This is a genomic window from Kitasatospora sp. NPDC053308 (assembly GCF_055585785.1).
Window position 1 is genome coordinate 57,672 of sequence record NZ_JBVJJY010000021.1, and the last position, 57,671, is coordinate 115,342.

Annotated in this window: 49 protein-coding genes and 1 tRNA gene (2 of these 50 cut by a window edge); 20 read left to right on the forward strand and 30 right to left on the reverse strand. The window is 74.3% G+C overall.

Annotation, left to right across the window (positions count from 1 at the left end):
• The 11 genes from ACZ6Y7_RS32160 to ACZ6Y7_RS32210 form a co-directional block, all read left to right on the forward strand.
• Positions 1-71 carry the 3' portion of a hypothetical protein gene (locus ACZ6Y7_RS32160; RefSeq protein ID WP_465761457.1) on the forward strand. It extends 64 nt beyond the left edge of the window, so 71 of the gene's 135 nt are visible here — the last part of the coding sequence; its start codon lies off the left edge, out of view; it ends in the stop codon at positions 69-71.
• 877 nt (positions 72-948) lie between these two features.
• The gene (locus ACZ6Y7_RS32165; protein ID WP_465761458.1) at positions 949-1,905 is read left to right on the forward strand and encodes a hypothetical protein; all 957 of its coding nucleotides are present in this window, start codon (positions 949-951) and stop codon (positions 1,903-1,905) included.
• A 111-nt stretch (positions 1,906-2,016) separates the two neighbouring features.
• Entirely contained in the window at positions 2,017-4,233 is a 2,217-nt protein-coding gene (locus ACZ6Y7_RS32170; protein WP_465761459.1) for a hypothetical protein, read from the forward strand.
• Between the two features lie 247 nt (positions 4,234-4,480).
• The gene (locus tag ACZ6Y7_RS32175) at positions 4,481-4,666 is read left to right on the forward strand and encodes a hypothetical protein (protein ID WP_465761460.1); all 186 of its coding nucleotides are present in this window, start codon (positions 4,481-4,483) and stop codon (positions 4,664-4,666) included.
• A gap of 13 nt (positions 4,667-4,679) precedes the next feature.
• Complete coding sequence (locus ACZ6Y7_RS32180; protein ID WP_465761461.1) at positions 4,680-4,889, forward strand: hypothetical protein; 210 nt, start codon at positions 4,680-4,682, stop codon at positions 4,887-4,889.
• Positions 4,886-5,161 carry a hypothetical protein gene (locus tag ACZ6Y7_RS32185; RefSeq protein ID WP_465761462.1) on the forward strand — a complete coding sequence of 92 codons (276 nt, stop codon included), beginning with the start codon at positions 4,886-4,888 and terminating at the stop codon, positions 5,159-5,161. The genes ACZ6Y7_RS32180 and ACZ6Y7_RS32185 overlap by 4 nt, the downstream gene beginning before the upstream one ends.
• Positions 5,162-5,271: 110 nt before the next feature.
• Positions 5,272-5,880 carry an SAM-dependent methyltransferase gene (locus tag ACZ6Y7_RS32190; protein WP_465761502.1) on the forward strand — a complete coding sequence of 203 codons (609 nt, stop codon included), beginning with the start codon at positions 5,272-5,274 and terminating at the stop codon, positions 5,878-5,880.
• 85 nt (positions 5,881-5,965) lie between these two features.
• The gene (locus ACZ6Y7_RS32195) at positions 5,966-6,820 is read left to right on the forward strand and encodes a bifunctional DNA primase/polymerase (protein ID WP_465761463.1); all 855 of its coding nucleotides are present in this window, start codon (positions 5,966-5,968) and stop codon (positions 6,818-6,820) included.
• A 2-nt stretch (positions 6,821-6,822) separates the two neighbouring features.
• Positions 6,823-8,298: an ATP-binding protein gene (locus ACZ6Y7_RS32200; protein ID WP_465761464.1), complete on the forward strand. Its 1,476-nt coding sequence runs from the start codon at positions 6,823-6,825 to the stop codon at positions 8,296-8,298.
• 540 nt (positions 8,299-8,838) lie between these two features.
• The gene (locus ACZ6Y7_RS32205) at positions 8,839-9,102 is read left to right on the forward strand and encodes a helix-turn-helix transcriptional regulator (protein ID WP_465761465.1); all 264 of its coding nucleotides are present in this window, start codon (positions 8,839-8,841) and stop codon (positions 9,100-9,102) included.
• On the forward strand, positions 9,102-10,340 hold the full coding sequence (locus ACZ6Y7_RS32210) for a tyrosine-type recombinase/integrase (RefSeq protein WP_465761466.1): 1,239 nt from the start codon (positions 9,102-9,104) through the stop codon (positions 10,338-10,340). The genes ACZ6Y7_RS32205 and ACZ6Y7_RS32210 overlap by 1 nt, the downstream gene beginning before the upstream one ends.
• Before the next feature lie 72 nt (positions 10,341-10,412).
• On the opposite strand, the gene ACZ6Y7_RS32215 is transcribed toward ACZ6Y7_RS32210, so the two are convergent.
• The 7 genes from ACZ6Y7_RS32215 to ACZ6Y7_RS32245 all read right to left on the reverse strand — a co-directional run bounded on the left by ACZ6Y7_RS32215 (position 10,413) and on the right by ACZ6Y7_RS32245 (position 16,590).
• Positions 10,413-10,486 (reverse strand) — tRNA-Pro (locus ACZ6Y7_RS32215).
• 139 nt (positions 10,487-10,625) lie between these two features.
• Positions 10,626-12,047, reverse strand: a complete 1,422-nt coding sequence (locus ACZ6Y7_RS32220) for an MFS transporter (RefSeq protein ID WP_465761467.1) — start codon at positions 12,045-12,047, stop codon at positions 10,626-10,628.
• A gap of 109 nt (positions 12,048-12,156) precedes the next feature.
• Entirely contained in the window at positions 12,157-12,945 is a 789-nt protein-coding gene (locus ACZ6Y7_RS32225) for a DUF1684 domain-containing protein (RefSeq protein ID WP_465761468.1), read from the reverse strand.
• A 296-nt stretch (positions 12,946-13,241) separates the two neighbouring features.
• Positions 13,242-14,111 (reverse strand): acyl-CoA thioesterase, encoded by an 870-nt coding sequence (locus ACZ6Y7_RS32230; protein WP_465761469.1) that lies wholly within the window; start codon positions 14,109-14,111, stop codon positions 13,242-13,244.
• Between the two features lie 255 nt (positions 14,112-14,366).
• Positions 14,367-15,056, reverse strand: coding sequence for an alpha-ketoglutarate-dependent dioxygenase AlkB (locus ACZ6Y7_RS32235; protein WP_465761470.1), 690 nt, complete (start codon positions 15,054-15,056; stop codon positions 14,367-14,369).
• A 146-nt stretch (positions 15,057-15,202) separates the two neighbouring features.
• Complete coding sequence (locus tag ACZ6Y7_RS32240; RefSeq protein WP_465761471.1) at positions 15,203-15,601, reverse strand: transglycosylase family protein; 399 nt, start codon at positions 15,599-15,601, stop codon at positions 15,203-15,205.
• A 239-nt stretch (positions 15,602-15,840) separates the two neighbouring features.
• Positions 15,841-16,590 (reverse strand): transglycosylase family protein, encoded by a 750-nt coding sequence (locus ACZ6Y7_RS32245; protein ID WP_465761472.1) that lies wholly within the window; start codon positions 16,588-16,590, stop codon positions 15,841-15,843.
• Between the two features lie 590 nt (positions 16,591-17,180).
• Here ACZ6Y7_RS32245 and ACZ6Y7_RS32250 point away from each other — a divergent pair.
• A complete protein-coding gene (locus ACZ6Y7_RS32250; RefSeq protein ID WP_465761473.1) occupies positions 17,181-18,011 on the forward strand; it encodes a hypothetical protein in 831 nt (276 codons plus the stop codon).
• Between the two features lie 334 nt (positions 18,012-18,345).
• Positions 18,346-19,248, forward strand: coding sequence for a hypothetical protein (locus tag ACZ6Y7_RS32255; protein ID WP_465761474.1), 903 nt, complete (start codon positions 18,346-18,348; stop codon positions 19,246-19,248).
• 154 nt (positions 19,249-19,402) lie between these two features.
• Here ACZ6Y7_RS32255 and der read toward each other — a convergent pair whose 3' ends face one another.
• From der to ACZ6Y7_RS32270, 3 genes are all read right to left on the reverse strand, one after another.
• Positions 19,403-20,857 (reverse strand): ribosome biogenesis GTPase Der, encoded by a 1,455-nt coding sequence (der, locus tag ACZ6Y7_RS32260; RefSeq protein WP_465761475.1) that lies wholly within the window; start codon positions 20,855-20,857, stop codon positions 19,403-19,405.
• Between the two features lie 273 nt (positions 20,858-21,130).
• Entirely contained in the window at positions 21,131-21,844 is a 714-nt protein-coding gene (gene cmk / locus ACZ6Y7_RS32265) for a (d)CMP kinase (protein ID WP_465761476.1), read from the reverse strand.
• A gap of 290 nt (positions 21,845-22,134) precedes the next feature.
• Positions 22,135-23,220, reverse strand: coding sequence for a prephenate dehydrogenase (locus ACZ6Y7_RS32270; RefSeq protein ID WP_465761477.1), 1,086 nt, complete (start codon positions 23,218-23,220; stop codon positions 22,135-22,137).
• Between the two features lie 566 nt (positions 23,221-23,786).
• Here ACZ6Y7_RS32270 and ACZ6Y7_RS32275 point away from each other — a divergent pair.
• The 3 genes from ACZ6Y7_RS32275 (at position 23,787) to ACZ6Y7_RS32285 (ending at position 28,310) form a co-directional block, all read left to right on the forward strand.
• A complete protein-coding gene (locus ACZ6Y7_RS32275) occupies positions 23,787-26,174 on the forward strand; it encodes a DUF4139 domain-containing protein (protein ID WP_465761478.1) in 2,388 nt (795 codons plus the stop codon).
• A 2-nt stretch (positions 26,175-26,176) separates the two neighbouring features.
• Positions 26,177-27,793, forward strand: a complete 1,617-nt coding sequence (locus ACZ6Y7_RS32280) for a mucoidy inhibitor MuiA family protein (protein ID WP_465761479.1) — start codon at positions 26,177-26,179, stop codon at positions 27,791-27,793.
• A 154-nt stretch (positions 27,794-27,947) separates the two neighbouring features.
• On the forward strand, positions 27,948-28,310 hold the full coding sequence (locus ACZ6Y7_RS32285; protein ID WP_465761480.1) for a DUF952 domain-containing protein: 363 nt from the start codon (positions 27,948-27,950) through the stop codon (positions 28,308-28,310).
• Positions 28,311-28,438: 128 nt separating this feature from the next.
• Here ACZ6Y7_RS32285 and ACZ6Y7_RS32290 read toward each other — a convergent pair whose 3' ends face one another.
• The 10 genes from ACZ6Y7_RS32290 to ACZ6Y7_RS32335 all read right to left on the reverse strand — a co-directional run bounded on the left by ACZ6Y7_RS32290 (position 28,439) and on the right by ACZ6Y7_RS32335 (position 41,922).
• Positions 28,439-29,446: a helix-turn-helix domain-containing protein gene (locus tag ACZ6Y7_RS32290; protein ID WP_465761481.1), complete on the reverse strand. Its 1,008-nt coding sequence runs from the start codon at positions 29,444-29,446 to the stop codon at positions 28,439-28,441.
• A 333-nt stretch (positions 29,447-29,779) separates the two neighbouring features.
• Positions 29,780-31,033, reverse strand: a complete 1,254-nt coding sequence (locus tag ACZ6Y7_RS32295; RefSeq protein WP_465761482.1) for a pseudouridine synthase — start codon at positions 31,031-31,033, stop codon at positions 29,780-29,782.
• A 63-nt stretch (positions 31,034-31,096) separates the two neighbouring features.
• Positions 31,097-31,690, reverse strand: coding sequence for an SMC-Scp complex subunit ScpB (gene scpB, locus ACZ6Y7_RS32300; RefSeq protein ID WP_465761503.1), 594 nt, complete (start codon positions 31,688-31,690; stop codon positions 31,097-31,099).
• Between the two features lie 305 nt (positions 31,691-31,995).
• Positions 31,996-32,859 (reverse strand): segregation and condensation protein A, encoded by an 864-nt coding sequence (locus ACZ6Y7_RS32305; protein ID WP_465761483.1) that lies wholly within the window; start codon positions 32,857-32,859, stop codon positions 31,996-31,998.
• Between the two features lie 656 nt (positions 32,860-33,515).
• Entirely contained in the window at positions 33,516-34,163 is a 648-nt protein-coding gene (locus tag ACZ6Y7_RS32310) for a hypothetical protein (protein WP_465761484.1), read from the reverse strand.
• Positions 34,160-35,227 (reverse strand): ParA family protein, encoded by a 1,068-nt coding sequence (locus ACZ6Y7_RS32315; RefSeq protein ID WP_402828721.1) that lies wholly within the window; start codon positions 35,225-35,227, stop codon positions 34,160-34,162. Before ACZ6Y7_RS32315 ends, ACZ6Y7_RS32310 begins: the two co-directional genes overlap by 4 nt.
• A gap of 446 nt (positions 35,228-35,673) precedes the next feature.
• A complete protein-coding gene (gene ald / locus ACZ6Y7_RS32320) occupies positions 35,674-36,789 on the reverse strand; it encodes an alanine dehydrogenase (protein WP_465761485.1) in 1,116 nt (371 codons plus the stop codon).
• A gap of 260 nt (positions 36,790-37,049) precedes the next feature.
• Positions 37,050-39,203: a tetratricopeptide repeat protein gene (locus ACZ6Y7_RS32325; RefSeq protein WP_465761486.1), complete on the reverse strand. Its 2,154-nt coding sequence runs from the start codon at positions 39,201-39,203 to the stop codon at positions 37,050-37,052.
• Between the two features lie 285 nt (positions 39,204-39,488).
• Positions 39,489-40,136 carry an NUDIX domain-containing protein gene (locus ACZ6Y7_RS32330; protein ID WP_465761487.1) on the reverse strand — a complete coding sequence of 216 codons (648 nt, stop codon included), beginning with the start codon at positions 40,134-40,136 and terminating at the stop codon, positions 39,489-39,491.
• A gap of 106 nt (positions 40,137-40,242) precedes the next feature.
• Positions 40,243-41,922 (reverse strand): CTP synthase, encoded by a 1,680-nt coding sequence (locus ACZ6Y7_RS32335; protein WP_402209203.1) that lies wholly within the window; start codon positions 41,920-41,922, stop codon positions 40,243-40,245.
• Positions 41,923-42,642: 720 nt separating this feature from the next.
• On the opposite strand from ACZ6Y7_RS32335, the gene ACZ6Y7_RS32340 reads away from it, so the two are divergent.
• The gene (locus tag ACZ6Y7_RS32340; protein WP_465761488.1) at positions 42,643-44,661 is read left to right on the forward strand and encodes a glycoside hydrolase family 15 protein; all 2,019 of its coding nucleotides are present in this window, start codon (positions 42,643-42,645) and stop codon (positions 44,659-44,661) included.
• Positions 44,662-44,680: 19 nt separating this feature from the next.
• Here ACZ6Y7_RS32340 and ACZ6Y7_RS32345 read toward each other — a convergent pair whose 3' ends face one another.
• The 3 genes from ACZ6Y7_RS32345 to yczE all read right to left on the reverse strand — a co-directional run bounded on the left by ACZ6Y7_RS32345 (position 44,681) and on the right by yczE (position 48,500).
• Positions 44,681-45,847 (reverse strand): glycosyltransferase family 4 protein, encoded by a 1,167-nt coding sequence (locus tag ACZ6Y7_RS32345; protein WP_465761489.1) that lies wholly within the window; start codon positions 45,845-45,847, stop codon positions 44,681-44,683.
• A 180-nt stretch (positions 45,848-46,027) separates the two neighbouring features.
• Positions 46,028-47,785: a DNA repair protein RecN gene (gene recN / locus ACZ6Y7_RS32350; protein WP_465761490.1), complete on the reverse strand. Its 1,758-nt coding sequence runs from the start codon at positions 47,783-47,785 to the stop codon at positions 46,028-46,030.
• 64 nt (positions 47,786-47,849) lie between these two features.
• On the reverse strand, positions 47,850-48,500 hold the full coding sequence (gene yczE / locus ACZ6Y7_RS32355; protein WP_465761491.1) for a membrane protein YczE: 651 nt from the start codon (positions 48,498-48,500) through the stop codon (positions 47,850-47,852).
• Positions 48,501-48,630: 130 nt separating this feature from the next.
• On the opposite strand from yczE, the gene yczR reads away from it, so the two are divergent.
• Positions 48,631-50,130, forward strand: coding sequence for a MocR-like transcription factor YczR (yczR, locus tag ACZ6Y7_RS32360; RefSeq protein ID WP_465761492.1), 1,500 nt, complete (start codon positions 48,631-48,633; stop codon positions 50,128-50,130).
• A 58-nt stretch (positions 50,131-50,188) separates the two neighbouring features.
• On the opposite strand, the gene ACZ6Y7_RS32365 is transcribed toward yczR, so the two are convergent.
• From ACZ6Y7_RS32365 to ACZ6Y7_RS32380, 4 genes are all read right to left on the reverse strand, one after another.
• Positions 50,189-51,094, reverse strand: coding sequence for an NAD kinase (locus tag ACZ6Y7_RS32365; RefSeq protein ID WP_402209193.1), 906 nt, complete (start codon positions 51,092-51,094; stop codon positions 50,189-50,191).
• Positions 51,095-51,184: 90 nt separating this feature from the next.
• A complete protein-coding gene (locus ACZ6Y7_RS32370; RefSeq protein ID WP_465761504.1) occupies positions 51,185-51,991 on the reverse strand; it encodes a TlyA family RNA methyltransferase in 807 nt (268 codons plus the stop codon).
• 36 nt (positions 51,992-52,027) lie between these two features.
• Positions 52,028-52,264 (reverse strand): hypothetical protein, encoded by a 237-nt coding sequence (locus ACZ6Y7_RS32375; RefSeq protein ID WP_465761493.1) that lies wholly within the window; start codon positions 52,262-52,264, stop codon positions 52,028-52,030.
• Positions 52,248-53,126, reverse strand: coding sequence for a hypothetical protein (locus tag ACZ6Y7_RS32380; RefSeq protein ID WP_465761494.1), 879 nt, complete (start codon positions 53,124-53,126; stop codon positions 52,248-52,250). Before ACZ6Y7_RS32380 ends, ACZ6Y7_RS32375 begins: the two co-directional genes overlap by 17 nt.
• Positions 53,127-53,306: 180 nt before the next feature.
• On the opposite strand from ACZ6Y7_RS32380, the gene ACZ6Y7_RS32385 reads away from it, so the two are divergent.
• Positions 53,307-53,654 (forward strand): SCP2 sterol-binding domain-containing protein, encoded by a 348-nt coding sequence (locus ACZ6Y7_RS32385; protein WP_465761495.1) that lies wholly within the window; start codon positions 53,307-53,309, stop codon positions 53,652-53,654.
• A gap of 84 nt (positions 53,655-53,738) precedes the next feature.
• On the opposite strand, the gene ACZ6Y7_RS32390 is transcribed toward ACZ6Y7_RS32385, so the two are convergent.
• Positions 53,739-54,779 carry an HAD-IIA family hydrolase gene (locus ACZ6Y7_RS32390; protein ID WP_465761496.1) on the reverse strand — a complete coding sequence of 347 codons (1,041 nt, stop codon included), beginning with the start codon at positions 54,777-54,779 and terminating at the stop codon, positions 53,739-53,741.
• A 203-nt stretch (positions 54,780-54,982) separates the two neighbouring features.
• Positions 54,983-55,600, reverse strand: coding sequence for a tetratricopeptide repeat protein (locus ACZ6Y7_RS32395; RefSeq protein WP_465761497.1), 618 nt, complete (start codon positions 55,598-55,600; stop codon positions 54,983-54,985).
• Between the two features lie 92 nt (positions 55,601-55,692).
• Between ACZ6Y7_RS32395 and ACZ6Y7_RS32400 the strand changes: the two genes are divergently transcribed.
• Positions 55,693-57,063, forward strand: coding sequence for a DUF1015 family protein (locus ACZ6Y7_RS32400; RefSeq protein WP_465761498.1), 1,371 nt, complete (start codon positions 55,693-55,695; stop codon positions 57,061-57,063).
• 106 nt (positions 57,064-57,169) lie between these two features.
• Here the strand turns inward: ACZ6Y7_RS32400 and ACZ6Y7_RS32405 are convergent, their stop codons facing one another.
• Positions 57,170-57,671, reverse strand: the 3' portion of a protein-coding gene (locus ACZ6Y7_RS32405) for a tetratricopeptide repeat protein (protein WP_465761505.1). 464 nt of this gene lie beyond the right edge of the window; only the last 502 of its 966 coding nucleotides appear in the window; its start codon lies beyond the right edge, outside the window; its stop codon occupies positions 57,170-57,172.

The window sequence follows — 57,671 nt, forward strand, 5'->3', positions numbered from 1 at the left end:
TAGTGCAGTCAACTGACCAGGCGTGGCACCACGCCTTCGAGACCGCCGCCGCCCTCATCGCCTCCGCCTGACACGCGGCCTGAACCGGATCGGAGAACGATGGTGAACACCAACCCCTCCCCGTCCCCCAGTGCCCCGCCCCTCACCCCGCCCCCCACCGGCCCGGCCCCAGTGCCCGCCGCGCCGACTGGCGCCCGCGCCGGTGGGGCTTCTCCGCTTCCGCACACGCGGGGCGGTCTGCCGGCCGTGCCGCTCGCGGTGACCACGCTGAACGGTGTGGTCGGGGTGGCGTCGGCGGCGGTGCTGACGTCCGGCCCGCTGGCCGCGCTCGCCGCGACCGCCGGGACGGTCGCCACCAGCGCGATCGCCGGACGCGCGGCCCGGCGCGGCGCCGCGAAGGCCGCCCAGCGCGCCGCCGCCGCTGCCCAGCGTTCCGGCGGGCCGGCGCCCCAGGGAGCCGGAGGTCAGCACGCCCCGCACCTGTCGCTCGTCAAGTCGCCCGCCGGGCCACGCCGTTCGGGCGGTGGGCCGGGACGCCCCGGCGCCACGGCCGCCTCCGGGCAGGGCCGTGGGGGCGGCGGAGCGGCCGGGGTGCCGCGTCAGTCCCGCACCGCCCCAGGCGCTTCCGCTTCGCCCACGGGTCCCGGTCCGGTGCGGACGCCGGGCGGTACCCGTACCGCCACCGCCAGCACCGGCCGTGGCGCGGCCGGTCGGCCGGGCCCGATCCGGAATCCCGACCAGCCCCGACAGTCCGGCGCGGGCGAGCGTCAGGGTTCGGCCCGGCGCTCCGTTCTGGCGGGGGCTGGATCCCGCGGTTCCGCTGAGCGCGGCCCGGCCGCTGGTGGGGTGCTGCGGTCGTCGCCGTCGGGAAAGGTGGCGGGCCGTGCGGGGCGTCTGGGTGGCCGGGTCGGTGAGGTGCGGGCGATCCGGGCGGCGGACCGGGCGGCGATGCCGTCCCGTGCCGAGCGACGCACCGGGCAGACCGAGGCCCGCCGGTCGGTCGCGGACGCCCGCCGCGACGCCAAGGCCGCCGCCCGGGAGCGCCGGGACGTCGAGCGGGGGCCGGTCGCCCGGATGCTGGCCAAGCCCGCCGCGCTGGTGCGCCGGGGCCTGGACAAAGCCCGAGGCAAGGCCCGCGCCGCCGTCGACGAGACGGCCGACCGCAAGGTCGCCGAGGCCCGCCGGGAGGTCTGCCGCAAGGCGCTTCGCCGTGACGCCCGCAAGCAGCTGGTGCGCTCGGCCGCCCGGTTCCACGGCCGCCGACTGTGGGCCGCGGCGCTGGCCGGGACGGTCGGGCTGGTCGGGATGGTGACCACCCCGCTCGGCCGCAAGCTCGGCGTGCCGTGGCTGATGCACCCCGGCCGGCGCGTCTACCGGCACCTGGTCGCCCAGGCCGCCGAGCAGCGCTCCGGGCGGGACGACGCGATCCGCGCGGCCCTGGCCGAGGCCGAGCTGATCGTGGACCGCGCGATCGACAAGAGCGTGTCCGGCAAGGTGCCGCGCGCTCCGAAGAACACGCACCGAAACGCCCAGGGAGGCGCCATGTCCGACACCCCCGAGTCCGGTTTCAGCTTCGCCGAGGTCGCCTCCGAGATGTACACGGCGGCGCTGGACTACAACCCCGACGGGATGATGCAGGTGCTGGCGGCGATCGAGTCCATGCCGCAGGGCCTGGAGTCCGTCGCCAACACCTTCCGCGTCCTGTCGGAGCGCTCCGACGAGGAGTTCCCGCTCGACAAGTCCGTCGGCGAGGGCCTGAACGAGGTCTACACGCTGCTCATGCAGGCCGTCAGCGCGGCCGAGGAGGTCGGCAAGGCCTTCCGCACCGCCCACGAGTACGACATCGCCCGCAACGAGGACCCCCGCACCGGCGAGCAGATGTGGGACGTCGGCGCCAACCAGTAGCCCCCGCAGCCGCACAAGCAGCACCACCGGGCCGCCCCGCCACCTCGCGCCGGGGCGGCCCGCCCCATCCCCGCACCAACCCCACGTGTCGTCCTGCTGCCTGGAGCCACCGTGAACCAGTCCGACCCCATCACCCCGGCCGCCGCCCCCAAACCCAAGCCCCGCAAGACACCCGACCCGACGACCACGTGGGTGCCGCCGCTGGACTGGGCCGCCACCCACGGCCCCGTCTCCGGCGCGATCTCCGCCGCCACCGGCGCCGGGGCACTCGCCCTCCTCGGCGCCGCCACCCACATGCCGCCCGGCATCCCGCTGGCCGTCGGCGCCGCCGGTGCGCTCGGCCACGGCATCGGCGCGAGCGTCCGGCGCCGCCTGACCGGCCGCACCATGGCCACCCGCTCCGCCTCGTGGCTGCTCGCCGGAGGCTGGACCACCTGGGCCATCACCACCGGCCCCCTGTCCTGGGCGGCCGCGGGCACCCTGGCCGCGCTCGGCGTGGGCATCGGCGCGATGGCCGCGGACTGCGCGATCCGCGAGGAAGCGGTGGAGCTGGAGCGGCTGAGCGACGAGGCCCGCGCCGCCGCCCAGAAGCTCAACGGCGAGCGGGAGGCCGTCGCCGCCGAGTGGGCCGACCGGATCCAGCGCGTCACCGGGATCCAGGTCACGGTGTTCGCGGTCGAGTTCTGGAAGACCGGCGCCGGGTTCTCCCTCGCCGCCGAACTGCCCGGCGGCTCCGCCACCTGGGACCGCATCGCCGGCCACGCCCGCGCCCTGGCCCAGGACGCCCGCCTGCCGCTCGGCTGCACCGTGTGGGTGGAGGAAGGCGACCGGCAGGGCCGCGTCGTCCTCGACATCGCCAGCGTCAACGTCATGGCCCAGGACTACCCCTACCCCGACGACTACTCGGCCCTGTCCATCCTCACCGGCATCCCCTGGGGCCTGCTGCCCAACTCCGACACCGCCGAGGTCCTGCTGCGAGAGGCGTGCGCGCTGATCCTCGGCCCGCCCGGCTCCGGCAAGTCCACGTTCATCGACGCCGTCCTCGCCGGGTTCGCCCGCTGCGTCGACGTCCTCACCTGGGTGATCGACCTCAAGGCCGGCGCCGTCGGCATCCCGTGGGTCCGGCCGTGGCTGGAAGCCCAGGGTCTGCGGGCGCCGAAGGCCGGCACCGAACGGCCCCCGGCGGACACCCGCCCGGGCGTCGACTGGCTCGCCTCCACCCCCGAGGAGGCACTGCTGATGATCCAGGCCGTGCTGCGGATCAACGCCGCCCGCCAGCAGGGCTACCAGGACCTGATGGACACCGAGGACACCACGCTTCTGCCCATCTCCGCGAACCTGCCGCAGATCATGGTCGTGGTCGACGAGGGCGCCGAGCTGCTGTCCGCCGCGTCGTTCACCGACCGCACGATGAAGGCGCTTCAGGAGGGCGTGAAGAAGGCGATGCGGACCACCCGCGCCATGGGCCTGCGGTTCGTCCTGACCGCCGTGGACGGCAACGTGTCCGCGATCGGCGACACCGCGATCCGCAAGTTCTCCCCGGTCGGCGTCGCCCTGACCTCCGGGGAGTCCGCCGGGAACAACGTCCAGAAGCTCTGGCCCGGCGCCAAGGTCGACACCCGCCAGCTCCGCGCCAAGGGCTGCGGTGTGATCGGCGACGCCGGCGCCGACGGCTTCGCCCCCACCGGCTTCAAGGGCTGGAAGACGTCCCCGAGCATGGTCCGCGACGTCGTACTCGCCACCAACGCCCGCCGCCCCCGCCTCGACCCGGTCTCCGCCCGGGCCGCCGGCGACGACTACACCCGCCGCTGGAGCCCCGAACGCGCCGGATGGCTCTGGGAAAACGCCACCGGCACCACCCCGACCATCCCCACCCCCGCCCCGGCCGCCGAAAGCCCGGCGGCGGGCGCGCCCGCACCGGTCGGCGGCGGGCTGAACCTCTCCGCCCTCCGCGACCAACCCAGGACCAGCCCCGGCGGCGAGCCGACCGAGGAACTGGCGGACGTCATCGCCTTCCCGGGTGCCAAGCCGCAGGGCCTGAACCTCGGCTCACCGCGCAAGGACACCCCGGCCGCCGACCCCGCGCCGCGGCTGCTCGTACGCGCCCACGCGGCCATCACCACCGACGGCTCGGACCGCATGTTCATCGCCGACCTCGCCACCGCGCTGGACGCCGACGCCCAGACCCTCGGCGCCGAACTCAACGCCCTCCTGCGCGCGGTGGGCGTCGAGCGGCCCGGCGCCGGCACCGTCCGCATCGACGGCGCCAGCAAGGCCGGCTTCTACGCCCACACCCTCGACGAGGCCATCAAGCGCTACCGCCAGTAGCCGCCAAAGGTCACACAGGGCCACACAGCGAGGGCCACACAGGCCCACACACGGCCGTGTGCCCCACACAGACGCGTGTGGCCCTCTGACCTGCCCGTGTGGCCCGTGTGGGGCACACAGCACGCCCCACACGAACCCCGGGTCCGGCCCCCGGACCCACCCCCAGCCCCACACGCCCGACACGGCGTGTGCCCCACACAATCCCATGACTGCCCGTCACCACGACGCACCGGAAGGACCGCCCACCATGGCCGTCACGATCAGCGTCACCATCCTGCTCGCCATCATCGCCATCGTCCTCGTCCGCGCCCGCCGCACCACCCTCGGCACCGCCGCCATCATCTGGCTGTCCGGCTTCACCACCGCCGGCACCGGTCTCGCCGACCCGGTCAACACCTTCATCGCCGCCGTCGCCCACCTCGTCCACACCTGAACCGGCGCCCGCGATGAACACCCCCGCCGCGATCCGCCCGCTCGCCGCCGTCCACCTGCGCGAAGCCCTCCAGGCCACCGCCGACCACCAGCCCGCCGCCGCCCTCGCCGCCCTCATGCACATCGACCCCGAATCCTGGACCGCCATCGAACAGCGTCTCGCCGTCCTCGGCACCGACCTGCTCGACGTCCTCGCCCACGCCACCACGGGAGGCACCCAGTGAGCACCACGAGCGACCTGATCGCCACCGCCGTCCTCATCGCACCCGGCACCATCCTCAGCATCCCCGTCGTCCTCTCCCAGCGCGGCTCCCGCGCCGACAGCGCCACCGTGCGGCAGGCGCTCGCCGCCTCCGCCGCCGAACGCGCCGCCACCACCGAGACCGCACCGCCCGACGGCGGCGAGGGCGCCCCCGCCCCGGCCGTCACCGCCCCGGCGGCCCGGCTCGCCACCGTCCTGCCGTTCACCGGCGCCGGTGCGCGCCGGGCCGCCTGAGAGGGCCGCCTGTGGACACTCCGATCCGTCCGGCCGCCGACTGGCTGCCCGCCCGGCCCTGGAACGGCCTCACCCTCCTGGACACGTACTGCTGCCAGGGCGGCGCCGGCATGGGCTACTACCTCGCCGGATTCGACGTCCTCGGCATCGACAAGGACCCGCAGCCCCGCTACCCCTTCCGCTTCGTGCAGGCCGACGCGGTCGACTTCACCGCCCGCTACGGGCACCGCTTCGACTTCCTGCACGCCTCCCCGCCGTGCCAGCACGACAGCGAGACACAGCGTATCCAGCGCAACCAGCACCCCGACCTGATCGGCCCCACCCGCGAAGCCCTCGCCAGGACCGGTCGGCCGTGGGTGATCGAGAACGTCGGCGGCGCCCTGCCCAAACTCCACGACCCGGTGATGCTGTGCGGCGCCATGTTCGCCCTGCCGACCTACCGCCACCGGTGGTTCGAGCCCGGCGGAGGCCTCACCCTCACCGCCCCCGACGACCCCGAGCACACCGCCCCGCAGGCCAAGATGGGCCGCCCCATCCCGCCCGGGCACTTCGGCCACTTCGTCGGCAACTTCTCCGGCGTCCCCCACGCCCGCAGCGCCCTCACCGTCCCGTGGATGAACCGCGACGGCATCCGCGAGTGCATCCCCCCGGCCTACAGCCGCTTCATCGGCCAGCAGGCCGCCCGGCAGCTCAACGCCATCGCCGCGCAAGCCGCCTGAAGCGAACGGCAGCGGCGGCCCCCTCCCGCCAAGAACGGGGCCGCCGCCAATCCAGCACCGTCTTAGAGAACTGGAGACCTCCAGCATGACCCAACCCACCCGCATCCGGGGAGAGCACCTGCCCGTCGCGCTCTCCCTGGCCGCCGACGGCGTGCCCGTGCTGCCGTTGCGAGCCGGGAAGGTGCCGTTCGGCAACTGCCCGGCCTGCGTCGGCAACGCGTGCGGCGGCCGGCCGAACATGAAGACGCCGGGCCCATGCGAGTGCCCGGCGCCGTGCCACGGCTGGGCCGCCGCCACGACCGACCCCGACGTCATCAACTCCCCCGCGTGGACGCGGGCGTGGGGCCAGGCGGAGGCGGTGGCCTACCACCCCGGCGGCGCCGGGTGGACCGTCGTCGACCTCGACAACAGGGACGCCATCGCATGGGCGCGGGAGGCTCTGCCCGCGACCCGGACCGTCGCCACCACCCGGGGCGAGCACTGGCTCTACCGGGGCGCCATGTCCTCCGCCAACGCCGTGCGGTCCGGCGTGGACATCAAGTCGTCCATGGCCTACGCCCGGTGGCTCGGCCCCGGCACCGGCCCGCTGACCGCGCTGCCGGACGTCGTCCGCGCCCTGGTCGTGAAGGCGCCCGCGGCTGCCCGGCCGGCCGTCGTCGCGGTGCCGGCCCCGGCCCGGGGCGGGCTGTGCCCCCACCGCAGGCCGGCCTTCCTGGAGCGCGGCATCGCCATGGCCGAGCAGCGCATCACCGAAGCCGCGGCCGCCGTGCACAGCACGGTGTTCGCGACGTTCCTCGCCGTGCTGTCCACGCACGGCCGGTGCGGCTGCCTGACCGAGGCGCACACCGCCCGGTTGTTCGCCGCCGCGCAGGCCCGAGGCGAGTCCCCGCGGCACTGTGCCGACGCGTGGGCCAACGCCGTCCACAGGCTGGGGATGTAGCCGTGGCCGAGGACGAGAAGACCCCGGCCCGCGAGATCATCGCCGACTACGCCCAGCGGCACTTCCGGTACTTCCGCACCGCCGATGGCACCGTCTACGCCCAGAAGGTGGGCCACCCGGTGGCCCGGCCGATCCGCTCCCAGGGCACCACCGGCAGCCACCGCCAGGAACTCATGGTCGGCCTCTACCGGGACGGGGTCGGCGTGTTCAACGGAACCGCACTCAAGGAGGCTCTGGACTTGATCGAGGCACTCGCGCTGTCCGAGGACGTGCAGCCCGTCCACATCCGCGTCGCCCCCGGATTCGACGGGGCCACCTGGCTCGACCTCGGGCGCGCAGACGGCCTGTCCGTCCGCATCCACCCCACCGGCTGGAACATCACCACCCCGGACCCGCGAGAGGTCTGCTGGAAGCGCACCCAGCTCACCGGCGAACTCCCGCTGCCGGCCAAGGACACCGACGGCAAGGGCATCGACCTCATGCTTAGGCTCACGAACTTCGCCAACGCCCAGACCGAATGCCTGGCCCTCGCCTGGCTCATCGGCTGCCTCTCGCCGGGCGTGCCCGTCCCCGCACCGTTCCTCACCGGCCCCCAGGGCGCGGGCAAGTCCACCGGCGGTCGGATGCTCGTGCGGATCATCGAAGGCATGAGCGGTGACCTGCGCCGGGCCCCGAAAGACGAAGAGAATCTGATCGCCGCCGTCGCCGCCGGATGGGTCACCGCCCTGGACAACCTCTCCCACATGGGCCCCGACCTGTCCGACGCCATGTGCTGCATCGTGACCGGCGCCGAGAGCGTCAAGAGGGCGCTGTTCACGGACGGGGACGTCCACCGCTCCGCCTATCGCCGGCCGCTGCTGCTGACCGGCATCGACGTCGGCGTCATCCGCCCCGACCTCGCCGAACGCCTCCTGCCGCTGCGGCTGGAGCGGCCCCGCGTCCGGCGCACCGAGGCGGAGCTGTGGGCCGAGTACGCGGAGGTGCTGCCCGTCGTGCTCGGGTCGCTGCTCGACCTCACGGTCAAGGTCCGCGCGGCCGAAGCGGAGACGCCCACCGACCTGCGCATGGCGGACTTCGCCCACCTGTGTGCGCAGCTCGACGCCGCGACCGGGTTCGGGGCGCTGGCCGCCTACCGGGCCAGCCTGGACGACCTGAACGACGACGTGATCGAGGGCGACCTCCTCGCGCAGACCGTCCTCAAGCACGCCGAGACCATCGAGATGGGCACCGCGCAGCGCATGACGTCCACGGAGTGGCTGCAGGTGCTCGGCCGCGTCTACAGCGGCGACGACCTCCGCCCGTTGCCCAAAGGCTGGCCGACGACCGGGAAGGTGCTCTCCGACCGGCTCAAGCGCCTCCAGCCGACGCTCGCGGCCCGGGGTGTCCTGATCGACACGGGCCGCGCCCATGAGGGCCGCTACCTCGAAATGGCCCACCCGGCCGTCCCGCCCCCGCACGAACAGCCCCGGCTGGTCTGACCCGCGCCTCACCGACCGGACAAGCAAGAAGAGCACCGGCGCCGGGTGCTCTTCTTGCTGTTCGGCGAAGCCGCTCAAAGGACGCGCCGCGAAGCGGCTCCTTCTTTCGCTCTGAGGCGCACCCGACTACAAGCAAACAGCTCCTCCTTTTTTTCCTAAGTAGGAAGACGCTGCGTCACCTGCGTCACGCGAGCCGAAAAACGGCCCCTGACCAGCGACTACGGGCGTGACGCAGACGACGGCCGCTGCGTCACCGCTGCGTCACCGCGTCACGGGCTGCGTCATGCGGTGACGCAGCCCGTGACGCACGCCAGACCGCTGCGTCACGCAAAACACCAGGTCAGAGGCCCGGGTGACGCACATGACGCAGTGACGCAGAAATCCCCACCTAGGACAATCGCGGACTGCGAGAAGCCCCGGCTCGCTCGAACCACCGCCCTGCGTGCTGATCACAGGAGGGCTCGTCATTGTCCGCAACCAGCGTCCGCACTCGTCATTCGGAAGGCAGTCATGCCCGAACCCATGCTTACTCTCGCGCAGGTGGCCGAGCTGCTGGGCTCCCTCAACCGGCCCGACCCCTCGTCCGCCGGGCCCAGTGGCCTTCTCGGTGCCGGGTGGTACTCGACCGAGGAGGTTGCCGCGCTCATCGGAGTCGACGACTCGACGCTCCGCCGCTGGCGCACCTCGAAGCCCATGCAGGGTCCGCCGTTCGTCCGCTTGAGCTCCCGCATCACCGTCTACAGCGTTCCCGACGTCGAGGCCTGGCTGAAGTCCCGCCGCATCGTCCCCGGAGAGGCGGCCTGATGCCCCAGCAGAACCCGCCGATCGGCGTGAAGTTGTCGACCGACATCGAGCACCGCCCCGAGTACCCGAAGCCCTACCGGGGCCGGGTCCGGTGGTTCGACCCCGTGTCGGGCGACCGGCGGTCGCGCTCGGAAATGTCCGAGACGATCGAGGAGGCCGAGGCCTGGATCGCCGGGATGGAGCGGCTGGCCAGCCGCGGCGTGACCCCGGCGACCGCGACCATGCCGCTCGCCGAGTACGGCGAGTCGGTGATGGAACTGGCGCTGCGCGGGCTGGAGTCCAAGACCCTCGACCCGTATCGCGCCGGCTGGCGGCTGCGGATCGTCCCGACGATCGGCCACCTGCCTCTGCGCACCGTCACGAACGGCGTGATCGACCGCGCCGTGTACGGCTGGATCGCCGACGAGGCCGGCCGCTCCACCGTGAAGAACACCCTCGCCGTGCTGGTGCGCGTGATGGAGCAGGCCGTCCGGGACGGTGTCATCGACGCCAACCCGGCCAAGGTGAGCGGCTGGCAGCGGGAGTACCAGCGCGCCGAGGACGAACTCGACGACCCCCGCGCCCTCGCGCTGCCGGACTGGGAGACCCTCGACAAGCTCGCGACCGCCCTGGTCCTGCGCTCGCACGGGGAGTTCCGCGGCTGGGGCGACGTGGTGCGCTTCGCGGCGTGCACGGCGGCCCGGATCGGCGAGGTCTCCGGCGTGCGCCGCAAGGACATCGACCGCAAGCGGTGGACGTGGGACCTGTGCCGGCAGACCACGACCGCCCCCGGCGGCCTGACGGACAAGGGGACCAAGGGCAAGCGGCGCCGGACGGTGCCGCTGATCCCGGAGATCCGCGAGCTGGTTGCCTGGCGCCTGGACGTGATCGACCAGGACCCGATGGCGCGGCTGTTCACCGGGCCGCGGGGCGGGCGGATCACCACCGCCGTCCTGCGGGACGCGACGCACTGGGACGAGGTGGTGGTCGCGCTCGGATTCGAGCACCTGCGGCGCCACGACCTCCGGCACACCGGGCTGACGTGGATGGCCGACGCCGGGGTGCCGCTGCACGTCCTGCGGAAGATCGCCGGACACGGGTCGCTCACGACCACGCAGCGGTACCTGCACCCGGACCGGCGCTCGATCGAGCTGGCCGGCGACGCGCTGAGCGCGCACCTGAGCGGGCCCCGCGAGGCCCCTGGTCCCGAAGTGGTCCCGCCGGAGTCCCCCGGCCGCCACCTGCGGCTCGTCCGCTGACCCAGCCTCGGAAACGGCAAAAGCCCCGCTGGCCTGGACCTTCGTCCAGTCAGCGGGGCTCCGACATCACTGTCGGGACGACAGGATTTGAACCTGCGACCCCTTGACCCCCAGTCAAGTGCGCTACCAAGCTGCGCCACGTCCCGTGGTCTCGGCGCCCGCAGCCAGGGCCTGGGGGGCTCTGCTGTGGGCTTCTCGACCTTGTCCCCGGTTGTCCCGGCGACGTGGAAAACAATACAGCACGTCGGGGGGTGCTCGCTGCCAGGTTTCGGGGGAGCGCGCGAGTCAGGGGGTCGGGTGGCGGGCGTCGTAGGTGAGGAAGGCGGGGCGGCGGGCGGCGAGGAGGAGGACGGCGGCGACGCAGGCGAGGCCGCCGCTGATCACGGAGGTGGCGGGGTTGGTGAGGGCGGCGACGGTGCCGGACTCGAAGTCGCCGAGGCGGGGGCCGCCGGCCACGACGACGATGAAGATCCCTTGGAGTCGGCCGCGCATCTCGTCGGGGGCGGCGACCTGCATCATCGTGTTGCGGAAGATCATGCTGACGGTGTCGGCGCAGCCCGCGACGGCGAGGAACAGGAGTCCGAGCCAGAGGTTGTGAAGAGTGCCGAAGGCGGCGATGGCCAGGCCCCAGGCGGCGACGGCGGCGAGGACGGCGATGCCCTGGCGCTGCACGCGGCCGACCCAGCCGGAGAAGAGTGCGCCGATCAGGGCGCCCACGGCGGGAGCGGAGACCAGCAGGCCGACGGTGCCGGCGTCGCCGCCGTAGAAGGTGACGGCGATGGCGGGGAAGAGGGCGCGCGGCATGCCGAAGACCATCGCGGCCAGGTCGGCGAGGAAGCTGGTGCGCAGGTTGGGCTGCTCCCGCAGGAAGCGGAGGCCGTCGAGGACGGAGGCACGGCCCTTGCGTTCGCCGAGCGGGCGCATGGCGGGCAGGCGCCACATCGCGTAGAGGGTGCCGGTGAAGGCGAAGGTGTCCAGCAGGTAGGCGGCCTGGGCACCGTAGGCGCCGATGAGGACCCCGCCGAGCATGGGGCCGACGGTCAGGCCGAGGTTCATGCTGACGGTGCTCAGGGCGTTCGCGGCCGGGAGCTGGTGGGAGGGCACCAGTCGAGGGATCATCGCGGAGCGGGCGGGCGAGCTGAGGGCGAAGAACCCGGCTTGGGCGGCGACGGCGGCGTACAGGACGGCGACCAGGCCGAGTCCGGCGAAGGCCTGTGCGGCCAGGACGGCGGAGACGGCCGCCAGGCCGCCCGAGCCGATGAGGCCCAGGCGGCGCCGGTCGACGGTGTCGGCGATCGCTCCGCCGTAGAGGCCGAGGACGACCAGCGGGACGAGCGAGAAGATGCCGACCAAGCCGGTCGCGAAGGCGGACCCGGTCAGGTCGTAGACCTGGACGGAGACGGCGACGGCCGTCATCTGCTGGCCTATCGAGTAGACGGCCTGGCCGAGCCACACCCGCCGGTAGTCGGCGTGGTCGCGCAGCGGGCTGAGGTCGGCGAAGGCCCGGCGGTACCAGGGCGCGGCGGAGGTGGCCACCGGATCGTCCGGCAGGGCTCCGGCGGTGGGCGGGACGGCCTCGGTCAGCGCGGTGTCGGCGGTCACGGGCCCGACCGCCGGATCGAGCCCGTCCACCGGATCCGGCCAGGCCGGGGCGCCGGGAGCCGTGTCCGCCGACGCGGCGGAGCCGGAATGTTGATCGTTCGACATGGTTCCCCATGCTCCGCCCCGCCCCCGGCCGCTCCGGCACCGGGGCCCCCTCGGCCCGCCACCGCCGCCTGGCGGGCCACCGGCCAGCCGACCCGGCCGAGCAGCCGTCCTACCGCGTCAGCACCTGCTTCTCCCCCGCCTCCACCGCGAAGTCCAGCCGGTTGCCCGGCGGCGGGAAGGGGCAGATGAAGTGGTCCGAGAAGGCGCACGGCGGCAGGTAGGCCCGGTTGAAGTCGAGGACGGTACGGCCGTCGGCGTCCGGCGCCGGCAGGGTGATGAAGCGGAAGCGGTAGGTGTCGATGCCGCTGCCCGCGTCCGCGATCACGCCGCTGAGGCGGTTGCCCGACCGGCTGACGGTCAGCGTGCGGTGCTCACCGGCCACGGTGAAGGCGATCTGCCCGGTGACGGCGAGCGGTCGCTCCTTGCCGTCGGCGTTCGGGACCACGACCGACCGGGCTTCGTCCTCGAACGGCGTGAAGACGGCGGGTACGGCCCACTCGGGCGCGTAGGGGTAGGCGGAGATGCCCGCGAAGGCGGTGCGGCGGGGCGAGGCCGGGTCGAAGACCCGCAGGGCCAGTTCACCCTCGCGTTCGATCGGGACGAGCAGCAGGTCGCCCAGGGTGGCGGTGTCGGCGGCCGGGTCGCTGTCGGGGCGCAGCAGCACCTCGCCGTCCACCGGCCCGTCCGCGCCGGCCACGGTGATGCCGTCAGCCGCCGACGCCAGGAGCCGGACTCCCTCGCCGTCGGCCCACCAGCGCCCGGGGAGGCCGGGGATCTCGGCGGGCTCGGACTCCAGCCAGTGCGTGCCGGTGAGTGCGGCCTGGCCGTGCGGCGCGCTCACGGACGCCGCCCGGCTGTCGCTCCAGTGCTTCCAGTCCTCCGCGGCCGTCGCCGTCATCGGTCCACCCTCCCGGTCGGTCCGCGGACGGCCCGCCGTTCGGGCCGCCCGTCTCGGTCATCCACAACGCCGCCCGGTCGGGCGGATCATTCCCGCCGGTCCGGAGCCGTCCGAACCGCAATCGGGCGGCAACGCACCGACACACCGCTCGACGCGCCGCACACACGCCGCATACACATGGCGGCCGACACCCGCGGCCGGCACCCGCGGCCGGCACCTGCGGCCGACACCCGCGGTCCGACCGGTGACCCGCCCGGTGGCCGAGCCCGTCGTCGGCGCCGCGGCTCACCCGCCGCCTACCCTTCCCGGCTCTTCAGCGGCCGGAACAGACCCTCCTGCACCACGGACACCACGAGCTGCCCGGTACGGTCGAAGATCTGCCCGCGGGCCAGGCCGCGCGCTCCGTGCGCGATCGGGGACTCCTGCTGGTACAGCAGCCAGTCGTCGGTGCGGAACGGCCGGTGGAACCACATCGCGTGGTCCAGCGAGGCCATGTCGAAGTGCCGTTCGCCCCACAGCGGCTCGACCGGGGCCCGGACGGCATCCAGCAGCGTCATGTCGCTGGCGTAGGTGAGGGCGCAGACGTGGATCAGCGGGTCGTCCGGCAGCGGGCCGTTGGTGCGCAGCCAGACGCCGCTGCGCGCCTCGACGCCGGCCAGCTCCTCCTTCGTCCAGCGCAGCCGGTCGACGTACCGGACGTCGAAGGGCTGGCGGCGGCTGATGAACGGGGGCAGTTCGCCCAGCCGGGAGCCGACCTCCTCCAGCGCGCTGGGCAACTTCTCCGGGGCGGCGACCTCCGGCATCGGGTACTGGTGCTCGATGCCGCCCTCCTCGGGTCTGTGGAAGTCGGCGGTGAGCGCGAAGATCGACCGGCCGCCCTGGATGGCGAGCACCCGGCGGGTGGTGAAGGAGCGGCCGTCCCGGATCCGGTCGACCTGGTAGACGATCGGCACGCCGGGCACACCGGGACGCAGGAAGTAGGCGTGCAGCGAGTGCACGGGGCGCTGGTCCTCCACGGTGCGGCCCGCCGCGACCAGCGCCTGCCCGGCGACCTGTCCGCCGAACGTCCGCTGCAGCGCCTCCTCGGGGCTGCGCCCGCGGAAGATGTTCAGTTCGATCTGCTCCAGGTCGAGCAGATCCACCAGGTCGTCGACGGGGGTTCCCATGAGCACACGCTCCCTCTCCGAGCTTCGAGCTCCGATCCCTCCGGATGCGGACTCTCGATCGAATTCTCCAGCTCACTCGAATTCTCCGACGACCCGGGTCATTCCCGCTCTGCGCGCCCGAGCCCCCGGTTCACTCGAACGAGTAAACGAGTGAACGAACAGTCGACGGAAGACGGCGGGCGCCAGACGGCAGGCGGCAGGCGGCCGACGACGTAAGAGGCGCGAAGAGGCCGAGGAGCGACCCGGCCGGACGCCCTACGCCCCCAGCCCCGACTCCCGCACCGTGATGTTCAGCCGCCCCACCAGCCCCAGCTCCGGCTCCGCCGTCCCCGGCAGGGTGCGCACCACCCCGTGGTACGCGAACCGGGCCGGGCCGCCGAAGACCAGCAGGTCCCCGCTGCGCAGTTCCAGGTCCGTCCACGGCCGGGTCCTGGTCTCGGTGTTTCCGAGCCGGAAGACGCAGCGGTCGCCGAGCGAGAGCGAGACCACGGGCGCGTCCGTCCGCTCGTCGCGGTCCTGGTGGAGGCCCATCTTGGCGCCGTACGCGTAGTGGTTGACGATCGCGGTGTCCGGCGCGTACGACGCGGCACCCGCGATCTCCGGCAGATCCTCCCCGTAGGCGTCCGCGACGGCCCGGCGGGCGAGGAGGCCCAGCTCGGGCGGGAACGGCTTGACGGGCGCGCCGTCCTCGGCGACCCGCCGGTACCCGTACGGGTACCAGTGCCATCCGAGGCTCACCATCCGGACGGACATCATTCCGCCGGTGGGCATCCGCACCTCGTGCAGGCCGGCCGGCGGGCGGGCCCACTCCCGGCAGGCCGCGATCAGGCGCAGCTGCGCGTCGAGGTCCAGCCAACCGGGGAGCACGACGGCGCCGGGGGCGGGCTCGTACCGCCCACCCGCCCGCTCCCCGGAAGCACCGGAGACTCCGGACACGCCGGACATGCCGGAGGCTCCGGAGGACCTTTCCGCTCCGGAAGGCCCGGAGGCCCCGGGCAGATCGCCGAACAACTCGCCCTGGATCACCCCACCATCCTCCCGCAGCACCCCCTCCCGGGGCCCGCCCGAGAGCACCCGGACTCAGCCCTCCGCTACTCCCGCGCAGCCTCGCCCCCGCCTCCGCCCCCGCTCAGCCCCAACTCCCGTGCGCAGGAAGGCCATGCCTGCCACCCCTGCCGCCGCACGATCACCTCGCCGACGGTCGTCTGCTCCCGTCGGCTGGCCCGGTCGGGCCGGTCGGCGAAGCGCAGGCCGTCGGACTCCTCCCAGGTGGACGGCCGAATCTGCAGCCCGCCGTAGTAGCCGTTCCCGGTGTCGGCCCGCCAGTCGCCACCGCTTTCGCAGTCGGCGAGTTCGTCCCACACCAGGTCCGCGACCCGAACGGCCGCGCCGGCCCGCACGCCGCCCGCGGCGACGGCCAGCACCAGAACCACGACGAGGCCGGACCGCACCACGGCCCGGCCGCTGCCTTCCTCACGCGCATGCGGCACGGCAGCCGACCCTAGGCACGAAGCGCGCCGCCCGCCACGGAACGCCGACGGCCGCTCCTCCACTCGGCGGAGTACCCGCGTGAGGGAGGAGCGGCCGTGGGAGCTGCCGCCGTGGGCAGCACGAGCAGCCCGTGTCAGTCGCCCAGGAAGCCCGGCAGGTCAGACGCCCGGACGCCCGGACGCCAGATGAACCAGATGCCCGGCTGCTCAGATGCCCGACTGGTCAGGTGCCCGGGGGCTCAGATGCTGAGGGTCTGGCCCGGGAAGATCAGGTCGGGGTTACCACCGATGACCTTGGCGTTGTTCTTGTACACGTCGTGCCAGTCCAGGCCCTGCGCGGCCGCGATGGAGCTCAGGGTGTCACCGGACTTGACGGTGTAGTTGCCCTTGGCCGGCTTGGCGTCGTTCGAGCCGGTCCAGGCCTTGGCACCGTTGTCGGCCTTCGGAGCGGCAGCCTTCGGGGCAGCGGCCTTCGGGGCGACGTCAGCCTTGGGAGCCGCGGCGGCCTTCGGGGCCTGCGCCGGCTTCGCGGCCGGGGCGGCCGGCTTGGCGGCGGTCGAACCGGCCGAGGTGTCGACGGCGGCCGGGGCGCCGCCCTTGGTCAGGCCGGCCTTGACGGAGCAGACGGGCCAGGCGCCCGGGCCCTGCGAGGCGAGGACCTTCTCGGCGACGGCGATCTGCTGCGCCTTGGTGGCCAGGTTGGCCTGCGAGGCGTAGGCGGTGCCACCGAAGGCGGCCCAGGTGCTGGAGGTGAACTGCAGACCGCCGTAGAAACCGTTGCCGGTGTTGATGGCCCAGTTGCCACCGCTCTCGCACTGGGCGACGGCGTCCCAGGTGGAGACGGAGGCGGCGGAGGCCGAGGTGGCCGTGACGAGGCCGGCCACCGGCAGGGCCGCGACAGCGGCGCCCGCCACGACAGCCATCCGGACGCGGTTGCGCTTGGTGGCGGTGGAGGTGGTGGCAGCGGCGGTCTCGTTACGGAAAGTCATGAGGTTCCTCTCGACAGCCCCGGGCGGGCATGCGGAACCAGACCCCGTGAAGGGTCGCGTTCGCTTGCCGCGTCCGTCGGACGGCCGTGCACGTGTCGGACGTGCCGCTGCCGCCCCGGCCACCAACCGCTCGCCGACGCCCTGTTCGAGCGATCGCGTCGGCGGGCACCTGCCGCGTCCGGCGGACCGGGGGGCGGTGCGTCGGGGGTGAACCCGGGTGGCGCTCGTTGCGCCGACCAAGAAGCTACGAGCCGGTCGGCAAGGAATTCAAAACTTGAACGGTCTGCCCAGCTCAGCGAAGGGTTACCGGCGGTAAGGGCCGCACAATCCTGTCCGAAATGTCGGATTTAACCGTTGATTCCTAGATCAAACATCGGTGCAGCGTGACCCACCTCACCGCCCTACTTCGGCAGTCCCGTCACCGACATCGACAGATTGCGACCACGAGAACACGCGCTGCGGTCGGATCCGGAGCAATTCCCGTCAGCCTCGGCGGGCACCCGTGACGCCTGACACAAGGGCCCGTTGGGCATGTCGCCCTCTCCGTGTCCGCCCGAAGACCCAACCGCACACCCATCCGAGGAGACCCTGTGCCGCGCATGCTCGACGTCAGCGACGAGGTCCGGTCCGAGATCGGCGACGACGAGGCCGACCGCCTACTCGGCGGCGACCGCGCCCCCGACAGCTACGAGTGCACCTCCTGCCGCACCCCCGGCGACACCCACGTGGAGCCCACCAGCACCGTGCTGTTCGTCGGCAACGAGACCGCCGTGCTCGCCTTCGCCCACGCCCGCTGCATTCCGTCCCAGGTCGTCCCGGTCTCCGAGGAGCAACTGGCCGGCGCCGTCCGCAGCATCAGCCAGGCCCAGACCAGCACCCCGGACCTCACCGGCGCCGCTCCCTCCGCGACCGCCCCCGCGGGCTCCGCTCCCCAGCCGACCGCCCCCGGGCAGGCCGCCATCCTCGGCATCACCTGCGGGCTGGTCCTGCACGGCAAGGTCGGCCACGCCTCGCTGGTCGTCGAGCCCACCGGGCCGGTCGGCCGCCCGGGCAGCACGTCGGGCGAGGACGAGTTCCTCGACCTCCTCCAGGACGCCGGTTTCCAGCCCGTCACCGACCTGGACGAGACGCCGGAACAGCTGCCCGGCTGGTCGGTCCTGGTGGCGATGGGCAAGCTGCACGCGATCCTGCAGCCCGCCGCGGCCGGCGGCAGCACGGGGTGGTGGCAGGCGCACCAGCCGCTCCAGGTCACCGAGGCCTGGCGGATGGCGGCGAGCCAGCTCTCCGAGGTGACCATGTACGCCGTCCCGGCCGGGATGGTCGGTCGCCAGCCCCGCGAGGACCTGCTGCGCCAGGCTCTCGAACGGGCGGTGGCGCTCGGCCAGGTCGTCGCCGCCTCGCTCCCGCTCGCCGGCACCTGATCCGCCCCCTCCCGCACCCCGACGCGTCGGACGGCGGCCACCCCTCCCCCTCGGGCCGCCTCCGGCGCGGGCTCGCACCCCGCCGGCCGTGCGGGTGCCGCCAACCCCACGCGCATGAGCTTCGCTCATGACCACCGCCATGAACTCCTCTCATACCCGCAGCCATGAGCTCCTCTCATGAGCACCGCTCGTGAGCGAAGCTCATGAACACCACCTCTCATGAGCTCTGCTCATGAGCAGCACCATGAGCTTCTCTCATGACCCCGCCCGTACCCCTCTCCGGGCTCCGCCGGGAAGCACCACTCATGAGCGTCACTCATGAGCGCGCGCCCGCATGAGCGCCCCGCATCCCCCGCCCCTCTCGCTCGTTGGCCCCTACGTGTACAGCTACGACGTCTCCGCGTCCCCCGGCCGCTCCACCACCGCTCCCCGCTCGATCCCGGGCATGCGCCCGTCGTACGACGCCGAGCACCCGCACTCCACCACGCCGATCTATGACGAGCTGTACTCCGAGTACCGGCGCCTGTTCCGTGCCCTGCCCGGCGACCGCTCGGGCGAGGAGGACCTGGCGTTCACCGGCTTCGCGGTCCGCGACAACTACCCGCTGCTCGGTGAGCAGCGCCCGTACCCGCCCCAGCACCAGGCCTTCCACACCCTCGCGGGCCAGACGCCCGGCCTCCCCCAGTTCATGGCGTCCCAGCCGCACGGCACCGGCCCCGCCTCCGGCCACCACCCCGGCCACTCCGGCCATGCCAGTCACGCCGGTCACACCGGCCATACCGGTCACATCGGCCACCAACCCGGCGTCCACAGCCACACCGGCAGCCACCACCACCCCATGAACCACTCGCCCCATACGACCCAGCCGACCCACGCGAGCCACTCGCCGCAGGCATCCCCTCCGGCCCACACCGCGCACACGGGCCACCGCCCCGAGGCCACCGCCCCCACCAGCGACGGCCTCGGTCACGCCGCCCCGGCCCCCGCCGCGATCCCGTCCCCGGCGCAGCCCGCCGGCGTCGGAGCCCAGTTCGCGAACGGCCAGGGCTGGGTCGCCGCGGGCTATCTCGGCGCGGTCCCGCACACGATGTCCGTCCCGGCGCCCCAGCCACCGGCGCCGCCCGCCCCGTCCCCGGTGATGGGTACGGCCACGGGGCTCGCCTCCGCCCCGCCCGCCGGCGGCCGCCACCGTCAGATGCTCTCCCTCCCCCCGGGGCGCAACGGCGACCACCACTGACGACCGCACGACCGCACCGCACGGAACGGCCGAGGAAACGCCGAAGGGCCCCGCCACACGACGTGACGAGACCCTCCGGTCGTGAGCCGGTCGGCCGGCCCGGTTCCGCCGGCCGCCTACCCGCTCCGCCCATCCACCTGCCTACCGACGATTACTACTTCTTCTTGCGCTTCTCCCGGACACGCACCGAGATCGAGATCGGCGTCCCCACGAAGCCGAACTCCTCACGCAGCCGGCGCTCGATGAATCGCCGGTAGCCGGCCTCCAGGAAGCCCGAGGCGAACAGCACGAACCGCGGCGGACGGATGCCCGCCTGGGTGCCGAACAGGATGCGCGGCTGCTTGCCACCACGGATCGGGTGCGGGTGCGCGGCCACCAGCTCGCCGAGGAAGGCGTTCAGGCGCGCGGTGGGGATGCGGGTCTCCCAGCCCTCCAGCGCGGTCTCGATCGCCGGGACGAGCTTCTCCATGTGCCGCCCGGTCTTGGCCGAGACGTTGACGCGCGGGGCCCACTGCACCTGGACGAGGTCGCGCTCGATCTCGCGCTCCAGGTAGTAGCGGCGCTCCTCGTCCAGCTGGTCCCACTTGTTGTAGGCGACGACCACGGCGCGGCCGGCCTCGACGGCCATCGAGATGATCCGGGTGTCCTGCTCGGCGAGGGTCTCGCTGGCGTCGATCAGGACGACCGCGACCTCGGCCTTCTCCAGCGCGGAGGCGGTGCGCAGCGAGGCGTAGAAGTCGGCGCCGGCGGTCAGGTGGACGCGGCGGCGGATACCGGCGGTGTCCACGAACTTCCAGGTCTTGCCACCGAGTTCGATCATCTCGTCGACCGGGTCACGGGTGGTGCCGGCCAGCTCGTTGACGACCACCCGCTCCTCGCCCGCGACCTTGTTCAGCAGGCTGGACTTGCCGACGTTGGGCCGGCCGATCAGCGCGACGCGGCGCGGGCCGCCGGGGGCGGCGTCGCCGAAGGTCTGCGGCGGGGCCTCGGGCAGCGCGGCCATGACGGCGTCCAGCAGGTCACCGGAGCCGCGGCCGTGCAGGGCGGAGACCGGGTACGGCTCGCCCAGGCCCAGCGACCACAGGTAGGCGGCCTCGGCCTCGGTGGAGGGGCCGTCGACCTTGTTGGCGCACAGGACGGTCGGCTTGCCCGCCCGGCGGATGATCTTGATCAGGGCCTCGTCGGTGTCGGTGGCGCCGACCGTGGCGTCCACGACGAACAGCACCGCGTCGGCCTGCTCGATGCCCAGCTCGGCCTGAGCGGCCACCATGGCGTCGATGCCGAGGACGTCGATCTCCCAGCCGCCGGTGTCGACGACCTTGAAGCGCCGGCCGTTCCAGCTGGCCTCGTAGGTGACCCGGTCACGGGTGACGCCCGGCTTGTCCTCGACGACGGCCTCGCGGCGGCCGATGATGCGGTTCACCAGGGTCGACTTGCCGACGTTCGGGCGGCCGACCACGGCCAGGACCGGCAGGCGGACGTGCTCGGCACCGTCGACGGCGTCGAAGCCGTCGAGGTCGAAGCCCTCCTCTGCGGCGAAGGCCATGAACTCTGCGTAGTCGGCGGCGTCCAGCCCGCCGTGATCGGCGGCGGAGTGCTCTGCGGTCATGTTCGTCTGTTCCGTTTCCCGGCCCGGCCCTTCCCAGGGGCGTGCCGTGCGTACCTGCCCCGCTCGGGGCAGCGCGATGGTTGTCTCCGTGGCGCCGCGACGGCCCACGGTTCACTCAGTGGTGGTCGTTCCCGACCACACGGGTCAGCCTCACCTGCCGGTCCGGCCGAACCAGAACAGGTCCGACCGAACCGAACCCGTCCGGCCAAACCGAGCGGGTCCGACCGAACCAAGCCGGTCGGCCAGGCCGAGCCGGGCCGGACCAGGCCCCGGTCAGACCGACGACAGCCCGGCCCGCTCCTCCACCAGCGCGGCGATCCGGTCGATCACCTGCTCCAGCGTGAGGTCGCTGGTGTCCACCAGGACCGCGTCCGCGGCCTGGGTCAGCGGGGCCGTCTCCCGGGAGGAGTCGGCGGCGTCCCGGCGGGCGAGGTCGGCGGCCATCGCGGAGATGGTCGCCTCGTCCACGCCCTTGGCGCGCAGCTCGGCGGCCCGGCGCGCGGCCCTGGCCCCCTCGGAGGCGGTCAGGAAGACCTTGACGGTGGCCTTCGGGAACACCACGGTCCCCATGTCCCGGCCCTCGGCGACGATGCCGCGCTCGGCGACCTCGGCGCAGCCGCGCTGCAGCTCCACCAGTCGGGCCCGCACGGCCGGCACCGCGGCCACGGCGCTGACCTGCGCCGTCACCTCGGGGCCGCGGATCGGACCGGAGACGTCCCGGCCGTCCACCGTGATGGTGGGGCCGTCGGCGTCCGTACCCGACACGATCACCGGCTTGCCGCACGCGACGGCGACCGCCTCCGGGTCGTCGACATCGACCTCGTTGGCCAGCATCCACCAGGTCATCGCCCGGTACATGGCGCCGGTGTCCAGGAAGCTCAGGCCCAGCCGGGCCGCGACCGCCCGCGAGACGGTCGACTTCCCGGAGCCGGAGGGTCCGTCGATGGCGACGACGACCGGGGCGTGCGCTCGGTCGGCAGTGTCCACGGGGCGAACCTCTCTCTGAGCATGGGAGCCGAAGCCTGCGCAGGCGGACGGCCGGGGATTGTCTCCCTCAAGGTTAATGGACCGCCGCGGTCACGGACTCCGCCGCCCAGCGGGGCCCACCCCCACCCCTCCGGGCCCCGCACCCCGCCTGCGAGCCGGCAGGCCCGCGCCGGCCCCGATCCCGCAGCCCCGATCGCAGTCCCGAACGCTCAGTCCCGATCCCGCAGTCCCTACCGTAGCCATGGCCGAGGCCGGGCGCCCCTCAGTCCCGGCCCCTCAGTCCCGGCCCCTCAGTCCCGAACGCTCCACCCGCTCGCCCGCAACGCCTTCACCAGCCGCTTCACCGCCGTCGGTGCCACCGACAGCTGGACGAAACCGACCTGCTGCCCGGTCGAGTGCTCGATGGCGACGTCCTCGATGTTGACCCCGGCGTCGCCGACCTCGCCGAAGAGGCGGCCCAGCTCGCCGGGCTGATCGCCGAGGACGACCGACACCGTCTCGTACCGGGTGGGCGGCGCCCCGTGCTTGCCGGGGATCCGGGCCTGGCCGGTGTTGCCGCGGCGCATGACCTCCTCGATCCCGATCGCGCCGACCCGCCGCTCGCCCTCCTCGGCCGCCTGCATGGCCCGCAGCGCGGTGACGGTCCGGCCGAGGTCGAGGGCGACCTCCTCCAGGATGTCGGCGACCGGGCCCGCGTTGGCGGAGAGGATGTCGACCCACATGCCGGGGTTGGACGCGGCGATCCTGGTGACATCGCGCACACCCTGGCCGGAGAGCCTTATGGCCGTCTCGTCGGCGTTCTCCAACCGGGCCGCGACCAGTGAAGACAGCAGCTGCGGGGCGTGCGAGACCAGGGCGACGGCCCGGTCGTGCTCGGCGGCGTCCATCACGATCGGCATCGCACCGCAGAGCGCGACCAGCTCCAGCCCGGCGTTGAGCGTGTCGGTGTCGGTGTCGGCGGTCGGGGTGAGCACCCAGGGGCGGCCCTCGAAGATGTCGGCGCGGGCGGCCAGCGGGCCGGAGCGCTCGCGGCCGGCCATCGGGTGGCTGCCGATGTAGTGGACGGTGTCGCAGCCGAGCGCGGCGATCTCGCTGCCGGGGCCGGCCTTCACACTGGCGACGTCGGTGTACCAGTGCGCCAGGTTGCGCCGCTGGCAGTCGGCGAGCACCTTGCCGACCAGCGCCGGCGGGACGGCGATGATCGCCAGGTCCACCGGGCCCTCGGCCGGGTCGGTCGTTCCCGCGCCGAGGGACTCGGCGGTGCGCGCGGCATCCGGGTCGGTGTCCTCGAGGTGGACGGTCAGGCCCCGGGCGGACAGGGCGAGCGCGGCGGAGGTGCCGATCAGTCCGGTGCCGACGACGACGGCAGTGCGCATGGCGGGTCGCTCTCCTCATGACGAATCTCGACAGGTGCCGGGACCGTCCGGGAGCACCCGCGCCCCATCCTCCCTCATCGGCCACGCCGAAGTCCCCACCTGCCACCCGGCAGCCAGGAGGACGGTTCCCGGCAGCTCCCGTCACCGGCAACCGCGACGCCCCCGGCTCCGTCCCCTCCAGTGGACACGGCGAGGGCGGTTCCCCGTGCACACGCCGTACCCGGGAAATCCGGGGACGCCCGCACCGGAGCCGGGCAGACTGACCGCCCGGGGAGGCACGGACAGGCCGACGCCCGGACGTACAACCCGTACGGACCGCACGGACCACACAGAACCGCACAGACCACACAGAACCGCACAGACCACACAAGGCCGTGCAGGCCATACAGACCGCGCAGGCCGACGGCCCGCACGGAGGCCACCGGCACCGGAGGCCCACCGCGCTCCGCCGCGCACGGCAGCACTCCGCCGACACCGCCGTACGTCCGCGCACGCACGGCAAGGGGTCGACCCGCGCGCACGACGAACGGCACGCGGCAGGCAACACGCGAACGAAGGGGTTGCGCATGGACGAACAGCACAGCGGCCGGACGGGGCGGACCGAACCGCCGACCGTACCGGCCCACCCGTCGGTCCTGGACTCCGTGGTGGTGTACGCGGAGGGCGCGGTGTGCCGCCGCCGGGCCACCGTCCCGGTCCCGCCCGGCGGGCGGCTGCGGCTGACCGGTCTGCCCACCGCCCTGGACGGCCGCTCGCTGCGCGCCCGGGTGCTCGCCGGACCGGCCGGCAGCGCGGTCACCGAGGCCCGGCTGGAGCAGCTCGCCGAACTCCGTGACCCGCAGGAGGTCCCGGAACTGCGACGGACGTTGGACGAAGCGGCGGAACACCTCGGCGCGCTCAACGAGCGCCGCCGACTGGTCCTCGCCGCGATCGCCGACACCGCCGCCCTGCGCGCCGTACCGCCCCCGCCGCGACCGGAGGAGCCGCTGCGCCGCACGCCCGCCGACGCCTGGCTGGAGCTCGCCGAGTTCGTCGACGAGCGGCTGAGCCGTCTCCAGCAGCGCGCGGAGGAGCTCAACCGGGAGATCGAACTCGCCGACCATGAGCGCGCCTTGGCGGCCGACCGGCTGGAGCGGGCGTCCACCGCCGAGCGCACCGAGCCGGTCGCGACCTCCGCCACCGTCCTGCTCACCCTCACCACGCACGAGACCGCGCCCCCCACCGTCCCTGCCCCCGCCGGCCCCAATCCCGGCCGCGAAACCCCCGAGCCCGCCTCCACCCCCGGCCCCACCACCGACCCCGCCTCCGCCTCCATCCCCGACCCCACCCCCGACCCCGCCTCCACCCCCGACCCCGCCTCCACCCCCGTCCCCGAGCTGGAGCTGGAACTGGAGTACGGCGTCCCCGCCGCCCGCTGGGTGCCCGCCTACCGCCTCTCCTACCGCACCGGCTCCGACGGCGGCCAGCTCGTCCTGCGGGCGAGCGTCGCCCAGCGCACCGGTGAGGACTGGACGGGCGTGCGCCTCGCGCTGTCCACCGCCGACCTCGACCGCCGCACCGACCTGCCCAAGCTCGCCTCGCTGCGGATCGGCCGCAGCCAGCCCGCCCCGCCGCCGTCCGGCTGGCGCGAACCCCCGGCCGGCCTGTCCGACCTCTTCACCGGGTACGACGCGGCCGGTGCCGACGCCCCGACCCCACCCAGCCAGGACCGCCGACGAGCCCGCCGACAGGCCCGCTGGGAGGCCCGCCGACAGGCCCGCCGCGACGCCCCGGCCGCGCCCCTCGCCGCCCGCCCCTCCGGCCCCCGGCCCGAGGCCCTCAGCCCCACGGAGGACGCCCCGCCCGCTCCCTTCGGCCCGTACGGCGGCGGCGGACTGCTGAGCGCAGACGGGGCGACGCCTGCGCCCCCGCCCGTCCCGGGCGGCTTCGCCGGCTACGGCGGCCCCCCGCCCGCCGCGCTCGCCGCTCCCGCCCCCTTGCCGCAGGCCCCGGGCGGTCCGCAGCCGGACGCCATGCGCTCGCGCCGCAGCGGTCCCGCCGCCCCGCCCCCGGCCCCCGCCTTCGCCCTCGCCGGCGCCCCCGGCCTCCCCGGCACCCCCGCCGCCCCGGGCACCCCCAGCGCCACCCTGCTCGACTACCCCGACCTCGTCCTGGCCGGCCCGGACGAGCCCACCACCCGACGCGGCACCCTGCACCCCCGCCCCGAGCGGATCGAACGCGAGGAGCTGGACCGGACCCTGCCCGGCGGCAACCCGGGCGAGCAGATCCGCCGCCTCCCCCTCCCCCGCCACGCCGTCCCGCCCCGCGAGTCGGCCGGCTCCTTCGACCACCGCTTCGACGCCGCCGCCCCCGCCGACATCCCGTCCGACGGCACCTGGCACACCGTCACCGTGGACGAGATCCCGCTCACCGTCCGCCCCGAGTACGTCACCGTGCCCGCCGTCGAGGAGAAGGTGTACGCGACGCTGGTGCTGGCCAACCGCACCGACCGCGCCGTCCTGGCCGGTCCGGTCGAGGTCACCGTGGACGACGAGTTCCTGCTCACCGCCGCCCTGCCCACCCTGGCGCCCGGCGGCACGCGGCGCCTGGGCATCGGCGTCACCGAGAGCATCGAGGTGGCGCGCCGCACCGAGCTGCTCGAGTCCACGACCGGCATGCTGAAGGGCAACAGCACCGTGCTCGACCACCGGGTTCACGTCCGGCTGGCGAACCGGCTCGGCCGCGCCGTCACGGTGGAGGTCCGCGAGCGCGTACCGGTCACCTCCGACGCCGAGATCCGGATCGAGGAGCGGGGCGACTGGCACGCCCCGACCGTCTCCACACCGGACTGCCCGCCCAGCACCCGGCTCTGGCGGGTCGACCTGCCGCCGGGCGGTCACACCGAGCTGGAGGGCGGCTACCTGATCAAGATCCCGGCCGGAAAGGCCATCGTCGGCGGAAACCGGAGGAACTGACCATGACCGGAGACACCACCGCAGCGCCCGGGCCCCTCCCCTTCACCCCCGCACCCCCCGCACCTCCCGGAGCGCCCATCACCACCGGCCCCCTCCCCGTCACCGCCGTCACCTGCCTCGAGGACCGCAGCCAGGTCGACCGCACCACGACGGTCGCCCTCACCGCCGGCGTCCAGCGGCTGCGCCTCGGACCACTCACCGCCCTCGCCGTCGACCGCACCCTGCGCGCCGAGTCCGCCACCCCCGGAGTCCGCGTGCTGGACGCCCGGCTGGTGCGCGGCTGGGCCCCGCGCGCCCCGCTGCCGCCCGGCCCGGACGACTCGGAGCTGCGCCACCGGCTGCACCGACTGGACGCCGACAGCCGTCTGGCCGAACAGACCCGCGCCCGCCTGGAAGCCCGGCTGGCCCTGCTCGCCCAGCTCTCCGCCGACCTGCTGCGCGAAATCGGCGAGGGCGCCGGCGTCGGCGAGCTGGAACGCACCCGCTGGGCACGCGAACTGGACCGGGTGGACGCCGAACGCGAGCGCTACGGCGAGGAGCTGCGCGCCACCCACTCCCGGCTGCGCCGACTGGAACAGGAACGCTCGCAAGCCATGATCGCCCTGGACGAGGTCGAGGAGGAGCCGGCCGAGCTGACCGCCCACCTGGACCTGACCGTCGAGGCGGCGGCGAGCGGACCGGCCGAACTGACCGTCTCCCACCTGGTCCCCTGCGCGCTCTGGCGCCCGTCCTACCGCGCGGTCCTGGACGACGGCGGTCTGCGGCTGGAGTCGGAGGCGGTGGTCTGGCAGCGCACCGGCGAGGACTGGACCGACGCCCGGCTCACCTTCTCCACCGCCCGCTCCGCCCTGGCCACCGACCCGCCGACCGTCACCGAGGACGTCCTGGTCCTGCGCGAGCGCACCGACGAGGAGCGCCGCAAGGTCGAGGTCGAGCTGCGCGAGGAGGCGATCAGCGAGCTCGGTCCGGCCTCCGGTGTCCCGGGCGTGGACGACGGCGGCGAGGTCCGGGTCCTGCCCGCCCCGGCCCCGGCCACGGTGCCCTCGGACGGCCGGGCGCACCGGGTGCCGCTCGGCGCCTTCACCGCCCCGGCGAGCAGCGAGTACGCCTGCGCCCCGGAGTTGTCCCCGCTGGTCGCCCAGGTGGTCCGGTTCCGCAACGCGGCCGGGCACCCGCTGCTGGCCGGCCCGGTCGAACTGGTCCGCGGCAGTGGCTTCACCGGCCGCGGGCAGCTGCGCTTCACGGCCGCCGGGGCCGACGCCGAGCTCTCCTTCGGCAGTTCGGACGGCTACCGGGTGGTCCGCGAGACCGAGGAGCGCCAGGCCACCGGAGGCCTCACCGGCCGCCAGACCACCACCCGTACGGTACGGCTGCACCTGTCCCGCTTCTCCGGCCCGGAGGAGCACGACGAGCGGATCGTCACGGTGCGCGAACGGGTGCCGGTCTCCGAGGTGTCGGCGGTCGAGGTCCGGCTGCGTAAGGAGGAGTGCTCCCCTGCCCCGGACGCCTTCGACGCCGAGGGCATCGTCCGCTGGGACGTCCCGCTCGGCCCGGGCGCCCGCCGCACCCTCACCCTGGTGTACGAGATCTCCGCCTCCGCCAAGGTGGCCGGACTCTGACCACCCCCCGGCCGCCCGCCACACCACCGACCGCCACCGACCTCCCAGCCCGACACCGGCCCCCCACCGCAACGCCGGCTACGGCCAGGGCTACGACCCCTCGGGTGACGGCCCCTCAGGAGCAAACCCTGCGACAACGGGTAGAAAAGGAACCATGATCCTCCATCTCGCCCCCCTGGACGACTGGCTGGCCGACCCCGGCCGCCCGTACGCCACCGCCTCGCTGCTCACCGACGGGTTCATCCACTGCTCGGCGGACGAGCAAACCGCGCTCGCGGTGGCCAACACCTTCTTCGCCGACGCCCCCGACCCGCTGATGGTGCTGCTGATCGAGGAGTCGCTGGTGGAGCCGATGGTCAAGTGGGAGGCCCCGCACGGCGCTCCGCCGCCCGGGGCCACCCCCGACGTGCTGTTCCCGCACATCTACGGCCGGCTGAACCGCTCCGCCGTGGTCGGCCTGCAGAAGGTCGAACGGGGACCGGACGGCCGCTGGGCCGCCCTCACCCCCTGGAGCTGACCCCGCCCCGTCGGGGCCGAACCCCGACCCCCTCGGGCCCCGGCCCTCAGGCCCCGCTCCTCAAGCCCCGAGCCCCGTCCCCGCGAGGCGAGCCGAGCCCCGGCCCCGTCTCCGTCCCTCTCCCGGGTCTACAGCCACCCCCGCTCCCGGGCCGCCATACCGGCCTGGAAGCGGGTGGTGGCGCCCAGCGAGCGCATCAGGCTCTGCAACCGCCGCTGGGTGGTCCGGGCGCTCCAGCCGAGCGAGCGGGCGATCGACTCGTCGGTGAGCCCGGCCGCCAGCAGGCCCAGCAGCTTGCGGTGGTCGGCCTCCGGTTCCGGGGACGCGTCCCCGGTGCCGATCGCCGCCTGCAGCTGCACGGCCCGCTCCCACTCCGCCTCGAACAGCGTGTCCAGCGCCTGGAGCAGCGCCGAGGGGTGGATCACGTAGGCGGCGTCCAGCACGCTGTCGCCGACGCTGATCGGGATGATCGCCATCCGGTCGTCCGAGATGATCATCTTCATCGGCAGGGTGGGCCGGACCCGTGCCTCCTCGCCGTCCGCGACCCCGACCAGGATGTTCCGCTCCAACCGCCCGGGCCAGGCCACCGCCTCCCGGTCGTAGACCGTCCGGAACTTCAGGCCCTCGCGCAGCCGCCGGCGCTGCAGCGGCATCGCCGCCACCGGGTCCTGGATGTACGGCGGCCGGTCGAAACCGCGCACCTGGTACTGGCTGGTCTCGGTGATGTGCTCCAGCCGCTGGGCGATCGCTTCGCCGCCGGTCAGCACCTCCACCGAGTGCGCCGGGTCGGTGTAGCGCGAGGCCTCCCGGAAGGCGTCCATCAGCCGGTGCATCTCGGCCCGGGCCTGCCGCAGCTCGGACTCCCGGTGGCCGATCAGGGTGCCGATCGCCACGTCCGGCGCCACCGGCAGGAAGCGCTGGCGGTCCACCGGCGCCCGGGTGGCCATCCCCTGCTGCGCCAGCCGGTCCAGGGCGCGCACGCCCTGCTGGAGCGTCAGGCCGCAGCTCTCCGCCAGCTCCTCCGCGGTGGACTGCGGATTGGCCACCAGCGCCGCGTACACCTGCCCGTCCGGCTCGGCCAGCCCCAGCGTGCCGAGGGCCCGTCCGCTGGCCCGCCCCAGTGGTGCATCGGACACGACGCCGTCTCCCCCTGTTCGCCCCTGATCCGTCCCACCGGCGCCCGCACTGGCGCGGTCCCGCCACACGGCGGGGTGGTGGCCCGGTGGCCATCCTCTGCCACGGATCATGACGCTGACAAGGCCGTGACCAGCGGGTGCGTCCCGGCTCACACGCCACACCCGCCCCGACGACGCCCCCGCCCCGCACCCGTCGGCCCCGCACCCGCCGGAGCCGCACCCGCCGTCTCCCCGCCCGGTCGTCCGGCCCGGGCACGCGCAAGGGCCCCCGGCCGCACCACGGCGACCGAGGGCCCTTCACGACGTCCGCGCCGACGGGCGCGGACGGACGGCCTACAGGCCGACCTCGCGCATCAGCTGGCCGACCTCCGGGTTGGTCAGGCGGCGCAGCCAGCCCGACTTCTGGTCACCCAGGGCGATCGGGCCGAAGTGGGTGCGCACCAGCTTCTCGACGGGGAAGCCGACCTCGGCCAGCATCCGGCGGACGATGTGCTTGCGGCCCTCGTGCAGCGTCACCTCGACCAGGTAGTTCTTGCCCACGTTGGAGACGACCTTGAAGCTGTCGGCTCGGGCGTAGCCGTCCTCCAGCTCCACGCCCTGGGCCAGCTGCTTGCCCAGGTCCCGCGGGATCGGGCCCTGGATGGCGGCCAGGTAGGTCTTGGTCACGCCGTACTTCGGGTGGGTGAGGCGGTGGGCCAGCTCGCCGTGGTTGGTGAGCAGGATGATGCCCTCGGTCTCGGTGTCCAGGCGGCCGACGTGGAACAGCCGGGTCTCCCGGTTGGTCACGTAGTCGCCCAGGCACTGGCGCCCGTCCGGGTCCTCCATGGTGGAGACCACGCCGGCCGGCTTGTTCAGCGCGAAGAACAGGTAGGACTGGGTGGCGACGGTCAGGCCGTCCACCTTGATCTCGTCCTTCTGCGGGTCGACCCGCTTGCCCTGCTCGGTGACCCGCTTGCCGTTGACCTCGACCCGGCCCTGGTCGATCAGCTCCTCGCAGGCCCGGCGGCTGCCGACCCCGGCCCGCGCCAGCACCTTCTGCAGGCGCTCGCCCTCGGGCTCGCCGAAGGTCTTGGGCAGCTTGACGGCCGGCTTGTCGTGCCGGGCGAGGACGGCGTCCTCGATCTTGGCCTGCAGTTCGCGCGAGCGCTGCGGCTGGCGGCGCGGGTCGCCCGGGGCGCCCTGGCCCTCACGGCGCGGACGCGGTGCCGGACCGGGGCGCCGCCCGGCGAAGCCGCCGCGGGCGGGGGTGGCGTTGGGGCCGCCGCCGTACTCGGGGCGGTCGTACTTGCGCTCCTCGGGCCGCAGCGGGCGGTCCGGGTAGCGCCGGTCGTCCCGACGGTCGTCACGCCGGTCGTCACGGCGGCCGCCGTCCCGCCCGTACGAGCCGGAGCCGCCGCGCGAGCCCGCACCCGAGCCGCCACGGCCGCCGCCACCCCCGTAGGAGCCGCCGCCGTACGAACCTCCGCGCGCACCCGAGCCGCCGCGGCCGCCGCCGCCTCCGTAGGAGCCGCCGCCCCGGCCCCCGCCCTGTCCGCCGCGACCGCTCCCGCCGCCGCTGCTGTTCCTGCCGTTGCCACTGCTACGCATCAAAGTGTCCGTACGTCGTTCCGTCTGGGATGTGCGGTCGTTTCGGCCGACCTCACCGCCCCCCTACCGATCGGGCCCGGCCCGACCGGCCTCGCCACTGCCGTCCGCGGCCTGCGCGGCAGCGGCGGCGACCGCCTCCGCGATCATCGTGCCCTCCAGGGACTCCGCTTCCACGTCGTCGACCTCGGGCAGGAAGGGAGCGAGTTCCGGCAGCTCGTCCAGGCCGCGGAGCCCCATCCGTTCCAGGAAGTAGTTCGTCGTCCGATACAGGATCGCACCTGTTTCGGGCTCGGATCCGGCCTCTTCCACCAGTCCTCGCTGTACCAGGGTACGCATCACGCCGTCACAGTTCACACCGCGGACGGCGGAAACCCGCGATCTGGACACCGGCTGCCGGTAGGCGACCACCGCCAGGGTCTCCAACGCGGCCTGGGTGAGCCGGGCCTGCTGACCGTCCAGGAGGAAGCGGTCGACGGCCGCGGAGCAGCTGTCCCGGCTGTAGAACCGCCACCCGCCGGCCACCAGCCGCAGGTCGAACCCGCGGCCCTGCGCCGTGTACTCCTGGGACAGCTCGCGCAGTGCCGCAGCCACCTCGCCCCGGGTCCGCTCCAGCACCCCGGCCAGCCGGTCCTCGGGCACCGGCTCGTCGACGACCATCAGGACCGCCTCCAGCTCGGCCCGCAGCACGGGGTCGGCGAGGCCGGCGGCAGGGGATGCCGACGGCGCGGACTTCTGGTGCACCACCCGGGCCTCCGCCTCGCCCGGTGTCACGGGAGCCGTCGACGCCACCGACTCCGCGGCCTTCGCCGACTCCGCGGCCTTCGCCGGCTCCGTCGGCTCCTCCACGGACACCACCGGGTCCGGCAGCAGCTCGAAGGCCGGCTCCAGCCACTCCTCGGGCCGCGGCTGCCCCGGCACCCCCAGCGGGCGCCGCACCGGCCGCCCGCCCTCGCTCCCGACACTCATCGCCGTTCCTCCTCCGCCGCGCCCGCCGGCCGGTCGAACTCGTCCGTCACCTCGACCGCGCCCCGGCCCTCCTCGGCCACCCAGCGCACGCGCAGCTCGCCCAGCGCCTCCGGCTGCTCGAAGGCGAGCACCCGTTCCCGGTACAACTCCAGCAGCGCCAGGAAGCGGGCCACCACCACGAGGGTGTCCGGCGCGTCCGCCACCAGCTGCTGGAACGACGCCTCACCCAGCTCGCCGAGCAGCCCGACCACCAGGCCGGCCTGCTCCCGCACGCTGACCGGCGGGGTGTGGATGTGGTCCACGTACACCAGGGGCTTCGGCTTGGGCTCCATCGCCTTGGCCGCCAGCTCGGCCAGCCGCTGCGCGCCGATGGTGATGACCACCTCCGGCAGCAGTTCCGCGTGCCGCGGCTCCAACCCGACGGTCCGGGGGCGCCGCAGCAGTTCCGCGGCCCAGCGCTCGCCGAACAGCGCCGCCGCCCGCTTGTACGCCCGGTACTGCAGCAGCCGCGCGAACAGCAGGTCACGGGCCTCCAGCAGGGCCAGGTCCTCCTCGTCCTCGACCTCCGCCGCCGGCAGCAGCCGGGCGGCCTTGAGGTCGAGCAGGGTGGCGGCCACCACCAGGAACTCGGTGGCCGCGTCCAGGTCCCAGTCCGGGCCCATCGCCCGGATGTGCGCCATGAACTCGTCCGTGACGGTGGCCAGCGCCACCTCGGTGACGTCCATCCGGTGCTTGGCGATCAGGCTGAGCAGCAGGTCGAAGGGGCCCTCGAAGTTGTCCAGCCGCACCCGGAAGCCGCCCCGCGCCCCCTCCTCGGTCGCGTGGGCGGCGGTTTCGGCTGATGCGGCGGTGCTCGGCATGACGGTCCATCTTCACCCGTCGCCGCCGCCCACTTCGCCCCGGGTCCCCCGACACGCCGTCCACCGGGCCCCGGGCGAACGCGCCGGCGCCCCCGGAACGGCCCTCCGGCGCCCGCCCCGGCCCGCGGAAACGCGGCCCGGCCCCCAGCCGCCACCCGAGCGACGGACGGCCCGCCAGCACCCGCCAGAGCCTCGTCCCGACGTCGGCCGCCGCATGAGCGCAACTCATGACCCTCGGTCCGCGACCACCGGCGCTCGACTCCGAGGCACCGCCCCCCATGAGCTCGCCTCATGCCCCGCAGCCACGACCGGGAGCGCTCAACCCTGGACGGCAGCCACATGAGCCCGCCTCACGGCCGTCGCCCCGCAGCCCACGGTCCTCACGCCCGAGGCCATCACCTCATGAGCCGGCCTCATGCCCCCCGCTGCCCAGCCAACGGCGCTCACCCGGGCGACGGCCTCATGAGCTCACCCCATGGGGAGCTCGGATGAGCTCATCTCCTGCCCGTGGCCCCCGCCCGGCAGCGGCCCTCCAGGCGCCGGGCCCACGGCCCCACGGCGCCCCACGGCGCCCCGCCAGGCCCATCGAACCCTGCGAACAGGCCCATCGAACCCGTCCGGCCGACCCGGCCGACCCGGCCGTCCGGCCCCGAGCTCTACCGCCCGCGCAGCCGCCGGACCAGGATCGAGGCCTCACCGCGCTGCTCCAGGTCCGCCAGGACGACGGCGATGGCCTCCCGGACGATCCGGCCGCGGTCCACGGCCAGGCCGTGCTCACCGCGCAGTACCAACCGGGTGTGCTCCAGGTCCATGAGCTCCTCGGCGGACACGTACACGGTGATCTTCTCGTCGTGCCGCTCGCGCCCACTGGGCCGGCGCGGCGCGCGGCCGCGCGGCCGGGCGCGCCCGGCGGCACCTGCCTGCTCCTCGGCGGCGCCGGCGTGCGTCCGGGCCGCCGGAGCGGCGGCGGCGCCTCGGCCGCCGGGGACGGTGTTCCCGGCCGCCGACCCACCGGGCGCGGCCTGTACCCCGCCCGGCCGCTGGACGGGCGGCTGCGCGGGCGCCGGCACGGCGCCGGCGGGCTGCTGCCCCCGCGTCAGCTGCCGGTCGTCCCGGGCGTCCTGGGCGCCCTCGGCACCCTGCCCGGACCCGGCGCCCTGGGCGCCCTCGGCACCGTCCGATCCGTTGACGGTCCGCGCGGTCTCCGGTCTGGATGCCTCGGCGGCCGGACGCGGCGCGAGGGACGGCGACAGCGCCATCCCGCCGGTGGTCCGGAACAGCTCGTCGGCACCCGGGAGACTCACTCGGCGGGGCGGCACCGGTCGAGCACCTCCCTGGCGAGCTGACGGTAGGCGGCGGCACCGACCGAGTTGGTCGCGTACGTGGTGATGGGCTCGCCGGCGACGGTGGTCTCCGGGAAGCGCACGGTCCGCCCGATCACGGTGTGGAAGACGTGCTCGCCGAACGCCTCGACGACCCGCGCCAGCACCTCGCGGCTGTGCACGGTGCGCGAGTCGTACATGGTCGCGAGGATGCCGTCCAGGCGCAGCTCGGGGTTGAGCCGCTCGCACACCTTCTCGATGGTCTCGGTCAGCAGCGCGACACCGCGCAGCGCGAAGAACTCGCACTCCAGCGGCACGATCACGCTGTGAGCGGCCGTCAGCGCATTGACCGTCAGCAGGCCCAGCGAGGGCTGGCAGTCGATGATGACGTAGTCGTAGTCGGGCAGCAGCGGCTTCAGGGCGCGCGCCAGCGCGGACTCCCGGGCCACCTCGCTGACCAGCTGCACCTCGGCGGCGGAGAGGTCGATGTTGGACGGCAGCAGGTCCATGCCCGGGACGGCCGTCTTCAGCAGCACCTCATCGGCCGTCAGGCCCCGCTCCATGAGCAGGTTGTAGACGGTGACGTCCAGTTCCATCGGGTTGACGCCGAGGCCGACCGAGAGCGCGCCCTGCGGGTCGAAGTCGACGAGCAGCACCCGGCGGCCGTACTCGGCCAGTGCCGCGCCCAGGTTGATGGTCGACGTGGTCTTGCCGACGCCGCCCTTCTGGTTGCACATGGCGATGATCTGGGCGGGGCCGTGCTCGGCGACCGGCGCGGGGATGGGGAAGTACGGCAGCGGACGGCCGGTCGGGCCGACCCGCTCGCGGCGCTGACGCGCGGCGTCGGGGGCCAGCGTGGCGGCGTACTCCGGGTCCGGCTCGTACTCGGCGTCCGGGTCGTCGTAGGCGCCGTAGGCGAACTCGCCGTAGGCCAGGCCGTAGGCCGCCAATTCGGCGTCGTGATCGGTCACCGTGGTCACCTGTGCTGTGTTCTGGCGTGCTTCGAAGGTGCGGAGTGCGACCGAGCCGACCTCGGCCGAACCCACGGAGGGCTGCCGGGCCCCGGGCTCCACACTCGGCTGGCCGGCGGTGTGCTCCGCCAGTCCTGGCTGACCACCCCCGGGAGCAATTGTCGACTCATTCACAAGTCGTCTTACCTCCTTGGGCATCCAGGACTCTATGTCGATTCGTCAGCGTGGCAGCATGCCGACGGTTTGCGACTCTAGGCCGTTCAAGGCGTTCGCAGCAACACAATCCACGGTAGTGGGCAGGATGTGTCGACTATCGGGCGGGCCGCTGTCAAGGGATGAGTGGGTCACTGACCCCATCGTTTCTGCGGGCGGCCGACGGCCGGACGACGGTCGGGTGACACGACCGACGGAAATTGACGACAGAGCGACCTGCCCGCGACCCCGTCGGGCACGGGCACGGCGAAGCCCCCGACCCGGAGTGATCGGGTCGGGGGCGAACGACCGCCGCGCGGTCAGGGGGTTCAGGCGAGCACGCTCTCCAGGGAGACCGACTCCAGGCCGAAGGCCTCGGCCACGGCCGGGAAGGTGATCTGGCCCTCGTGCACGTTCAGGCCCTTGGCGAGCGCCGGGTCGCGGCGCAGCGCCTCCTTCCAACCGCGGTTGGCCAGCTCGACCACGTACGGCAGGGTGGCGTTGGTCAGCGCGTAGGTGGAGGTGTTCGGGACGGCGCCCGGCATGTTGGCCACGCAGTAGAAGACCGAGTTGTGGACCTCGAAGGTCGGCTCGGCGTGCGTGGTCGGGTGCGAGTCCTCGAAGCAGCCGCCCTGGTCGATGGCGATGTCGACGAGCACGGAGCCCGGCTTCATGCGGGAGACCAGCTCGTTGGTGACCAGCTTCGGGGCCTTGGCGCCCGGGATCAGCACGGCGCCGATGACCAGGTCGGCCTCGATGACGGCCTTCTCCAGCTCGAAGGAGTTGGACATGATGGCCTTGATCTTCGTGCCGAAGATGCGGTCGGCCTCGCGCAGCTTGTTGATGTCGCGGTCGAGCAGGGTCACGTCGTAGCCCATGCCGATGGCGATGGTGGCCGCGTGCCAGCCGGAGACGCCGCCGCCGATGACGACGCACTTGGCCGGGTGGGTGCCGGGCACGCCGCCGGGCAGCACGCCGCGGCCGCCGGCCGGACGCATCAAGTGGTACGAGCCGACCTGCGGGGCCAGGCGGCCCGCGACCTCGGACATCGGGGCGAGCAGCGGCAGCGCGCCGTTGGCCAGCTGCACGGTCTCGTACGCGATGGCGGTGGTGCCCGAGGCGATCAGCGCGTCGGTGCCGGCCCGGTCGGCCGCCAGGTGCAGGTACGTGAAGACGGTCTGGCCCTTGCGCAGCCGGTGGTACTCCGACGCGATCGGCTCCTTGACCTTCAGCAGCAGGTCGGCGGTGGCCCACACCTCGTCGGCGGTGGGGAGGATGGTGGCGCCGGCGGCCACGTACTCCTCGTTGGGGATCGAGGAGCCGAGACCGGCGTTGTCCTCGATGTACACCTCGTGTCCGTTGCGGACCAGCTCATGCACGCCGGCGGGCGTGATGGCCACGCGGTACTCGTGGTTCTTGACCTCGCGGGGGATGCCGACCTTCACGACTGAACACGTCCTCTTGCCATGGGGGTCCCGACCGGAGAAGACCGGTGGGTGACGCGCACGTGGGGAAGCCTCCGGGCACGCCGGGGCGGGGATCGCTGCGCGACTAGGTTCGAGTGTAATGAAGCCCAGTCGGCGTGTCAGCCTTCCAAAGTGAATAATTTTCCCGCACGCATTGGCAGGTTCGTAGGCTTCCCCTGCGACTTACCCACCAAAGACGCCTCAACCAGGCATCTTCGACAATACCTCTGAAACGCCCCTCACCACCCGGCGTCCACGCGTTCCCGCAGGTCCGCGAGGGCCGCCCCGACGGCCTCCCGGCCGCGTTCGTCACCGAGCCTGCGCAGCACCGCGAGGGCCGCCCGGTACTCGCGGTCCGCCTCCTCGAAGCGGCGCTGCGCGGTGTGCGCCTCGGCGATCCGGGCCAGCAGCCGGGCCTCGGCGGCGTGGTCCCCGAGCGACTGCCGCAGCCCGAGCGCCCGTCCGTACCAGTCGGCGGCGCGCACCGCGTCGCCGAGCGCCCGGTGGCAACCGGCCGCGCCCTCCAGGGCACGGGCGCAGAGCGGTTCGTCGTCGGCGGCCCGGGCGTGCTCAAGGGCGGCCCGGTAGTGGGCGGCGGCCTGCTCCCAGCGACCGGCCGAGACCTGCAGGTCGCCCAGGTTGAGCAGCGCGGCCGCGGCCCGGCGGGGGCGGCCGTTGCGCTCGGCGACGGTCAGCACCAGCTCGTGCAGCCGGTAGAGGTCGGCGGGGGCGGCGGCGCCGGTCAGCGGCATCGTCCGCAGCAGCGCGGTGACCAGCCGCCCGGCCGAGCCGTCCAGGTCCCCCTGGCCGATCGCGTCGGCCACCGCGCCGAGCAGCACCTCCCGCTCGCCGAGCAGCCACTCCCGGGCGTGCCCGGCCGACCGCAGCCGCAGCGCGGCCGGCAGCGCTTCGGGGGCGGGGGCGCCCTCTGGGTCGAGCAGCGCGCGGGCGGACTCGGTCAGCCGCACCAGCCGCTCCAGCAGCCGGGCCCGGGCGAGCTCGATCTCGGCGGGCCGGTCCTCCTGCTCGCGCAGCCGCACCAGCAGAGGGTAGAGCCGCCCCGGCACCCGGAAGCGCGGAGTGCCGTCGGCGGCCGGTGCCTCCTCGCCCAGCAGCTCCCGTTCGGCGAGGGCGGCCAGGGTCGCCGCCGCCTCCGGCACCGGGCAGCCGACCAGGGCGGAGGCGGTGCGCGGGTCGGCGGTCTGCGCGGGCGCCAGCGTCAGGGTGCGCAGCATCCGCGCCTGGGTGGCCGGCAGCCCCCGGTACAGCAGGGTGAACGCGCCGAGCAGCGGGTCGTTGTCGGGGACGGGCACCGGCTCGGCCGGCTCCGGACCGGGCTTGACCCAGGCCGCGGGATCGCCCGCCGTCTCGACCCCGGGAGCGGCCGCGCCCTCCTCCCCCTTCTTCCTGGCAGCGCCCTTCGGTGCGGCGGGCTCCGCCGCACCGGGCCCGTTCGCCGGAGCGCCCTTCGCCCCGCTCCCGCCCGGTGCCCCGGCCCCAGCCCCGGCCCGGACCGCGCCCGCACCCCCTGCCGCGCCCTTCCCCGTCCCCTTCTTCTTCGCGTCCACGCCGCCCTCGCCCCCCGGGGCAGGGCCGGCGGCGGTGAGCGCCGGCTCCTCCCCCACCACCCCGTTGAGCTCGCGCGCCGCGTCGGTGACCGCGCTCTTCGCGTTGCCGCGCAGCCACGCCGCCATCAGCCGCAGCGTGGCCGGCCGGGCGGCGCAGGCTTCGGCGAGGTCGGCCGCGCCGACCGGGTCGCAGGAGATCCGGGTGCCGCCGACCAGGTCGGCCAGCAGCTCACCGGAGGCGGTGCGGTCCAGTCCGCCGAGGATGACCGGGTCGATGTCCTCGATCCCGGTGAGCGGCCCGGCGGTGGTGGCGAGCACCAGGCAGCCGGGTTCGTCGGCGAGCAGCGGCCACACCTGCCCGGCGTCGCGCACGTCGTCCAGGACGAGCAGCACCCGCAGGCCGGCCAGCGCCTCGCGCAGCGCCACGCAGCCCGGTTCGTCCCGGCCGTCCTCGACCACCCCGGGCAGCGGCACGGCGCTCTGCGGGTCGAGCTGTTCCAGCAGCAGCCGGGCGGCCCGGGCGGGCGGCACCCGGCCGCCGTCCGGAGCGGACAACCGGGCGAACAGCACACCGTCCGGATAGTCGGCGGCGACGGTGCGGGCGAAGCGCGCGGCGAGCGCGGTCCGCCCGGAGCCGGGGCGTCCGGCCAGCACCAGGACCGGGCAGCGGCCGCTCGCCGGGCGGGCGGCGGCGGCCCGCAGCGCGGCGAGTTCGGCGCGCCGCCCGACGAACAGCGAGGGCCCGGCCGGCAGCCGTTCCAGTCCCGGCACGGCGCCGGCGGGCGCGTCGGGGCCGGGGTCCATCGTCGCCGTCTTCCTCGCCACCCGTGCCACTCCCGACGTCATCCCGCGCTCGGCATCCGACGCTCGGCATCCGGACTCGCCGTCCGGTGCTCAGCGGGGGCCGCCCCGGACGGGCGCCCTGTCTGCGAAGCGTAGTTCGACCGTCCGGCCGAGCCGAGGTGACATCCGGTCGTACGAACCGGCGAATCACCCGGTCGAATCAACCGGAACGGCCGTTCACGCACCGCCGCGCCGACACCTCCACCGGATGCCGGGCCACCCCTCCGGGAGCCGGCGCGCGCCCGGATACCGGCGCGCCCCCGCTGATCAGGCCTCGAAGGGCCGGGCCGGCCAGGGCGCGTCCGCCGGGCGCAGGGCGTCCAGTCCGTCCGGGCCGGTGAGCGCGGCGTGCACGGCGAGGGCGCCGGTCACCAGGGTGGGGTTGTGCAGCCGTCCCGCCTGGATCAGCCGGATCAGTTCCGGCACCGGCACCCAGGCGACCTCGATCTCCTGCTCCTCGCCGGAGGCCGCGTAGCGCTCGCCCTCGGCCGCCGACAGGTCGGTGGCGAGGAACATCCGCAGCGCCTCGTCGGTGCCGCCCGGGGAGGTGTAGTAGTCGACGAGGATCCGCCAGGTGTCGGCCTTGCAGTGCGCCTCCTCGTACAGCTCGCGCTGGGCGGCGTGCCACGGGTTCTCGCCGGGGACGTCGAGCAGGCCGGCCGGCAGCTCCCAGAGCCGCTGGCGCACGGGGTGGCGGTACTGGCGCAGGATCAGCACGCGCTGCCGGTCGTCCAGGGCGAGGACCGAGACCGAGCCGGGGTGGGTCTGGTAGTCGCGGCGGGCCCAGCTGCCGTCGGGCATCCGGACCTCTTCGCTGCGCACGCCCGTGACCTTGCCCTGGAACGGCGTCCGGCCGGCCCTGACCTCCCACTCCTCGGCCACGTCGGCGATCACCAGGTCGCTCTGCTCGTCCATCGGTCTCCCCTTTTCGTCAGTACGACACAATCTAACGCCGGACGGCGGCCCCGCGGGAATCGCGGGGCCGCCGTCAGGTGAACGACCGAGGCCGAGGAGCCGAAGACTACGCGGAGGCCGCGGTCTTGATCTCGATGGCGGCCTTGACCAGGCCCGCGAACAGCGGGTGCGGGCGGGTCGGGCGGGACTTCAGCTCCGGGTGGGCCTGGGTGGCCACCAGGTAGGGGTGCACCTCGCGCGGGTACTCGACGTACTCGACCAGGTCGCCCTTGGGCGAGAGGCCGGAGAACTGCAGGCCGGTCTTCTCCAGGTCCGCGCGGTAGGCGTTGTTGACCTCGTAGCGGTGGCGGTGGCGCTCCTCGACGTACTGCTCGCCGCCGTAGACCTCGCGGACGATCGAGCCCTCGGCGAGCTTGGCCGGGTACAGGCCCAGGCGCATGGTGCCGCCCAGGTCGCCCTTGCCGTCGACGATGGCCAGCTGCTCGGCCATGGTGGAGATGACCGGGTGCTTGGCGGCGGAGTCGAACTCGGTGGAGTTGGCCTCCGGCAGGCCGGCCAGGTTGCGGGCGGCCTCGATGACCACGCACTGCAGACCCAGGCACAGGCCCAGCAGCGGGACCTTGTTCTCACGGGCGAAGGTGATGGCGCCGACCTTGCCGTTGACGCCGCGGTCGCCGAAGCCGCCGGGGATGCAGATCGCGTCCACGTCGCCGAGCTGCTCGCGGGCGCCCTCGGGGGTCTCGCAGTCGTCCGAGGTGACCCACTTGATCTCGACCCGGGCGTTGTTGGCGAAGCCGCCGGCGCGCAGCGCCTCGGTCACCGACAGGTAGGCGTCCGGCAGGTCGATGTACTTGCCGACCAGGGCGACCTTGACGATGTGCTGCGGCTCGTGCACGCGGCGCAGCAGGTCGTCCCAGGTGGTCCAGTCGACGTCGCGGAACGGCAGGTCGAGCCGGCGTACCACGTAGGCGTCCAGGCCCTCGCCGTGCAGCACCTTCGGGATGTCGTAGATCGACTTGGCGTCGATGGCCGCGACCACGGCCTCCTCGTCCACGTCGCACATCAGCGAGATCTTGCGCTTGATCGCCTGCGGGACCTCACGGTCGGCGCGCAGCACGATCGCGTCCGGCTGGATGCCGATGTTGCGCAGCGCGGCGACGGAGTGCTGGGTGGGCTTGGTCTTCAGCTCGCCCGAGGGGCCGATGTACGGCAGCAGGGAGACGTGCACGAAGAAGACGTTGTCCCGGCCGACCTCGTGGCGGACCTGGCGGACGGCCTCCAGGAACGGCAGCGACTCGATGTCGCCGACGGTGCCGCCGACCTCGGTGATCACCACGTCGACGTCCTCGGTCGCCATCCGGCGGATCCGGGACTTGATCTCGTTGGTGATGTGCGGGATGACCTGGACGGTGTCGCCCAGGTACTCGCCGCGGCGCTCCTTGGCGATGACGGTCGAGTACACCTGGCCGGTGGTGACGTTCGCCGAGCCGTGCAGGTTGGTGTCCAGGAACCGCTCGTAGTGGCCGATGTCCAGGTCGGTCTCGGCGCCGTCGTCCGTGACGAAGACCTCACCGTGCTGGAACGGGTTCATGGTGCCCGGGTCCACGTTGAGGTACGGGTCGAGCTTCTGCATGGTGACGCGCAGGCCGCGGGCCTTGAGCAGGGCACCGAGGCTGGAGGCGGTGAGCCCCTTGCCGAGCGACGAGGCGACACCCCCGGTGACGAAGAGGTGCTTGGTCGTCACGGCGCGGCCGTTCGCTGCCTTGCCGGAATGGGGCTGTGCCAAGAGGGGGCTCCCGTGGGTCGCGTGTCGGAGGTGACGTGGGCGGGAGGCTCGGGGTTCGCCGGGCGACGGAGTCGGGTGCGGGGCACCGTGCTCGAAGGGTCGCCGGTTCGGCTGGTCCGGGGCGTTTGATCCCGCCGGTCCACGGGATACCAGGGTAACAGTGCCCCGACCGGGACGCCGTTCGGGCCGCGCGCGCCACACCGGGAGCGCGCGCCCGGCGCACCACCGGCGCACCATCCGCCGCACGCGTCACACCGGTCGCACGACCCACCGGACCGGGCCAGCCGGCGGTTTCCGTCCGGGTCACTCCGCCCCCTCCGGACAGGCCACCCGGAGGTGATCCTTCCGGACCATCCTTCGTCGCGCACCCGCGATGCACGGCATTTCCGCCGAATTGCGGCGCCACACCGGGCTGCGCCCGCGTGCTTCGCCCCTTTCGTCCGTCGTAAGCTGCTCGGACGCATCGCCGACAGCACGAGCACGCGGAGGGCGTGGGAGGGTCAGGACACTCCCGGTCCCCGATGCGCGACCGGACCTCCCCGTATTCCAGCTCCTCCCCACCCACTCCAGGGGCTCGACCGAGCCCCGCGCGGACACTCCAGCAAGGACTGCCACCACCCCCCGGCAGACCGGACGTCCCGGGGTGGACCCCCGGCCCCGCAGACCGCTCGCTCCCTCCGCTCGCCGATGCCCTGACCACATTGCGAACTGGAGATCCACGTGGCCGGCCGTATCGAGGACTACGCACTCATCGGGGACATGCAGACCGCTGCCCTGGTCAGCAGGGACGGGGCGGTGGACTGGCTCTGCCTGCCCCGCTTCGACTCGCCGGCCGTGTTCGCCGGCCTGCTCGGCACCGATGAACACGGCTTCTGGCGGATCGGCCCGGCCGAAGCCGTCCTGACCGAGGTCCCCGCCCCCGCCGCCGCCGTCACCGCCCCCACTCCCGCTCCCACCCCCGCCCCGGGCCGGATCCGGATCGCCGACACCGCCGACCTGCGGGTGCCCCCGCCCACCGCCGCCGCACCCGCCCTGCCCGCCGACCGCCGCCGCTACCGGGGCGACTCGCTGATCCTGGAGCAGGAGTGGGACACCCAGGGCGGCACCGTCCGGGTGATCGACTTCATGCCGCCGCGCCCGCTGGCCGGCAAGGACGCCGTCCCCCAGGTGATCCGGATCGTCGAGGGCGTGTCCGGCACCGTCCGGATGCGCTCGGCCGTGCGGATGCGCTTCTCGTACGGCCGGGTGGTGCCCTGGGTGCACCGCGTCGAGCAGGCCGACGGCACCCACCGCACCGTCGCCATGGCCGGGCCTGACTCGGTCTGGCTGGACGGCGTCTCGGAGACCTACGGCCGCAACCTCACCACCTACGCCGACTTCACCGTCACCGCCGGCGAGCGGATCGCCTTCGCGCTCACCTGGCAGGCCTCCCACCTCGACCCGCCGAAGGCCCCGGACGCCGAGGAGATGCTCGACGCCACCGCCGACTTCTGGCACGAGTGGGCCGACCAGTGCACCTACCAGGGCCCCTACCGCGAGGCCGTGATCCGCTCCCTGATCACCCTCAAGGGCCTCACCTACGCCCCCACCGGCGGCATCGTCGCCGCCCCCACCACCTCACTGCCCGAGGACATCGGCGGCGAGCGCAACTGGGACTACCGCTACACCTGGCTGCGCGACGCCGCGATCACCCTCTCCTCCCTGCTGCGCACCGGCTACCGCGAGGAGGCCCGCGCCTGGCGCGAGTGGCTGCTGCGGGCCGTCGCCGGCGACCCGGAGAACCTGCAGATCATGTACGGCATCGCCGGCGAGCGCGAGCTCACCGAGTCCTCGCTGGACTGGCTGCCCGGCTACGAGGGCTCGCAGCCCGTCCGGATCGGCAACGGCGCCGCCGGGCAGCTCCAACTCGACGTCTACGGCGAGGTGGTGGAGGCCCTGCACCTGGCCCACATGACCGGCCTGGTCCGCAACGACCACGCCCACCACCTCCAGCTGCGCCTGATCGAGTACCTGGAGGACCACTGGCAGAACCCGGACGAGGGCATCTGGGAGGTCCGCGGCCCGCGCCGGCACTTCGTCCACTCCAAGGTGATGGCCTGGGTCGCCGTCGACCGCACCATCAAGCTGCTGGAGCAGACCCCCGAGGACGCGCCCGCCGACGGCCACCTGGAGCGCTGGCGCGAACTGCGCGACACCATCCACCGGGACGTCTGCGAGAAGGGCTACGACCCGGAGCGCAACACCTTCACCCAGTACTACGGCGGCACCGAGCTGGACGCCTCGCTGCTGCTCATCCCCCAGGTCGGCTTCCTGCCGCCGGACGACAAGCGCGTCATCGGCACCATCGAGGCCATCCAGCGCGAACTGTCCACCGAGGACGGCTTCGTGCTGCGCTACCCCACCCACGACGAGTCCGGCAACAACGTCGACGGCCTCTCCGGCCACGAGGGCGCCTTCCTGGCCTGCTCGTTCTGGCTGGCCGACGACCTCGCCATGATCGGCCGGGTGCAGGAGGCCCGCGACCTGTTCGACCGGCTGCTCTCGCTGCGCAACGACCTCGGGCTGCTCGCCGAGGAGTGGGACCCGCGGCTCAAGCGCCAGGTCGGCAACTTCCCGCAGGCCTTCAGCCACGTGCCGCTGATCGACACCGCCCTGCGGCTGACCGCCTGCGGCGCCGCCTACCTGTCGGCCCAGCCGGACGGCCTGGCCGGCGACCGGGTCGAGCAGGCGACCGTCTGACGGGCCGACCGGACGGGCCCTACGCCCGCTGGACCAGCTCGTCGTAGGTGCTGAGCACCTGGGCGACGGTGGCGGCCTCGTCCGGCCAGGTCTCGGCCTGCTGCCGGCCCGCCGCCACCAGCCGTTCGCGCCGGTCCGGGTCGGCCAGCAGCGCGCGCACCGCGGCGCCGATCGCCGCCGGATCCCCCGACGGCACCAGGACGGCGGCGTCCCCGACGAGTTCGGGGATGCCGCCGACGGCGGTGGCGACCACCGGCACGCCGGCCCGCATCGCCTCCTGCACCACCAGCGAACGGGCCTCCCAGCGGCTGGGGACGACGACCACGTCGGCGGCGGCCAGCAGGTCCGGCACGTCGGTGCGGTAGCCGAGCAGCCGCACCGGCAGCTTCTCGGCGGTCACCCGCTCGCGCAGCGCGCCCGCCTCCGGGCCGTCCCCGGCGAGCAGCACCAGCGGCTCCGGGTCCAGCGCGGCGAACTCGCGGGTGGCGTCCAGCAGTAGCCCGAAGGCCTTCTGCGGAACGAGCCGGCCGACCGCCAGCACCAGCGGGCGGTCCGGTCCGCCGCCGAGCAGCTCGGCCCGCGCCCCGGCCCGGTCGAGCCGGCCCTCGGGCATCGGCGGGGCAGCCACCGGGCCCAGCCGGGCGTCGGTGGCACCCAGCTCACGGGCCCGGGCGACCAGGTCGGAGGAGGCCCCGAGGACCAGGTCCGCGGCGCGCGCGACCCGGCGCTCCATCAGCCGCTGCAGCCGGCGCTCCATGCCGGTGGCCAGCAGCGCGTGGTGCGAGGTGACCACCAGCGGGGTCTCCGGGCGCAGGCCCGGGAAGCGGCCGGCGGTGCGCAGCGCGAGGTCGGAGAGCAGCCCGGCACGCAGCCCGTGGGCGTGCACCACGTCGGCGCCGGTGAAGGCGCGGCGCAGCTCACCGATCGCGGTGGCATCACTGCGGGCGCCCGCGGTGGGGGTGATGTCGACGGTGTGGAACCGGGCGCCCGTGCGGGAGAAGCCGAACAGGGCGTCCGTGCCGGCCGGGGCGCAGACCGTCACGATCACCCCGTGCGCGACCAGGCCGTGGGCCAGGGAGCGCACGTGCGCACCGATGCCGCCGGTGCTGGCGGCCAGGACGAGTACCACGTGCAGCTGCCCCGGTTCCGGGGCGGCCGCGGTGGCCCGGGCAGCGGAATGGTCCACGTCGTCTCGCATCCGACTCGATCAGTTTCGCGCGCCGCCTTCGCGGGGATTGCCCGCCCGGCGGCGCTCGGGGCTGGGAAGCCAGTGTCCAGCGGCCACCATGCCAGGTCGGCGGCCCTCTTGGACAGTCGGCGGCACCCGGGGCGCGTCGCCGACGGTCCTCGGGGCCGCCGTCCGCGGCTAGCGGTGGCGCGGGGCCCGGGCGGCGGCCAGCAGTTCCTCGGCGTGGGCGCGGCCCAGCTCCGAGTCCTCCAGGCCGGCCAGCATCCGGGAGAGTTCGCGCACCCGCTCCTCGTCGTTCAGCACCTTGACGCCGCTGCGGGTCACGGTGCCGTCGTTGGTCTTCTCCACCACCAGGTGCCGGTCCGCGAACGCGGCGACCTGCGGGAGGTGGGTGACCACCACGACCTGGGCGGACTCGGCCAGTTTGGCCAGCCGGCGGCCGATCTCGACCGCGGCCTTGCCGCCGACGCCCGCGTCCACCTCGTCGAACAGGTAGGTCGGGACGGGGTCCGCGCCGGCGAAGACCACCTCGACGGCGAGCATCACGCGGGACAGCTCACCGCCGGAGGCGCCCTTGGCGATCGGGCGGGGCTGGGCGCCCGGGTGCGGGGCGAGCAGCACCTCGACCTCGTCCACGCCGTGCGGGCCGTAGGCGACGGTGCGTCCGTCGACCTCGATCCCGCCCAGGTCGTCGACCTGGCTGATCGCGAAGGTCACCCGGGCGTGCGGCATGGCCAGTTCGGCGAGCTCGGCGGAGACGGCCTCGGCGAAGCGCCCGGCCGCGGCCCGCCGGGCGGCCGACACCTCGGCCGCGAGTTCGGCCAGCTCGGCGCGCAGCTCGGTCTCCCGGGCGCCGAGTTCGTCGATCCGGTCGTCGTCGCCGTCGAGTTCGGCGAGCCGGACGGCGCCCGCCTCGGCCCAGGCGATCACCTCGGCGAGGGTGTTGTCCTCGCCGCCGTACTTGCGCAGCAGTTGGGCCAGCACGGCCCGGCGGTCCTCGACGGCGGCCAGGCGCACCGGGTCGGCGTCCAGGTCGTCCGCGTAGCCGGCCAGGTCACCGGCCACGTCTGCGAGCAGGTAGCCGACCTCGTTGAGCCGGTCGGCGAGGGCGGCCAGCCGCTCGTCGTGGTGGCGCACGGCCTCCAGGGCGCGGCGGGACTGCGCGAGCAGGGTGCCGGCGTCCAGCGCCTCCGGGTCGGCCGGGTCGCCGGCCAGGGCGGCGTGGGCCAGGGTCGCGGCGGAGGACAGCGCGTCGGCGTGGCCGAGCCGTTCGGCCTCGGCGGCGAGCTCGGCGTCCTCGCCGGCCACCGGCTCCGCGGCGGCGATCTCGTCCAGGCCGAAGCGCAGCAGGTCGGCTTCCTGGGCGCGCTCGCGGGCCCGGGTGGTCAGTTCCTCCAGGGTCGCCGAGACCTCGCGCAGGGCGCGGTAGGTCTCCCGGTAGCGGGCCAGCGGCTCGGCCACCGCCTCGCCCGCGTACCGGTCCAGCGCGCCGCGCTGGCGGGCCGGGCGCAGCAGGCGCTGCTGGTCGGTCTGGCCGTGCACCGCGATCAGGTCCTCGCCGAGTTCGGCGAGCAGCCCGACCGGGACCGCCCGCCCGCCGACGTGCGCCCGGGAGCGGCCCTCGGCGGAGACGGTCCGGCTGATCAGCAGCGCGCCGTCGTCCAGTTCGGCCCCGGCCTCGACGGCGCGCGCGGCCGCCGGGGAGTCGGCGGGCAGTTCCAGTCGGCCCTCGACGACGGCGCGTCCGGTGCCGTTGCGCACCAGGCCCGGGTCGGCGCGCCCGCCGAGCAGCAGGCCGAGGCTGGTGACGACCATGGTCTTGCCGGCGCCGGTCTCACCGGTCACGGCGGTGAAGCCGGGGGCCAGCTCGACCACCGCGTCGTCGATGACCCCAAGATCCCGTATCCGCATCTCGTCCAACACGGAGACGACCATACGAGGTTCCACCCCCGGCGCGCGACGAGCGGCAACGGTGCGCGGCAACTCCGTACCCCGAAGTTCATCCCTTCCGGGCGTTTCGCGCGGGTTCGGGCGCGGTGCACCAGGGCAGGAAGAACTGCACCAGGGGGCCGATGGCCAGCGCGTACGCGACGGTGCCGACCCCGGCGGTGCCCCCGAGCAGCAGGCCGGCGGCCAGCACGGTCAGTTCGATTCCGGTGCGGATCAGCCGCAGCGAACGGCCCGTGCGCCGGTGCAGGCCGGTCATCAGGCCGTCGCGCGGGCCGGGGCCGAGCCGGGCGCCGATGTAGAGGCCGCTGGCCAGGCCGTTCAGCAGGATCGCGGCGGCCATCACGGCGATCCGGGCGGGCAGCGCGCCGGGGCCGCCGACGTACCGCAGGGTGAGGTCCATGGCCGCGCCGATCACCAGCACGTTGGCGACGGTGCCCAGGCCAGGGCGCTGGCGCAGCGGTATCCACAGCAGCAGCACCAGGGCGCCGCAGATCGTCACCCAGGCACCGACCGACAGGCCGACGCTGCGCTGCAGGCCCTGGTGCAGGACGTCCCAGGGGTCGAGGCCGAGGCCGGAGCGGAGCATCAGCGCCATGCTCGCGCCGTACAGGGCGAGACCGGCGAACAGCTGCGGGATCCGGCGCCCCAGGCCGTGGGTGTCGCCGAGGACGCGGACTGCGGGTGTGGTCGTGGTGGCCAAAGTGTGCTCCTGCGGTGGTGCTGCACCCCCGGTGGCCCGAGGGGTGGCGGCCGGTATGGCCGCCCTGCCATGATGGCCAGGCCAAAGCAGCCCCCTCCAGGGCCAATCCAGAGCAATTGGACTGATCGCCATGGCCGACTGGCACACCACCGTCACCCCTGCCGCGCTGGCCCGGCTGCTCACCACCGCCCGGCTCCCGGAACCGCCCGCCGCCCGGCGCCCCGCCTACCGCACCCTGGCCGGGCAGATCCGGCTGCTGGTCACCGAGGGCCGGCTGCCCGTCGGCGCCCGGCTGCCCGCCGAACGCGAACTGGCCACCGCCCTGGAGCTGAGCCGCACCACCGTCGCCACCGCGTACGAGACGCTGCGCGGCGACGGCTACCTGCGCAGCCGTCGCGGCGCCGGCAGCTGGACCGCCCTGCCCGAGGGCGCCCCGCCACCCGGCGACGCCCTGCACCCCGTCCCGCCGGACGAACTGGGCCGCACCCTGGACCTCGGCGTGGCCGCCCTGCCCGCCCCGCAGCCCTGGATCGGCGTCGCGGCCGCCCGGGCCGTCGAGCAGCTGCCGTACTACGCCGCCGGCCACGGCCACTACCCCACCGGCGTCCCAGTGCTGCGCGAGGCCGTCGCCCGCCGCTACACCGAGCGCGGGCTGCCGACCACGCCCGACCAGATCCTGATCACCACCGGCGCGATGGGCGCACTGCACCTGGTCCAGCGGGTGCTGGTCGGCCGCGGCGACCGGGTCGCCGTCGAGGCGCCCAGCTACGCGCACACCCTGCAGGCGCTGCGGCTCTCCGGCGCCCGGCTGGTCCCCGTGCCGTACACGCACCACCCCACGGCGCGGTGGGACCAGGACGAGTGGCACCGGGTGCTGCGCGGCGCCGCGCCCAGGCTCGCCTACCTCATCCCCGACTTCCACAACCCGACCGGCGCACTGATCGGCGAGGACCAGCGCCGCGAACTGCTGGCCGCCGCGCGGGCCGCCGGAAGCATCGTGCTGGTGGACGAGACCACCGCGGAACTCGGCTGGGGCGTCCCGGAGACCGCGCCGCTGCCCCGCCCGATGGCGGCACTGGACCGGGCCGCCCAGGTGGTCACCGTCGGCTCGGCCGGGAAGCTGTTCTGGGGCGGCCTGCGGATCGGCTGGGTGCGGGCCGCGCCCGCGCTGGTGCGCCGACTGGCCGGCGAGCGGGTCTACAGCGACGTCGGCACCCCGGTACTGGACCAGCTGATCACCGCCGAACTGCTGGGCGAGCCGCTGACCGCCGTACGGGCCCACCAGCTCGACAAACTGCGGGCCACCGCGCACGCCTTCGCCAAGGCCCTCCCCGAGCACCTGCCCGGCTGGAGCTTCCCGATGCCGACCGGCGGACTCGCCCTGTGGGTCTCCACCGACGGCCTGTCCGGCGCGGCGCTGGCGCGCACCGGCGAGCGCGACGGAGTGCGGATCGCCTCGGGCAACCGCTTCGGCTCCGACGGCGCGTTCGAGCACCACATCCGGATCCCGCTCACCGTGCCCGCCGCGACCGTCCCGGCCGCCGTCGAACGCCTCGCCGCGGTCGCCGCCCGAACCGCGACCGGCGGCCGGCTCGACACACCCGACGAGGCCCAGCCGCTGGCGGTCTGACGACCAGCCAACAGCCCGGCCGCGGCGGCGCGTTCGGGCGGTTCCGGCGGCAGACGTCCTAGTGGTGGTCCGCCCGGCCGCGCCAACCCGTCACCGGCAGCGCGAACTTGGCCACCAGCCGGTCGGTGAACGGCGCCCGGTGCAGTCTGGCCAGCCGCACCGGCGTCCGCCCGCGGCGGACCTCCACCCGTGCCCCGGCGGGCAGTTCGACCGAGCGCCGCCCGTCGCACCAGAGCACGCCGTGCGGAGTCTTGGGCTGCACCTCGACGGCCAGCACCGACTCGGGCGAGGTCACCAGCGGCCGGGCGAACAGCGCGTGCGCCGAGATCGGCACCATCAGCAGTGCCTCCACCTCCGGCCACACCACCGGCCCGCCGCCGGAGAACGCGTACGCGGTGGAGCCGGTCGGCGTCGCGCAGACCACGCCGTCGCAGCCGAAGTTGGAGACCGGACGGCCGTCCACCTCGGTCACCACCTCCAGCATCCGCTCCCGGGACGCCTTCTCGATCGAGGCCTCGTTCAACGCCCAGTCCTCGTGCACCACATCGCCGTTGGTGCGGACGATGACGTCGATCGTCATCCGCTCCTCGACCTCGTAGTCCGCGTCGACCACCCGCTCGACCACCACGGCCAGGTCGTCCCGCTCCGCCTCGGCGAGGAAGCCCACCCGCCCCAGGTTGATCCCCAGCATCGGCAGGCCGTGCGAGCGCGCCAGCTCCGCCCCGCGCAGCAGCGTCCCGTCCCCGCCGGCCACCAGGATCAACTCGCAGCCGTCCGCCGCACCCGGGCCCTCGGCCACCTTCTCGACACCGTCGGGCAGGTCCAGGTCGACCGCCTCGGCCTCCAGCAGTCTGATCCGGAGTCCCGCCTTCAGCAGCCCGTGCACCAACGACTCGACGCTGCGCAGCGCCGCCTCCCGGCCGGTGTGCGCGATCAGGAAGACCGTACGTTCTTCATCGCTCATGCCGCTGCCCTCTCCCTCACGCCTGCCGGGCCCCCTCGGCCCCGGTGCGGCCGCCATACAGCATGACGGGCCGGACGTCCGCTGAGCACCCTATCGGGGCCCCTCCGCCACGGCCCGGTCCGCCTCCGCGGGGTCCAGCGGCGGGGCGTCCCGCCGCAGCCACAGGAAGTACTCCACGTTGCCGGACGGCCCCGGCAGGGGGCTTGCGGTGACGGCGCGCACGCCCAGCCCGAGCTCCCACGCCTGCCCGGCCACCTGGCGCACCATCTCGGCGCGCAGCTGCGGGCTGCGCACCACCCCGCCGCTGCCCAGGCGCTCCTTGCCGATCTCGAACTGCGGCTTGACCATCAGCACCAGGTCCGCGTCCTCGGCCGCGCAGGAGGCGAGGGCGGGCAGCACCAGGCCCAGCGAGATGAACGACAGGTCGCCCACCACCAGGTCCACCAAGGTGCCGCCGATGAGCTCCGGGGTCAGCTCGCGCACATTGGTGCGGTCCATCACGGTGACCCGCTCGTCGCTCTGCAGCGACCAGGCGAGCTGCCCGTACCCGACGTCCACCGCCAGCACCCGGGCCGCCCCGGCCCGCAGCAGCACGTCGGTGAATCCGCCGGTGGACGCGCCCGCGTCCAGGGCCAGGCGGCCCTCGACCACCAGGCCCTGCGGAACGAAGGCGGCGAACGCCCCGGCCAGCTTGTGGCCGCCGCGCGAGACGTAGTCGGGGTCGTTCTCGTCCTTGGCCACCACGACCGCCGCCGAGGTCTCCACCTGGGTGGCCGGCTTGGTCGCGGTGGTGCCGCCGACGGTCACCCGTCCGGCCGCGATCAGCTCGGACGCGTGCTCACGCGACCGGGCCAGCTTGCGGCGGACCAGCTCCGCGTCGAGTCGGCGTCGTGCCACTGCCACTGGTGTTTCAGCTCCTACGGGTCCTACGGATCATTCCTGGTCGAGCGCGGCCAGCGTGTCGGCTAGCCGCTGGTGAACATCTTCGTACACCGCGACGTGCGCCTCGGCGGGGACCCCGTCCAGGGCCTCCAGCCGGGCCAGCCCGGCGTCCACCGCGGGGTGGCCGGTGGGCAGCAGATCGACGCCGAGCGGCTCGACCGGCTCCGCGGCGGCGTCGAGGACCGTGGCCGCGTGGACGGTCGCGGTCGGTTCACTCGTCTCGGACATCGGGCTTCCTCGTGCTGGTGGCCTTGCGGACGGTGGTCCGCTTGGTCGCCGTGCGCTTCGCGGGGGTCCTGGGCTGCGCGGGGGCCTGCTCGGCGGCGTCGCCCTGCTGGGCGGTGGCGGTCTTCTTGACGGTCGTCGTCTTCTTCGCCGCCGTCTTCTTCGCGGCGGCCTTCTTGGCCGCCGTCTTCTTCGCGGCGGCCTTCTTCGCGGCGGTCTTCTTCTCCGCCGGAGCAGCCGTCCTCTCCCCCGTCCTCTCCGCCGTCCTCTTCTCCGCCGCGGTCTTGCGCGCCGGAGCCTTCCGCGGTCCGGCCTCCGGCTCCCCCTGCGGAGCCGGGGCAAGCAGCGAGACCGGGGGGACCGGCGGATCGACCTCGACCGGTTCGTCCACCTCCACCCGCTCGGTCACTATCGGCTCCCCCGCCGACGAAGCGGCCGGCCGCTCGCCCTCGTCCTCCCAGCCGCGCCCGAACAAGTCGTCCGCCCGCGGCGCCGGCACCGGCTCCCGCGCACCGTACGGCTCCTCAGCAGGTGCCGCCGCCGGAGCCTCCTCCTCGACCTCGCGCAGCTTGGTCTCCAGGTACGCCAGCACCACGCCCACCTTGGTGACCTGGTCGCCGACCTTCTCGAAGACCTTCTCCGCCTCGTTGCGCGCCACCCCGACCGCCAGGTCCACCCCGGCCAGACCGGCGGTGACCGCCTCCCCCGCCAACGTCTGCAGCGCCTTCGCCGACGACGGGAACTGCCCGCCCAGGCGGCGCTCCACCTCGGTGACGTCGACCCCGGCCTTCTCCAAGATCGAGGCCGCCGTCACGGCGACCCGCTTGCCCACCTCCTCGACCACCCCGGCGGCGGTCTCCACCACTCCCCGAACCGTCCTCGGCAGCATCCGGGTGCCTCCCAATCGCCTACGCGCGTCGCTCCGTCGCCCTCAGTACCCGGGCCGTTTCCGGGCACCCCACTGACGACGCTACCGCCAAAACCCCGCTGAGGTACCGTGGCCCGCAGTCCGCACCGTAGCGACCGGGGGGAGGGAGGCACCGCCATGGCGAACGCGGAGGAGTGCCGGGAGGCGCTGGAGCAGCTCAGCCGGAACATGGCCGAGTCCACCGGCGACGTGCGCAAGGCCGCGGCCCTCGACCGCTCGCTCAGCTGCCGGATCACCGACCTCGACCTGACCTTCACCGGGCAGCTGCGCGACGGCCGGATCCAGGACGTGGTCGCCGCGCCCGGGGCACCCGTCGGGAAGGCCGAGATCCGGCTCACCATGAGCAGCGACGACCTGGTCGCGATGGTCGACGGCCGGCTCAACTTCGCCTCCGCCTGGGCGAGCGGCCGGGTCCGCCTGGAGGCGGGCTTCCGCGACCTGCTGCGGCTGCGCACCCTGCTCTGAACCCGGTCGGCCGTCACCTCGGTGACCCACTGCAACGGGTCACCGAGGTGACGGCCCGGCCCCGGAACAGGCCGGCGGAAGCGTTCAGAGGCCCAGCTCGGCGAGCGCCTTCCGCCCGTCCACCGGCCGCCCCTCGCTCGCGTCCAGCGCCGTCCACGACGCCGCGCACAGCGCCCGCAGGCCGTCCCAGCGGTCGCCGGAGCCGGTCAGCCGCAGCGCGCCGCCCTCGGCGACCGCGACCCAGCCGCCGCACCGGAAGCCGCCCGTCTCGGGCGTCACCGCGGCGTGCGGGACGAGCAGTCCGCGCAGGTCGGCCGCCAGGTAGGTCGGCCGGTGCTCGACCCGGGCCCCCAGTAGCAGCTCGGGGGTAGTCACCCCGGTGAAGACCAGCAGGCTGTCCACCCCGCCGTTGAACGCACCCTCGATGTCGGTGTCCAGCCGGTCCCCGACCACCAGCGGACGCTTCGCCCCGGTGCGCAGCACGGTCTCCCGGTGCATCGGCGGCAGCGGCTTGCCCGCCACCTCCGGCTCGACCCCGGTCGCCGCCCGGACCGCGGCCACCAGCGTGCCGTTGCCCGGCGCGATGCCGCGCGCCCGCGGCACCGTCAGGTCCAGGTTGGACGCCACCCACGGCAGGCCGCTCTGCACCGCGTACGAGGCCTCCGCCAGGTGCTCCCAGCCCACCGAGGGGTCGAAGCCCTGGACCACCGCGAGCGGCTCCTCGGCCAGCGAGCGGACCGGGACCAGCCCCCGCTCGGCCAGCGCCTCCTCCAGCCCGAGGCCGCCCACGACCAGCACCTTCGCCCCGGCCGGCACCTTCTCGGCGACCACCCGGGCGGCCGCCTGGGCCGAGTTGATCACGTCCGCCGGCTCGGTCGGCACGCCCAGCTCGGTCAGGTGCTCGGCCACCACCCGCGGCGGGCGGGACGCGTTGTTGGTCACGTACGCGAGCCGCATCCCGGACGCCCGGGCGTCGTCCAGCGCGGCCACCGCGTGGCGGATCGCGTGCGCGCCCTCGTAGACCACGCCGTCCAGGTCCAGCAGTGCCGTGTCGTAGGCCTCGGTCAGCGGTCGCCCGCTGCCGCCGGGGGCGGTCCGTCGCACGGGGGTGGCCGTCTCGGTCATGGCTGCGCTACCTCATTCACTGCGTCGTTCGCTGCGTCGATCGCTGCGTCGTTCGCTGCGTCGTCATCGACTGCTTCGTTCACTGCTCCGTGGTGCACTGCTCCGTGGTGCACTGCTCCGTCGCACTGCTCCGTCGGGCACCGCTCCGTCGGGCACCGCTCTCCGCCGGAGCAGTGCTCCGTCGTGCACCGCGCCACCGGCCGTCAGGCGTCGCCCTCGACGCCCTCCGGCTCTCCCCCGGCCGGGTCCGCCGCGGCGGGCGGCGGCGCCAGGTACCCGGGTGCCCCGGGCAGCAGCGGACCGTACGCCCCGGCGCGCGCCGCCAGTGTCGCCCGGGTCTGCCGCAGGGCCGCCCGGTAGTGGTCGGCCTCCGGCCGCATCGCCACAGCGAGCGCCAGGTGTTCGGCGGAGGTCTCGAAGTCGCCCAGTCTGGCCGCCGCGACCCCCCACCCGAACTGAGCGTAGTCGTCCGCCGGATCGGCCAGTGCCACCGCCCGGAAGTTCTCCAGCGCCGCCGCGTACGAACCCGCGTCGAACTGGGCCCTGGCCAGCGCCTCCCGAATGCTGCGCGAGTGCGGCTCGGCCTCCGCCGCGCGGGCCAGCAGTTGCTCGGCCGCCGCCGGATGGCCCTGTGCCAGCAGTTGCGCGCCCCGGCGGAACCAGTCGTACACGTCGCCGACGGGCTCCCCGGACCGGCTCTGCGGCGGCACTCCACCGGCCGATCCGCCGTCCTGGGCCGGAGTGCCCCCGCCGGTGGCGTCGACCGGCCCGCCCGACCCGGCCGATCCGCCGCCGTCCACGCATTCCCGCCCGTCGTCCATGCCGTACCTCGCCCTCGGTCGCACACCCGCCCCACAGGTCGGCACGGGTGTTCCGATCTCTCAACAACGCGTACCCGGTTACGATGCCCAGAATGAGCACACCCAGTGCAGAAGACGGAGTCGAGACTCCCGAGGGCGGCCCCGGCGATCCCGGGCACGTCGCCACCGCCGGCCTGTCCCTGTCCCCCTTCCGCGGTCTGCGCTACGTCCCCGACCGGGTCGGCGCCCTGGCCGCGGTGATGTCCCCGCCGTACGACGTCGTCGACCCGGGCCGCCGGCTCGACCTGGAGACCGCCGACCCGCACAACGTGGTCCGGCTGATCCTGCCCCGGCCCGAGCCCGAGGACGCCGGTGACCGCCCGGACCGCGACACCCGGTACCGGCACGCCGCGCGACTGCTCGCCGCCTGGCAGCGCGAGGGGATCCTCGCCGCCGACCCGGACCCGGCGATCTACGTCTACGAGCAGCGGGTGCCCGCCACCGCAGAGTCCCCCGAACTGCTGCAGCGCGGCCTGATCGGCGCGCTCGCGGTGAGCGGCCGCGAGGTCGGCGTCGTGCTTCCCCACGAGGACGTGATGCCGCGGCCGGTCGCCGACCGGGTCGGCCTGATGCGCACCACCCGGGCCAACCTGGAACCCCTGCTGCTCACCTACCGCGGCGACGGCGGCGCCTCCGACGTGATCGAACGGACGATCGAGGGCGAGCCGCTGCTCTCCACCGCCACCAGCGACGGCACCCACCACCGCCTGTGGGCCGTCACCGACCAGGCCGACATCGCCGAGATCGGCCGCGACCTGGCCACCTGCCGGGCGCTGATCGCCGACGGCCACCACCGCTGGGAGATGTACCTGCGCCTCCAGCGCGAACACCGCCACCTGCCCCGCAGCCCGTGGGACCGCGGCCTGGTGCTCCTGGTGGACACCGCCCGCTACCCGCTGCGGGTACGCGCCATCCACCGCGTCCTCTACCGGCTGCCGGTGGCCGAGGCGCTGGAGCGGCTCGGCGACCACTGGAAGGTCAAGGAGGTCCCCGGCCCGCTGCCCGCCGCGCTCCAGGCGCTCGCCGAGCAGAAACGACACGGCGGCAACGGATTCGTGCTGACCGGCGGCGACGGCGTCTACTGGATCCTCAGCGAGCCCGAGGAAGCCCTGCTGGACGCCACCGTGCCGCACGACCGGCCCGAGGAGTGGCGCCGGCTGGACGCCACCGTCCTTCACGCCACCCTGCTCGACCACACCTGGCACGTCCCGGACGGCCCGGACGACATCGGCTACCTGCACACCGCCGCGGCCGCCGAACGGGAGGCGGCCCGCACCGGCGGCACCGCGGTCCTGCTGCACCCCGTCCGGGAGAGCGTGGTGCGGCGGCTGGCCGAACAGGGCGTCACCATGCCGCGCAAGTCCACCTCCTTCGGGCCGAAGCCGGCCACCGGACTGGTGCTGCGCAGTCTCGCCCTGGGCTGACCCCGCGCCGGGCCCCAACGGGGGGCCCGGACGGCGTGAGGCCCTGCCGTTCCCGGTGGATCCCGGGGAACGGCAGGGCCTCACGGTGCTTTCCGAGGGGGCTCGATCAGCCCTTGGCCTCGTTCTTGTCCTCGTTCTTGGCCTCGCTCTTGGCGTCGTCCTCGGCCTCGTCGGTCCCGGCGTCCGCGGACACCGTCTCCGCCTCGGCGTCGCGGGCGCGCTCGGGCACCACGCCGTCGAAGTCCTCGTCGATCTCGAGGTCGTCCTCGTCGTAGTACTCCTCGACGTCCTCCTCGTCCTCGAAGATCACGCGGTCGTCGGCGATGTCGCCGCCGCGCTTCTTCGCCGGGGCCGACTCGGCCGACTCGGTGTCGTCCTCGGCCAGCTCCGGGTCGAGCGCGTCGGTGAACTCGCCCACGCCGTCGATCTCGGCGAGCCGCTCCGAGGCATTGGTCGCGCCGTCGGTGTCCGCCTCGGCAGCCTTGGCGAACCACTCACGGGACTCGTCGGCACGACCGGCCGCGATCAGCGCCTCGGCGTAGGCGTACCGCAGGCGCGCGGTCCACGGGTGCACGGCGCTGGAGGCCAGCTCCGGGCTCTGCAGGGTC

Bases quoted from the DNA above. Each gene is read 5' to 3' on its own strand.
- ACZ6Y7_RS32165 (WP_465761458.1), top strand. From the start codon at position 949: ATGCCGTCCCGTGCCGAGCGACGCACCGGGCAGACCGAGGCCCGCCGG.
- ACZ6Y7_RS32270 (WP_465761477.1), bottom strand. From the start codon at position 23,220: ATGCGCACTGCCGTCGTCGTCGGCACCGGACTGATCGGCACCTCCGCC.
- scpB (WP_465761503.1), bottom strand. From the start codon at position 31,690: ATGGTCGTCGACGAGCCGGTGCCCGAGGACCGGCTGGCCGGGGTGCTG.
- ACZ6Y7_RS32235 (WP_465761470.1), bottom strand. From the start codon at position 15,056: ATGTCCGGCGTGTCCGGAGTCTCCGGTGCTTCCGGGGAGCGGGCGGGT.
- ACZ6Y7_RS32220 (WP_465761467.1), bottom strand. From the start codon at position 12,047: ATGTCGAACGATCAACATTCCGGCTCCGCCGCGTCGGCGGACACGGCT.
- yczR (WP_465761492.1), top strand. From the start codon at position 48,631: ATGGCCGACTGGCACACCACCGTCACCCCTGCCGCGCTGGCCCGGCTG.
- ACZ6Y7_RS32395 (WP_465761497.1), bottom strand. From the start codon at position 55,600: ATGGACGACGGGCGGGAATGCGTGGACGGCGGCGGATCGGCCGGGTCG.
- ACZ6Y7_RS32195 (WP_465761463.1), top strand. From the start codon at position 5,966: ATGACCCAACCCACCCGCATCCGGGGAGAGCACCTGCCCGTCGCGCTC.
- ACZ6Y7_RS32285 (WP_465761480.1), top strand. From the start codon at position 27,948: ATGATCCTCCATCTCGCCCCCCTGGACGACTGGCTGGCCGACCCCGGC.
- ACZ6Y7_RS32175 (WP_465761460.1), top strand. From the start codon at position 4,481: ATGGCCGTCACGATCAGCGTCACCATCCTGCTCGCCATCATCGCCATC.
- ACZ6Y7_RS32225 (WP_465761468.1), bottom strand. From the start codon at position 12,945: ATGACGGCGACGGCCGCGGAGGACTGGAAGCACTGGAGCGACAGCCGG.
- der (WP_465761475.1), bottom strand. From the start codon at position 20,857: ATGACCGCAGAGCACTCCGCCGCCGATCACGGCGGGCTGGACGCCGCC.
- ACZ6Y7_RS32245 (WP_465761472.1), bottom strand. From the start codon at position 16,590: ATGACTTTCCGTAACGAGACCGCCGCTGCCACCACCTCCACCGCCACC.
- ACZ6Y7_RS32400 (WP_465761498.1), top strand. From the start codon at position 55,693: ATGAGCACACCCAGTGCAGAAGACGGAGTCGAGACTCCCGAGGGCGGC.
- ACZ6Y7_RS32375 (WP_465761493.1), bottom strand. From the start codon at position 52,264: ATGTCCGAGACGAGTGAACCGACCGCGACCGTCCACGCGGCCACGGTC.
- ACZ6Y7_RS32305 (WP_465761483.1), bottom strand. From the start codon at position 32,859: ATGCCGAGCACCGCCGCATCAGCCGAAACCGCCGCCCACGCGACCGAG.
- ACZ6Y7_RS32365 (WP_402209193.1), bottom strand. From the start codon at position 51,094: ATGAGCGATGAAGAACGTACGGTCTTCCTGATCGCGCACACCGGCCGG.
- ACZ6Y7_RS32390 (WP_465761496.1), bottom strand. From the start codon at position 54,779: ATGACCGAGACGGCCACCCCCGTGCGACGGACCGCCCCCGGCGGCAGC.
- ACZ6Y7_RS32295 (WP_465761482.1), bottom strand. From the start codon at position 31,033: ATGCGTAGCAGTGGCAACGGCAGGAACAGCAGCGGCGGCGGGAGCGGT.
- ACZ6Y7_RS32385 (WP_465761495.1), top strand. From the start codon at position 53,307: ATGGCGAACGCGGAGGAGTGCCGGGAGGCGCTGGAGCAGCTCAGCCGG.
- recN (WP_465761490.1), bottom strand. From the start codon at position 47,785: ATGGTCGTCTCCGTGTTGGACGAGATGCGGATACGGGATCTTGGGGTC.
- ACZ6Y7_RS32230 (WP_465761469.1), bottom strand. From the start codon at position 14,111: ATGGGAACCCCCGTCGACGACCTGGTGGATCTGCTCGACCTGGAGCAG.
- ACZ6Y7_RS32190 (WP_465761502.1), top strand. From the start codon at position 5,272: ATGGGCTACTACCTCGCCGGATTCGACGTCCTCGGCATCGACAAGGAC.
- ACZ6Y7_RS32330 (WP_465761487.1), bottom strand. From the start codon at position 40,136: ATGGACGAGCAGAGCGACCTGGTGATCGCCGACGTGGCCGAGGAGTGG.
- ACZ6Y7_RS32280 (WP_465761479.1), top strand. From the start codon at position 26,177: ATGACCGGAGACACCACCGCAGCGCCCGGGCCCCTCCCCTTCACCCCC.
- ACZ6Y7_RS32255 (WP_465761474.1), top strand. From the start codon at position 18,346: ATGAGCGCCCCGCATCCCCCGCCCCTCTCGCTCGTTGGCCCCTACGTG.
- ACZ6Y7_RS32275 (WP_465761478.1), top strand. From the start codon at position 23,787: ATGGACGAACAGCACAGCGGCCGGACGGGGCGGACCGAACCGCCGACC.
- ACZ6Y7_RS32210 (WP_465761466.1), top strand. From the start codon at position 9,102: ATGCCCCAGCAGAACCCGCCGATCGGCGTGAAGTTGTCGACCGACATC.
- ACZ6Y7_RS32180 (WP_465761461.1), top strand. From the start codon at position 4,680: ATGAACACCCCCGCCGCGATCCGCCCGCTCGCCGCCGTCCACCTGCGC.